At 64.7% G+C, this 53,419-nt stretch carries 51 protein-coding genes and 1 riboswitch; of the genes, 36 read left to right on the top strand and 15 right to left on the bottom strand.

Going from position 1 to position 53,419, the window contains the following annotated elements:
* Window positions 1-488 precede the first annotated feature (488 nt).
* Both nrdR and ribD read left to right on the top strand, forming a co-directional pair.
* Entirely contained in the window at window positions 489-959 is a 471-nt protein-coding gene (gene nrdR, locus IE126_RS12435) for a transcriptional regulator NrdR (RefSeq protein ID WP_054302633.1), read from the top strand.
* Between the two features lie 14 nt (window positions 960-973).
* The gene (gene ribD, locus IE126_RS12430; RefSeq protein WP_189381169.1) at window positions 974-2,056 is read left to right on the top strand and encodes a bifunctional diaminohydroxyphosphoribosylaminopyrimidine deaminase/5-amino-6-(5-phosphoribosylamino)uracil reductase RibD; all 1,083 of its coding nucleotides are present in this window, start codon (window positions 974-976) and stop codon (window positions 2,054-2,056) included.
* A gap of 3 nt (window positions 2,057-2,059) precedes the next feature.
* On the opposite strand, the gene IE126_RS12425 is transcribed toward ribD, so the two are convergent.
* Complete coding sequence (locus IE126_RS12425; protein ID WP_189381160.1) at window positions 2,060-2,743, bottom strand: DNA alkylation repair protein; 684 nt, start codon at window positions 2,741-2,743, stop codon at window positions 2,060-2,062.
* 122 nt (window positions 2,744-2,865) lie between these two features.
* Between IE126_RS12425 and IE126_RS12420 the strand changes: the two genes are divergently transcribed.
* Entirely contained in the window at window positions 2,866-3,282 is a 417-nt protein-coding gene (locus tag IE126_RS12420; RefSeq protein ID WP_189381159.1) for a hypothetical protein, read from the top strand.
* On the opposite strand, the gene IE126_RS12415 is transcribed toward IE126_RS12420, so the two are convergent.
* Genes IE126_RS12415 through glmU form a run of 3 tightly spaced genes read right to left on the bottom strand, consistent with a single transcriptional unit; the run spans window position 3,279 to window position 7,004 of the window.
* Window positions 3,279-3,839: a pyridoxamine 5'-phosphate oxidase family protein gene (locus tag IE126_RS12415; RefSeq protein WP_308429976.1), complete on the bottom strand. Its 561-nt coding sequence runs from the start codon at window positions 3,837-3,839 to the stop codon at window positions 3,279-3,281. The genes IE126_RS12420 and IE126_RS12415 overlap by 4 nt on opposite strands.
* The gene (gene glmS, locus IE126_RS12410; RefSeq protein WP_189381158.1) at window positions 3,836-5,650 is read right to left on the bottom strand and encodes a glutamine--fructose-6-phosphate transaminase (isomerizing); all 1,815 of its coding nucleotides are present in this window, start codon (window positions 5,648-5,650) and stop codon (window positions 3,836-3,838) included. The genes IE126_RS12415 and glmS overlap by 4 nt, the downstream gene beginning before the upstream one ends.
* Window positions 5,651-5,654: 4 nt before the next feature.
* Entirely contained in the window at window positions 5,655-7,004 is a 1,350-nt protein-coding gene (gene glmU / locus IE126_RS12405; protein ID WP_189381157.1) for a bifunctional UDP-N-acetylglucosamine diphosphorylase/glucosamine-1-phosphate N-acetyltransferase GlmU, read from the bottom strand.
* A gap of 105 nt (window positions 7,005-7,109) precedes the next feature.
* Between glmU and IE126_RS12400 the strand changes: the two genes are divergently transcribed.
* Window positions 7,110-7,772 (top strand): HAD-IA family hydrolase, encoded by a 663-nt coding sequence (locus tag IE126_RS12400; RefSeq protein WP_189381156.1) that lies wholly within the window; start codon window positions 7,110-7,112, stop codon window positions 7,770-7,772.
* Between the two features lie 333 nt (window positions 7,773-8,105).
* Here IE126_RS12400 and IE126_RS12395 read toward each other — a convergent pair whose 3' ends face one another.
* Entirely contained in the window at window positions 8,106-8,978 is an 873-nt protein-coding gene (locus IE126_RS12395) for a glycosyltransferase family 2 protein (RefSeq protein ID WP_054302639.1), read from the bottom strand.
* 136 nt (window positions 8,979-9,114) lie between these two features.
* Between IE126_RS12395 and miaB the strand changes: the two genes are divergently transcribed.
* From miaB to metK, 8 genes are all read left to right on the top strand, one after another.
* Window positions 9,115-10,476 (top strand): tRNA (N6-isopentenyl adenosine(37)-C2)-methylthiotransferase MiaB, encoded by a 1,362-nt coding sequence (miaB, locus tag IE126_RS12390; RefSeq protein ID WP_189381155.1) that lies wholly within the window; start codon window positions 9,115-9,117, stop codon window positions 10,474-10,476.
* Window positions 10,477-10,654: 178 nt separating this feature from the next.
* Window positions 10,655-11,218: an OmpA family protein gene (locus tag IE126_RS12385; protein ID WP_229825443.1), complete on the top strand. Its 564-nt coding sequence runs from the start codon at window positions 10,655-10,657 to the stop codon at window positions 11,216-11,218.
* 5 nt (window positions 11,219-11,223) lie between these two features.
* Window positions 11,224-11,580 (top strand): hypothetical protein, encoded by a 357-nt coding sequence (locus tag IE126_RS12380; protein WP_145693653.1) that lies wholly within the window; start codon window positions 11,224-11,226, stop codon window positions 11,578-11,580.
* Between the two features lie 240 nt (window positions 11,581-11,820).
* Entirely contained in the window at window positions 11,821-12,837 is a 1,017-nt protein-coding gene (locus tag IE126_RS12375) for a PhoH family protein (protein ID WP_054302642.1), read from the top strand.
* A gap of 94 nt (window positions 12,838-12,931) precedes the next feature.
* Window positions 12,932-13,435 (top strand): rRNA maturation RNase YbeY, encoded by a 504-nt coding sequence (gene ybeY, locus IE126_RS12370; RefSeq protein WP_189381154.1) that lies wholly within the window; start codon window positions 12,932-12,934, stop codon window positions 13,433-13,435.
* Between the two features lie 40 nt (window positions 13,436-13,475).
* Window positions 13,476-14,393, top strand: a complete 918-nt coding sequence (locus IE126_RS12365) for a transporter associated domain-containing protein (protein WP_054302644.1) — start codon at window positions 13,476-13,478, stop codon at window positions 14,391-14,393.
* On the top strand, window positions 14,393-15,859 hold the full coding sequence (gene lnt / locus IE126_RS12360; RefSeq protein WP_189381153.1) for an apolipoprotein N-acyltransferase: 1,467 nt from the start codon (window positions 14,393-14,395) through the stop codon (window positions 15,857-15,859). Before IE126_RS12365 ends, lnt begins: the two co-directional genes overlap by 1 nt.
* Window positions 15,860-15,892: 33 nt before the next feature.
* Window positions 15,893-15,941: riboswitch (SAM-SAH riboswitch) on the top strand.
* A 7-nt stretch (window positions 15,942-15,948) separates the two neighbouring features.
* Window positions 15,949-17,115, top strand: coding sequence for a methionine adenosyltransferase (metK, locus tag IE126_RS12355; protein WP_189381152.1), 1,167 nt, complete (start codon window positions 15,949-15,951; stop codon window positions 17,113-17,115).
* A 254-nt stretch (window positions 17,116-17,369) separates the two neighbouring features.
* Here the strand turns inward: metK and betC are convergent, their stop codons facing one another.
* A complete protein-coding gene (gene betC, locus IE126_RS12350) occupies window positions 17,370-18,878 on the bottom strand; it encodes a choline-sulfatase (protein WP_189381151.1) in 1,509 nt (502 codons plus the stop codon).
* Between the two features lie 92 nt (window positions 18,879-18,970).
* Between betC and IE126_RS12345 the strand changes: the two genes are divergently transcribed.
* The 7 genes from IE126_RS12345 to IE126_RS12315 all read left to right on the top strand — a co-directional run bounded on the left by IE126_RS12345 (window position 18,971) and on the right by IE126_RS12315 (window position 27,979).
* Window positions 18,971-19,855, top strand: a complete 885-nt coding sequence (locus IE126_RS12345; RefSeq protein ID WP_189381150.1) for a LysR substrate-binding domain-containing protein — start codon at window positions 18,971-18,973, stop codon at window positions 19,853-19,855.
* A gap of 86 nt (window positions 19,856-19,941) precedes the next feature.
* Window positions 19,942-21,948, top strand: coding sequence for a CocE/NonD family hydrolase (locus IE126_RS12340; protein WP_189381149.1), 2,007 nt, complete (start codon window positions 19,942-19,944; stop codon window positions 21,946-21,948).
* A 99-nt stretch (window positions 21,949-22,047) separates the two neighbouring features.
* Complete coding sequence (locus IE126_RS12335) at window positions 22,048-23,634, top strand: ABC transporter substrate-binding protein (RefSeq protein WP_189381148.1); 1,587 nt, start codon at window positions 22,048-22,050, stop codon at window positions 23,632-23,634.
* Window positions 23,635-23,637: 3 nt separating this feature from the next.
* The gene (locus tag IE126_RS12330) at window positions 23,638-24,597 is read left to right on the top strand and encodes an ABC transporter permease (protein ID WP_054302650.1); all 960 of its coding nucleotides are present in this window, start codon (window positions 23,638-23,640) and stop codon (window positions 24,595-24,597) included.
* Window positions 24,594-25,412 carry an ABC transporter permease gene (locus tag IE126_RS12325; protein ID WP_189381147.1) on the top strand — a complete coding sequence of 273 codons (819 nt, stop codon included), beginning with the start codon at window positions 24,594-24,596 and terminating at the stop codon, window positions 25,410-25,412. The genes IE126_RS12330 and IE126_RS12325 overlap by 4 nt, the downstream gene beginning before the upstream one ends.
* On the top strand, window positions 25,405-27,042 hold the full coding sequence (locus tag IE126_RS12320) for an ABC transporter ATP-binding protein (protein ID WP_189381146.1): 1,638 nt from the start codon (window positions 25,405-25,407) through the stop codon (window positions 27,040-27,042). The genes IE126_RS12325 and IE126_RS12320 overlap by 8 nt, the downstream gene beginning before the upstream one ends.
* Window positions 27,043-27,148: 106 nt before the next feature.
* Window positions 27,149-27,979 (top strand): alkaline phosphatase family protein, encoded by an 831-nt coding sequence (locus tag IE126_RS12315; protein ID WP_189381145.1) that lies wholly within the window; start codon window positions 27,149-27,151, stop codon window positions 27,977-27,979.
* Here IE126_RS12315 and IE126_RS12310 read toward each other — a convergent pair.
* Window positions 27,976-28,884: an alpha/beta hydrolase gene (locus IE126_RS12310; protein ID WP_189381144.1), complete on the bottom strand. Its 909-nt coding sequence runs from the start codon at window positions 28,882-28,884 to the stop codon at window positions 27,976-27,978. The two genes, IE126_RS12315 and IE126_RS12310, sit on opposite strands and share 4 nt — an antisense overlap.
* 161 nt (window positions 28,885-29,045) lie before the next feature.
* Here IE126_RS12310 and IE126_RS12305 point away from each other — a divergent pair, with 161 nt between their 5' ends.
* The 5 genes from IE126_RS12305 (at window position 29,046) to IE126_RS12285 (ending at window position 33,234) form a co-directional block, all read left to right on the top strand.
* The gene (locus IE126_RS12305) at window positions 29,046-29,486 is read left to right on the top strand and encodes a hypothetical protein (RefSeq protein ID WP_054302654.1); all 441 of its coding nucleotides are present in this window, start codon (window positions 29,046-29,048) and stop codon (window positions 29,484-29,486) included.
* Window positions 29,487-29,697: 211 nt separating this feature from the next.
* Window positions 29,698-30,990 (top strand): crotonyl-CoA carboxylase/reductase, encoded by a 1,293-nt coding sequence (gene ccrA / locus IE126_RS12300; RefSeq protein ID WP_054302655.1) that lies wholly within the window; start codon window positions 29,698-29,700, stop codon window positions 30,988-30,990.
* Window positions 30,991-31,149: 159 nt separating this feature from the next.
* Window positions 31,150-31,338 (top strand): hypothetical protein, encoded by a 189-nt coding sequence (locus IE126_RS12295; RefSeq protein ID WP_108130123.1) that lies wholly within the window; start codon window positions 31,150-31,152, stop codon window positions 31,336-31,338.
* A 43-nt stretch (window positions 31,339-31,381) separates the two neighbouring features.
* On the top strand, window positions 31,382-32,908 hold the full coding sequence (locus IE126_RS12290; RefSeq protein ID WP_189381143.1) for an ATP-dependent DNA helicase: 1,527 nt from the start codon (window positions 31,382-31,384) through the stop codon (window positions 32,906-32,908).
* 89 nt (window positions 32,909-32,997) lie between these two features.
* On the top strand, window positions 32,998-33,234 hold the full coding sequence (locus IE126_RS12285; RefSeq protein ID WP_054302657.1) for an Lrp/AsnC family transcriptional regulator: 237 nt from the start codon (window positions 32,998-33,000) through the stop codon (window positions 33,232-33,234).
* A gap of 54 nt (window positions 33,235-33,288) precedes the next feature.
* Here IE126_RS12285 and IE126_RS12280 read toward each other — a convergent pair whose 3' ends face one another.
* The 8 genes from IE126_RS12280 to IE126_RS12245 all read right to left on the bottom strand — a co-directional run bounded on the left by IE126_RS12280 (window position 33,289) and on the right by IE126_RS12245 (window position 41,066).
* A complete protein-coding gene (locus IE126_RS12280; RefSeq protein WP_054302658.1) occupies window positions 33,289-33,690 on the bottom strand; it encodes a Na+/H+ antiporter subunit G in 402 nt (133 codons plus the stop codon).
* A gap of 11 nt (window positions 33,691-33,701) precedes the next feature.
* Complete coding sequence (locus tag IE126_RS12275; RefSeq protein ID WP_054302659.1) at window positions 33,702-33,971, bottom strand: K+/H+ antiporter subunit F; 270 nt, start codon at window positions 33,969-33,971, stop codon at window positions 33,702-33,704.
* Window positions 33,968-34,459: a Na+/H+ antiporter subunit E gene (locus IE126_RS12270; RefSeq protein ID WP_054302660.1), complete on the bottom strand. Its 492-nt coding sequence runs from the start codon at window positions 34,457-34,459 to the stop codon at window positions 33,968-33,970. Before IE126_RS12270 ends, IE126_RS12275 begins: the two co-directional genes overlap by 4 nt.
* A 1-nt stretch (window position 34,460) precedes the next feature.
* Window positions 34,461-35,966 carry a monovalent cation/H+ antiporter subunit D gene (locus tag IE126_RS12265; protein WP_108130124.1) on the bottom strand — a complete coding sequence of 502 codons (1,506 nt, stop codon included), beginning with the start codon at window positions 35,964-35,966 and terminating at the stop codon, window positions 34,461-34,463.
* Window positions 35,966-36,298, bottom strand: coding sequence for a Na+/H+ antiporter subunit C (locus IE126_RS12260; protein ID WP_189381142.1), 333 nt, complete (start codon window positions 36,296-36,298; stop codon window positions 35,966-35,968). Before IE126_RS12260 ends, IE126_RS12265 begins: the two co-directional genes overlap by 1 nt.
* A 1-nt stretch (window position 36,299) precedes the next feature.
* Window positions 36,300-39,152 carry a monovalent cation/H+ antiporter subunit A gene (locus tag IE126_RS12255; RefSeq protein ID WP_189381141.1) on the bottom strand — a complete coding sequence of 951 codons (2,853 nt, stop codon included), beginning with the start codon at window positions 39,150-39,152 and terminating at the stop codon, window positions 36,300-36,302.
* A 172-nt stretch (window positions 39,153-39,324) separates the two neighbouring features.
* Window positions 39,325-40,551, bottom strand: coding sequence for an ROK family transcriptional regulator (locus IE126_RS12250; protein WP_054302664.1), 1,227 nt, complete (start codon window positions 40,549-40,551; stop codon window positions 39,325-39,327).
* A 59-nt stretch (window positions 40,552-40,610) separates the two neighbouring features.
* The gene (locus IE126_RS12245; protein WP_054302665.1) at window positions 40,611-41,066 is read right to left on the bottom strand and encodes an RbsD/FucU family protein; all 456 of its coding nucleotides are present in this window, start codon (window positions 41,064-41,066) and stop codon (window positions 40,611-40,613) included.
* A 274-nt stretch (window positions 41,067-41,340) separates the two neighbouring features.
* On the opposite strand from IE126_RS12245, the gene IE126_RS12240 reads away from it, so the two are divergent.
* The 12 genes from IE126_RS12240 (at window position 41,341) to IE126_RS12185 (ending at window position 53,398) form a co-directional block, all read left to right on the top strand.
* Complete coding sequence (locus IE126_RS12240) at window positions 41,341-42,315, top strand: sugar ABC transporter substrate-binding protein (RefSeq protein WP_229825450.1); 975 nt, start codon at window positions 41,341-41,343, stop codon at window positions 42,313-42,315.
* Window positions 42,316-42,431: 116 nt separating this feature from the next.
* Window positions 42,432-43,505, top strand: a complete 1,074-nt coding sequence (locus IE126_RS12235; protein ID WP_054302667.1) for an ABC transporter permease — start codon at window positions 42,432-42,434, stop codon at window positions 43,503-43,505.
* Complete coding sequence (locus IE126_RS12230; protein ID WP_054302668.1) at window positions 43,502-44,284, top strand: ATP-binding cassette domain-containing protein; 783 nt, start codon at window positions 43,502-43,504, stop codon at window positions 44,282-44,284. The genes IE126_RS12235 and IE126_RS12230 overlap by 4 nt, the downstream gene beginning before the upstream one ends.
* The gene (locus tag IE126_RS12225) at window positions 44,281-44,889 is read left to right on the top strand and encodes a nucleoside/nucleotide kinase family protein (protein WP_189381139.1); all 609 of its coding nucleotides are present in this window, start codon (window positions 44,281-44,283) and stop codon (window positions 44,887-44,889) included. The genes IE126_RS12230 and IE126_RS12225 overlap by 4 nt, the downstream gene beginning before the upstream one ends.
* A 62-nt stretch (window positions 44,890-44,951) precedes the next feature.
* Window positions 44,952-45,419, top strand: a complete 468-nt coding sequence (gene dut, locus IE126_RS12220) for a dUTP diphosphatase (RefSeq protein ID WP_189381138.1) — start codon at window positions 44,952-44,954, stop codon at window positions 45,417-45,419.
* 50 nt (window positions 45,420-45,469) lie between these two features.
* Complete coding sequence (locus IE126_RS12215) at window positions 45,470-46,453, top strand: HesA/MoeB/ThiF family protein (RefSeq protein ID WP_229825449.1); 984 nt, start codon at window positions 45,470-45,472, stop codon at window positions 46,451-46,453.
* Between the two features lie 73 nt (window positions 46,454-46,526).
* Window positions 46,527-47,036, top strand: coding sequence for a MarR family winged helix-turn-helix transcriptional regulator (locus IE126_RS12210; RefSeq protein ID WP_054302671.1), 510 nt, complete (start codon window positions 46,527-46,529; stop codon window positions 47,034-47,036).
* Window positions 47,029-48,150 carry an HlyD family secretion protein gene (locus IE126_RS12205; RefSeq protein WP_189381136.1) on the top strand — a complete coding sequence of 374 codons (1,122 nt, stop codon included), beginning with the start codon at window positions 47,029-47,031 and terminating at the stop codon, window positions 48,148-48,150. The genes IE126_RS12210 and IE126_RS12205 overlap by 8 nt, the downstream gene beginning before the upstream one ends.
* 4 nt (window positions 48,151-48,154) lie before the next feature.
* Complete coding sequence (locus tag IE126_RS12200; protein WP_189381135.1) at window positions 48,155-49,660, top strand: DHA2 family efflux MFS transporter permease subunit; 1,506 nt, start codon at window positions 48,155-48,157, stop codon at window positions 49,658-49,660.
* A 76-nt stretch (window positions 49,661-49,736) separates the two neighbouring features.
* On the top strand, window positions 49,737-50,525 hold the full coding sequence (locus tag IE126_RS12195) for a transporter substrate-binding domain-containing protein (protein WP_189381134.1): 789 nt from the start codon (window positions 49,737-49,739) through the stop codon (window positions 50,523-50,525).
* A gap of 9 nt (window positions 50,526-50,534) precedes the next feature.
* Window positions 50,535-51,317 (top strand): amino acid ABC transporter permease, encoded by a 783-nt coding sequence (locus IE126_RS12190; RefSeq protein WP_189381133.1) that lies wholly within the window; start codon window positions 50,535-50,537, stop codon window positions 51,315-51,317.
* Between the two features lie 62 nt (window positions 51,318-51,379).
* Window positions 51,380-53,398, top strand: a complete 2,019-nt coding sequence (locus tag IE126_RS12185) for a M3 family metallopeptidase (RefSeq protein ID WP_189381132.1) — start codon at window positions 51,380-51,382, stop codon at window positions 53,396-53,398.
* Window positions 53,399-53,419 lie beyond the last annotated feature (21 nt).

Genomic DNA, 53,419 nt, shown 5'->3' with positions numbered 1-53,419 from the left:
TGGGCATCACCGCCCCCGATGGCGCAAGCCTCGCGCAGATCTGGCTCAACCTCGCCACCCTCTGGCGCAGCACCGCCGCCGATCTGGAGGCCCTCCGCCTCACCACCATCGCCGCAATCGACGCCGCGACCACACTTGAGGAGGTCGGCGCGGCGATGGCAGGCCTGGCGATTTGAGGGCTGGCGTTAACCGGGGCTTTGCAGCACCCTTTGACGGTAGAGGCAAAAAATCGTTCTGCTGCAGGATTTGCTGTAAAACTCTGCAGCTTTTGCCGTCACGCTACATTTGCCGTCACGCTACAGTCACGCTACACACGCTGCACTCGCTGAGTCCGTTGCGCCACAGTCTGACGCATCAAGATGCAGTGTCGCAAAATTGCCTCTGGGCGAAGGCTGGGGTTCTGCGCTAGGGTCTGTGGATAACTGGGGCCCAAAGCCAAGGTGAACCCCGGATCACGAGGCAGAACAGACAGGACAAGGGGGACGGCCATGCGCTGCCCATTCTGCGGCAATATCGACACCCAGGTGAAGGACAGCCGCCCCGCCGAGGATCACGTCTCGATCCGGCGACGGCGCTTTTGCCCGGCTTGCGGCGGCCGCTTTACCACCTATGAACGTGTGCAGCTTCGCGACCTCGTGGTCATCAAGACCTCGGGCAAGCGCGAGGATTTCGACCGAGACAAGCTGGAGCGGTCCATTCGCATCGCCATGCAGAAGCGCCCCATCGACCCCGAACGCATCGACCAGATGATCTCGGGCATCGTGCGTCGGCTGGAAAGCATGGGCGAGACGGACATCTCGTCGCGCATCATCGGCGAGATCGTGATGGAAAGCCTCGCGCGGATCGATACGGTCGCCTATGTGCGGTTTGCCAGCGTTTACAAGAACTTCCAGGCCGCCGACGATTTCGACAAATTCGTCTCGGAACTGCGTCCCGCGCAGGAAAAGACCGAGGAGTGAGCGACGCGGCCTACATGCGATCCGCCCTCGCGCTGGCAGCGCGGGGACTGGGCAATACCTGGCCCAATCCGGCGGTGGGTTGTGTGATCGTGACCAACGGCCCCGGTGGGGGCCGTGTAGTGGGGCGCGGCTGGACCCAGCCGGGCGGCCGCCCCCACGCCGAACGCCGGGCACTGGATCAGGCAGGCGAGGCGGCGCGGGGCGCGACGGCCTATGTCACGCTGGAACCCTGTGCCCATCACGGCAAGACCCCCCCCTGTGCCGGGGCGCTGAACGCCGCTGGCGTGGCGCGCGTGGTGACGGCACTGACCGATCCCGATCCGCGTGTGGCGGGGCGGGGGCACGCCATGCTGCGCGCGGCGGGGATTGCGGTGACCGAAGGGGTTTGTGCGGCTGAGGCGCGCGCGCTTCAGGCCGGGTTCCTGAAACGGGTTGAACAGGGGCTGCCCTTCGTCACGCTGAAGCTCGCCACCACGCTGGACGGGCGTATCGCCACGGCCAGGGGTGAAAGCCGCTGGATCACCGGGGCAGAGGCGCGGCGTGCCGTCCATGCCATGCGGATGCGCCATGACGCGGTGATGGTGGGGTCCGGCACTGCGCGGGCCGACGATCCCGACCTGACGGTGCGCGACATGGGCGCCGTGCGGCAGCCGGTGCGACTTGTGATCGACAGCCGCCTGAGCCATAGCCCCGACAGTCGTCTTGGTCGCAGCGCGGGGCAAGTGCCGGTCTGGCTGATCCATACCGAGGCCGCGCCGGAGGCCGCGCGCGGTGCATGGGCCGCCACGGGGGCCGAGTTGATCGCGGTGCCCGAGGCCGACGGCCACGCCGATCTGCGCGCCGCGATGCAGGCGCTGGCCGCGCGCGGCCTGACCCGCATCTTTTGTGAGGGCGGCGCTGATCTGGCTGCCGCCATGATCCGTGCCGGTCTGGTGGACGAACTTGCGCATTTCGGTGCCGGGGCGCTGATCGGGGCCGAGGGGCGCGCGGCGCTTGGTCCGCTGGGCCTGACCGCACTGGCCGAAGCGCCACGCCTGCGGCGTATTGAAACCACCCCGGTTGGCGCCGATGTGCTGACCCGCTGGACGCTGGGCTGAGCCTTATCGGGGCAAATGCTTCGCCGCCTCTTTCCGGGCGAAGGCTTTCATCCCGGCGCCATGCTCGGTCAGAAACGCCTCGACCCGTCCCGCATCGTGTTTCGACAGGTCGCGCAGCCACCAGGCGATGGCCTTCTGGATGAACCAGTCGCCGTCCGGCACATAACCCGCCGCCCAGCCCAGTACACGCTCACGCGCCTCAAGCTCTGCCGGTTTGGGGAAGTTCAGCTTGGTCAGGGGCAGGGTGATGACCAGAGCCGCACGGCGCTGCCACATCAGCGGGCTTTGGGTCCAGCTTTCTACCGTGTCGAGCCGCGAAAGATCGGCCATCACCCGCTTTTCGCCCGCCTTGCAGGCGTGATCGGCAATCGCCCAGGCGTCAAACTCTGGCACCCAGCCACAGATCATGTCCCAGGCCGCGTCATCGGGTCGGATGCGCGCCTGCGTCAGCAGCTTCGCCGCCGCAACGCGCCCCTCATGCACATTGCTCCGCCACAGACCTTCGGCCAGCGCCAGCCGTTCCTCTGCCGTCACCTCCTCGCGCCAGGCCTTTGCCAGCGCGTCGATCTCGGGCACGGTCACGCCCAGATAATGCCGCGCGGCCTTGTGGTAGGCCGCCATCTCCGGCGCTTTTGCCGGGTCGGCGGCGGCTTCCAGTTGCGCAAGGGCGGTGGCGGTGTCGATCATCGGCGGCTCCTGTCTGGTCCTTCCGATCTAGCAGCCACGGCAGCGAAGGCCAGAGTTTTGTCGCGCCCCTTGACGGCAGGGCAGGGCGGGCGGATGCTTTGCCCGTAATGACGGAGGGTCCGATGCGCCACCTGCCCGCAGCTTCGCTTTGTCTTGCCCTTGCGGCCTGTGTGCCGCCCGAACCACCCGCCGATGGCGAGCGGATCGAGCTTTCCAGCGGCGGGGCATTTTCCGGCTCCACCCGCCTTGTGCTGACCCCGGATGACAGGGCGGTGACCGCGATTTCAGGCCCGTTCTCGGACAAGGGCACGCGCACGGTGAAGCAACTGCGTCCCGGTGCCTTCGCGTCAGCGCGGGATCACATCCTCGCCCATCCGATTCCGAAATCGCAGCTCAAGACCGGGATTTGCGAGGATTACGGCGCCGATAGCATCCTTTACACCGGGCCGGGCCGCGAAATCCGCTATGTCGCCACCTGTCCGAACCCGGCCATCGCAGCGCTGGACGGCCAGATCCGCGCGCTTCTGTCAGGCGGTTAATCCTCGCCCAGATTGGCGCCGATACCGGTGGGCAAACCGTCGATGGATTTACGGTTCTTTTCATCCCAATAGGCGGCCAGACCGGCCTCGCCCTTCTGTTCGGCCCAGTTGCGCAGCACCGGGCGCTCGCGCGGGGCTTCCATGAAGGGCACGGCAAAACCGCAGGAGGTTTGCACCATCTCCACCGCCATGTCGAACACCTGCCGCGCGCCGGGTACATCCGGCAGTTCAGCCGCCAGCGCGGGCCAGTCGGCATCGCCGCGATGCACCACCCGCGCCGTGCCGTAGGCGCGCAGGATCAGCGGCCGGGTGCCGAAGCTGCACCACATCACCGTCATACGCGGGTCCAGCGGCAGATGCGCCGCCGTCTCGTTCCCCGAGCCGGTAACATTGAGCCAGAGCAGGCGGTTCGCCCCGGTCACCCGCAGCGAATCCATCCCCTTGGGGCTGAGGTTCAGCCGCGCGCCCGGTGCGCTTGTCGCCACGAAAAACAGCGGCTGTTCCGCGATGAAGGCGCGGTGATCCTCGGTGAAGCCGTCGAACTGCTTTGCCATCATTCCACCGTTACGGATTTTGCCAGATTTCTGGGCTGGTCGACGTCAGTGCCTTTTGCGATTGCGGTGTGGTATGCGAGGAGCTGGGCGGGGATGGCGTAGAGGATGGGGGCGAGGAGGTCGGGGACGCGGGGCAGGGTGAGGCAGCGCCAGCAATCTGCGCCGGCTTCGGCGATACCGGGCTGGTCGGAGAGCAGCAGCACCCGGCCATGGCGGGCCATGACTTCCTGCATGTTCGACACGGTCTTTTCGAACAGCGCATCGCGGGGGGCCAGCACCAGCACCGGGACGCTGGCGTCGATCAGCGCGATGGGGCCGTGTTTCAGCTCGCCGCTGGCATAGCCCTCGGCATGGATATAGCTGATTTCCTTCAGCTTCAGCGCGCCTTCCAGCGCCAGCGGATACATCGCCCCCCGGCCGAGGAACAGCACGTCCTGCGCCTTGGCCAGCTCTTCCGCCAGCCCCTCGATCTCGGGCGCCAGCGCGAGGGCCGCGTTCATCAGCCCCGGCAGCAGCCGCAGATCCGCCAGGCGGGTGGCCAGCTGCGCGGCATCGAGACGCCCGCGATCCTGTGCGGCCTTCAGCGCCAGGGTCAACAGCACCGTCAGCTGGCAGGTGAAGGCCTTGGTCGAGGCGACCCCGACCTCGACCCCGGCCATGATCGGCAGCGTCACGTCGCATTCCCGCGCGATGGAGGAGGTGGTGACATTCACCACCGCCAGCGTCCGCGCCACCTTGTCCTGCACATGGCGCAGCGCCGCCAGCGTATCGGCGGTTTCGCCCGACTGGCTGACGAAGACCGCCCAGCCGCGGTCCGACAAAGGCGGCTCGCGATAGCGGAACTCGGATGCGATATCGATGTCGCAGGGCAGGCCCGCGAGGCTTTCGAACCAGTATTTCGCCACATGGCAGGCGTAATGCGCGGTGCCGCAGGCGACCAGCGTCAGCCGGTCCACGCCGGTGAAATCCACCCCGGCGGGCAGGTTCAGCCCGTCCTCGCGCAGGTAATGGCGCAGCGCATCGGCCAGCACCACCGGCTGTTCGGCGATTTCCTTGGCCATGAAATGCTTGTAGCCCGCCTTCTCGATCCGGGTCGCATCCACCTGGATGCGCGCCATGGCGCGGTTGGCGCGGCGGTTCCCGGCGTCGAAGATCTCGGCCCCCGTGCGGGTGATCACCGCCCAGTCGCCTTCTTCCAGATAGGTGATGCGGTCGGTCATCGGTGCCAGGGCAATGGCATCCGAACCCACGAACATCTCGCCATCGCCGTGCCCGATGGCCAGCGGCGAGCCCTTGCGGGCGCAGATCATCAGATCCTCCTCGCCTTCGAACAGGAAGCACAGGGCAAAGGCGCCGTGCAGGCGCGGCAGAAGCCGGGCAGTGGCCTCGGCCGGGGTGCCGCCCTGCGCCAGCTCGTGCCGCATCAGCAGGGCCACCGTCTCGGTATCGGTCTCGGATTCGAAGCTGTAGCCCGCCGCCGTCAGCTCGGCCCGCAATTCGCGGAAATTCTCGATGATCCCGTTATGCACCACCGCCACATTGCCGGCGCGATGCGGATGGGCATTGGCCACCGTCGCCGCGCCATGGGTGGCCCAGCGGGTATGGCCGATGCCGGCCTTGCCCGCCAGCGGCTCATGCACCAGCAGGTCCGACAGGTTCACCAGCTTGCCCACGGCGCGGCGGCGGTCCAGCCGGCCCTCGTTCACCGTGGCGATCCCGGCGCTGTCATAGCCGCGGTATTCCAGCCGTTTCAGCGCCTCGACCAGCAACGGAGCAACCTCGTGGCTGCCCAGAACGCCAACGATTCCACACATGCGATCAATCCTTGTTCTGCGCGGCCTTGAGCGCGCGGAGGGTCTCGAACAGTTTCTGGGCCAGCCCGGGCTTCACCACCTGACGCGCGCGTCCCAGCGCCACCGCGCCTGCCGGCACATCTGCCGTGATGACAGAGCCCGAGCCGGTCAGCGCCCCGTCCCCCACCGTGACCGGCGCCACCAGCATGGTGTCGGACCCGATGAAGGCACGCTTGCCGATGCGGGTGCGATGCTTCATCACCCCGTCGTAATTGCAGGTCACCGTGCCCGCGCCGATATTGGTGCCTTCGCCCACATCGGCATCGCCCAGATAGGTCAGGTGACCGACCTTCACGCCTTCTTCCAGAATGGCATTCTTGATCTCGACGAAATTGCCGACATGCACATCCTCGGCCAGCTCGGCGCCAGGGCGCAGCCGCGCGAACGGCCCGACATCGGCGCCACGGCTGACATGGCAGCCTTCCAGATGGCAGAAGGCCCTGATCTCGGCGCCGCTTTCAATGGTGACACCGGGGCCGAAGACCACATTCGGCCCGATGATCGCGTCGCGCCCCACCACGGTATCCAGCGCGAAGAACACCGTTTCCGGCGCGGTCAGCGTCACGCCGTTTTCCAGCGCTTCGGCGCGGGCACGGGCCTGAAAGGCGGCCTCTGCCTCGGCCAGCTGGGCGCGGGTGTTGACGCCCAGCGTCTCCGCCTCGTCACAGGTGACAACCCCGGCAGAGAGCCCGCGCCGGCGGGCCAGTTCCACCACATCGGTCAGGTAATATTCGCCTGCCGCATTGTCATTGCCCAGCGTGCCGACCAGATCAAGGAGCAGCGCGGTATCGGCGCAGATCACGCCGGAATTGCACAGCGTGATCGCGCGCTGCGCCTCGGTCGCATCCTTGAACTCGACGATCCGCTCCAGCGCCTCGCCCTGCGCGATCAGCCGGCCATAGCGCCCCGGATCGCGCGCCTCGAAACCCAGCACCACCACGGCATGCCGCGCGCGCGCCTCCAGCATCGCCTCCAGCGTTTCGGGACGGATGAAGGGCGTGTCGCCATACAGAACCACGCAATCGCCCGATACACCCGCAAGGGCAGGAGCCGCCTGCGCCACCGCATGCCCGGTGCCCAGCTGCTCGGCCTGCACCACGATCCCGCAAGCCTCGTCCCAGGCCCGCGCCGCCTTCGAGACCGCCTCCGCCCCGTGCCCGGCAACCACCACCACACGCTCCGGCGACAGCGCCGCACCCGCCTGCATCGCATGATGCAACAACGGCGCACCCGCAACACGGTGCAGCACCTTCGGCAGATCCGAATTCATCCGAGTGCCTTGCCCCGCGGCAAGAATGACGAGAGAGACAGGCATGAGACCTCTTTCCTTGGCGATGCGCCCGTTTTAACCCGATGGCCGGGGCGCGCAAGCCATGCGCCTTCACACATCCTTTCGACAGGTTTCAGGAGAGGCAGGCAGATGAAAACGGTGGTCTTCGATCTGGATGGTACGCTGGCCGATACCTCCGCCGATCTGGTGGCGGCGGCGAATGCCTGCTTTCGCGGCCTTGGTCACGGGGATCTGCTGGACCCGATGGCCGATGCGCTGACCGCGTTCCACGGCGGGCGGGCGATGCTGCGGCTGGGATTTTCCCGCATCGGGGGCGTGGATGAGGCGGCGGTGGATGCGCAATACCCGGTGCTTCTTGCGGCCTATGCCGAGGGGATCGACACCCACACCCGGCTTTATCCCGGTGCTGCCGAGGCGGTGGAGGCGCTGCGCGCCGCCGGTTACGCCACCGCGATCTGCACCAACAAGCCCGAAGGCCTGGCCGAGACGCTGATGACCCGGCTCGGGGTGCGGGGCCTGTTCGGCAGCCTGATCGGCGCCGATACGCTGCCTGTGCGCAAACCTGATCCCGCACCCTATCTGGCTGCCGTGCGCGGCGCGGGCGGCGATCCCGGGCGGTCAATCCTCATCGGCGACACCGAAACCGACCGCAAGACCGCCACCGCCGCCGGTGTGCCCTGCGTTCTGGTCAGCTTCGGCCCCGAAGGACCGGCCATCGCGCGGCTGGCCCCGGAGGCGATGCTGGATCGTTACGCCGATCTGCCCGCGCTGGCGGCCTGGCTGCTGGGATGACAGGTGGCACGCCGCCAGATCATTTCAGAAGACTGGCCTTGCATCAGCGGCTTGTCGCTTTGAACGCGTCGGGCAACTGCTGCGCCTTGCGCTACCGCCCCCGCTTTCGCAGGCCGCTGAAATAGTCGACCGCCCGGAACGCTGTTCTTTTTCAGGCTGGTTCACGGCGTGGCGGGCCCAGGCACCCGCCGCAGACGGGCTGGGGGCAAACGCGGTGACTCGCAGTTTCGGCAATTTTCCGCAGTCGGACGGCCAGCCTTGAATGGTGAATGCGGCCCGAAACCCGTCAATCGCGGCGAGTTTGGCGGCAGGTGACAGGTCAGAGGCGCCGTTTCAGAACCACTGGCCCGGTTCCATCAGCCCCAGATCCATCAGTTGCTGGCTGTGCCACTGGAACTCAGTCGAGTTGCGCCAGCGGAAATCGTGGATCGAGAAGCGTGAGCCGGGGTTGGTTTTCAGCGCTTTTGCAGTTCGGAACGAACAGATTGCGGCGGTCAGGTTGTGGTGCCACGGGCAGGCGTAAGTGTTGTATTCCTCGTCATTGAACGTGAAATCCCAGCGCAGTTTCAGGCCGGGCCGCGAGCGGAACAGCGAGACGCGGTCGATCTTGCGCTTGGTCCAGGTTACATATTCCTCGAACCTCCAGCGCAGGCCGCCGAAGAAATCCAGCTGCCGTTCCTTGGTCTCCCAGTTCTTGTCGGGATCTTTGCGTCCCAGCGCGTAATAGCCTGAACGGTCCAGATGCGCATCCTCCAGCGAGACCGCATTGGGATAGCGGTTCAGATCGCCGGCATAGAGGTCGATCACATAGGTCAGCAGCGTGTCGCGCCGCTCTTCCGTCTGGAAGGTCAGCAGGTCGCGGACAGTGCGGCTTTCGCAGAACGGGAAGAACAGGTATTCGGCATTGAAGCAGTAATACAGCCAGGTTCCGGCCGGTGCGGCATCGTTGATCGCATTGACGGTTTCGGGCACCGCATCATCGGCATGGACATCGTGGTCGATGCGGTGAATGCGGTTTTCCAGATCCTCCGACAGAGGCATTTCTTCATGCGCGAACAGCAGAACCTGCCGGAAACCGCTGTTCAGATGGTGCCGCAACGTGCTGTCCAGCTCGACGGTATCTTCGGCGAAGATCAGCGCCACCGGCCCCTTGGCCAGCACCTTGTCGCCGGTCGATCTGAATTCCGCCAGACTGCCATAGCGCATTCCGTCACACTTTCCGCTGTCACTGCAAACTGTCGGCAGATTCTGCGAAGACCGCCGCCTTTGCAAGCCTTTGCCCCTTTGTTGCGTGGCAGGGCAGATTTCGTTAGAAGAACCGCCTAGCCGAAGGGGGCCGCCCATGACCGAACAGCCGACCGAGATTTCCGCCACTGCCACCGTCGAAGGGGCGGAGGCGCCGAAGAAGCTGTTCATCAAGACCTATGGCTGCCAGATGAACGTCTATGACAGCGAGCGCATGGCCGAGGCGCTGGGCGCCAAGGGCTATGTGACGACCGAGGTGGCGGAAGAGGCGGATATGGTGTTGCTGAACACCTGCCACATCCGCGAAAAGGCGGCGGAAAAGGTTTATTCCGACCTCGGGCGGCTGCGTCCGCTGAAACAGGCGAAACCCGATCTGAAGATCGGTGTGGCGGGCTGTGTGGCGCAGGCCGAGGGCGAGGAGATCCTGAAGCGGATGCCGCTGGTCGATCTGGTGGTCGGGCCCCAAAGCTATCACCGCCTGCCCGAGATGGTCGAGGCGAAGGGCAAGGTTGTCGATACCGATTTCCCCGAAGAGGACAAGTTCGACCACCTGCCGCAGCGCAAGGCGCTGCGCGGGCCGACGGCGTTCCTGACCGTGCAGGAAGGCTGTGACAAATTCTGTGCCTTCTGCGTGGTGCCCTATACGCGTGGCGCCGAGGTCAGCCGCCCGGCGGCGCGTCTTCTGGCCGAAGCGCGCGATCTGGTCTCGCGCGGGGTGCGCGAAATCACCCTGCTGGGGCAGAACGTCAACGGCTATCACGGTGCGGGCGAGGGTGGCACCTGGGGGCTTGGCCGTCTTCTGCGCGAGATGGCGGCAATCGACGGGCTGGACCGGCTGCGCTATACCACCAGCCACCCCAATGACATGGATGACGACCTGATCGCCGCCCATGCCGAGGTGCCCCAACTGATGCCTTACCTGCATCTGCCGGTGCAATCGGGCAGCGACCGCATCCTCAAGGCGATGAACCGCAAGCATACCGCCGAGCAATATCTGCGGCTGATCGAGCGTATCCGGGCTGCGCGTCCCGACATTCTGCTGAGTTCGGATTTCATCGTGGGCTTCCCCGGCGAAACCGATACGGATTTTGAGGCGACGATGGATCTGATCCGCGCGGTCGGCTTTGGCGCGGCGTTCAGCTTCAAATATTCCGCCCGTCCCGGCACGCCCGCAGCGGAGAAGCCGGAGCTTCCGGCCGAGGTCTCTGATGCCCGGCTTCAGGCGCTTCAGGCGCTGATCACCGAACAGCAGCGCGCGGCGCAGAAGGCCATGGTGGGCCGCGAGGTGGGCGTGCTTTATGAAAAGCCGGGCCGTCTGCCGGGGCAGATGGTGGGCAAGTCCGACCACCTGCATGCGGTGCATGTGGCTGATTCCCTTGGCAAGCCCGGACAACTGGTACGGGTGCGCATCACCGGCTCTGCGCCCAACTCGCTGGCGGGGGAGCCTCTGCGCGACTGACCGGCGGTTTCCGCAGCGGCACCAATATCACGATTCGTTCCGGCTTGACGCGTGCCACGCAACAATTGGTGTGCCATCATCCCGGCACACCATATATTTTGCTTTACATAAGAATAGAGTAACGGCATTTCTGGCTTAATACTAAAGAAAGTCTTGTGTGAATTAGGGGAGCTGCGACGTGGAACCGATTTCCAAAGCAGTGCGGATGATCATTGGGGGAGTTGCACTCGCCGTCGGACTGGCCGGGGCTGCCCAGGCGCAACAGGCGCCCGAGATTGCCGGCAAGATCCAGTGGGGCGTGTGGGTCGATGACGATGGTTGCATGCACTGGTGGGCCGATGGCGGCCTTGAAGGCTACATGCTGGACCGGGTGAACCCGAAGACCGGCAAACCCGTCTGTCTGAAGCGCAATACCTGTATGGTGCAGAACACCGACACGCTGTTCGCGACCGACAGCGCCAAGCTGACCGCCTCGGGCCGCAGCTATCTGCAACAGTTCTTCCAGCAGGCCGGGGCCTTCGGCTATGCGGTCTATGGCCATACCGACAGCCGCGCCTCGGATGAATACAATATCAAGCTGTCGCAGCGCCGCGCCAAGGCCGTGGCCGATGTGGCCCGTTCGGTCGGGGCCATGGTGGAGCGCGAGATCGGGTTCGGCGAACGCCAGCCCATCGCGTCGAACAGCACGGCGGCGGGCATGCAGAAGAACCGCCGCGTCGAAGTCGTTTGCTATCGGTGGTGATCAGGATGACCAAAGTTTTCGTTCCGGGCTTCGCCCTTCTTGCCATCACCACGCTGGCTGGCTGTGTCGATGGCCTCACCCCCTATCGGCAAAGCCCCGATACGGTGATCGCCACCAATCAGGATCGCGGTCGCGACAATATTCCGCTGGCACCGGGGGGCGGGGCGATTGCCTATGATCCCGACGGCTGTCAGGGCTGGATCATCGACGATGGCGTCGAAGGCTATTCGGGCCGCCGCTTCGATCCGGTTTCGGGCCTGCCGATCTGCAACAATCACTATCCGCCAGGCACCGTGCTGCGCAATTACCAGACCAAGGATGCAGGTCTGCGCGACTATGTGCCCTACGCTGGCCGTAACTGACCAGCCTGCGCCAGGATATGAATATGGAAGGGCCGCGCGATGTCGCGGCCCTTTCCTTTTGCCGGATGCCACATTTTTTATCGCAGGACATACAAGCCCTAGCGGTGGTGTGGCGGAAATGTGCAACATCTGCAATTTCGGCCGCCGGTGGTGAAAGTTTGAACAGCTTTGTCTTGTTTCCTTAACCTTCGAGGCGCAGATTCTGAGTCAGGAAGCCCTCGAACCGCAAAGGATGATGATTTGGGCATCAGCGCGCTGACCCCCCCGCCCCGTGCCGAAGACGTTGTGGAAACGACGCTGGAATTTCCCGACAATCGGCTGCTGATTGATCTGTGCGGTGAATATGATCGCAATCTTGCGCAGATCGAGCATGAGATGGGGGTGCATATCCTCCGACGTGGGAACCGCCTGTCGGTTATCGGGGAGAAGGGCGCGCGCGAGCAGGCGGCGGCCGTGCTGCATGCGCTTTACGCCCGGCTGGAGGCGGGGCGCGCGGTGACGGCGGGCGATATCGAGGGGGCGATCCGCATGGGCCGTCCGATGCCCGAAACGCCGCGCGAAGGGGCCGAACAGATCGAGATGTTCGGGGCGGGTTCCATCGAGCTGCGGACCCGCAAGAAACCGATCGAGCCGCGCACCGAGGCGCAGAAGGCCTATGTGGCCAATCTGTTCGCCAACGAACTTGGCTTCGGCATCGGCCCGGCGGGCACCGGCAAGACCTATCTCGCTGTTGCGGTCGGCGTGACCATGTTCATCTCGGGGGCGGTGGAAAAGATCATCCTGTCGCGTCCGGCGGTGGAGGCGGGCGAACGCCTTGGCTTCCTGCCGGGCGACATGAAGGAAAAGGTCGATCCCTATATGCAGCCGCTTTATGACGCGCTGAACGATTTTCTTCCGGCCAAGCAGGTGCAGAAGCTGATGGAAGAGAAGCGGATCGAGATCGCGCCGCTGGCCTTCATGCGCGGACGCACGCTGTCCAACGCCTTCGTAGTGCTGGACGAGGCGCAGAACGCCACCACCATGCAGATGAAGATGTTCCTCACCCGTCTGGGCGAAGGATCGCGCATGGTCATCACCGGCGACCGCACGCAGGTCGACCTGCCGCGCGGCGTGGCCTCGGGCCTGCAGGATGCCGAACGCATCCTGAAGGGGGTGAAGGGCGTCAGCTTCAACTACTTCACCGCCAAGGATGTGGTGCGGCACCCGCTGGTGGCGCGGATCATCGAAGCCTATGACCGCGAAGAGGCGCAGGGCTGAGCTTCCCGATCCGGGCCACCGGATCGGGCTTTCCCACGACCACAGATGATCAAAGGCATTTGCGGTTTGTCCGGCTTGGCCCTATGAGGCGCGCATGAAAACATGCGTCGACAACGTAATCGAGGATGACCGCTGGACGGCCTTCGGGCTGGATACGGCTGCGATGGCTGCGGCTTGCGCCACATTGTCGCATCTTGGGATGTCGCCTGACCTTTACGGTCTCGTCGTCATGGGATGTGACGATGCGCGTATCGCCGGGCTGAACGGCGAATTCCGTGACAAGCCCCGGCCCACGAATGTGCTGAGCTGGCCATCCGAAGAACGCGGCAGCGAATATGCGGGTGAGGCTCCGGAGGTTCCGGAGCCCGGAACGCCAGAAGATCCCGCCCCGCTGGGCGATATTGCGATTGCCTGGGAGACCTGCGCGCGCGAAGCGGCCGAGCAGGGCAAGACCGTTCACGATCACGTCATGCACCTGCTGGTTCACGGAGTCCTGCACCTGCTGGGCTATGACCACATCGACGAGGACGACGCGAATTTGATGGAAGAGACCGAGCGGCAGATACTTGCCTCGCTTGGCATTGCGGACCCATATTAGGGCAGGCGCTGCGGCGCAGGATATTCGGGTAGAAGGACAGATGGGCAGTAGTTACGAAGGATCGACCGCGGCGCCGCAACAGGCGCCATCTGATGAGGCATCCGGCGAAGAGGGCGAGTCTCGCTCCGATCCTGCCCAGAAAGGTTTTTTTGGCCGGCTTCTGTCGGCCTTTTCCCCGCAGGATGTGACCGAACCCGACAGCCCCGCGCCGGCGCTCAGCCCGGCACCGGCGCAGCTTCCGGGGCTTGCGAACCTTCGCAAGCTGCGGGTCGATGACGTGGCCATTCCGAAGGTCGAGATCGCGGCGGTCCCGCTGGATATCGGCAAGGATGAACTGGTCGAGGTCTTCCGCCAGCAGGGCTTTTCCCGGCTGCCGGTCTACAAGGGCACGCTGGATCATCCTCAGGGCCTTGTGATGCTGAAGGATCTGGCGCTTCAGCACGGTTTTGGCGCGGGCGGGCGGTTCAGCCTGAAGCGTCTGCTGCGCCCGATCCTATACGCGCCGCCGTCGATGCCGCTGCATGTACTGTTGCAGAAGATGCAGAAAGAACGTGTCCATATGGCGCTGGTCATTGATGAATATGGCGGCGTGGACGGTCTGGTCACCATCGAGGATTTGATCGAGACAGTGATCGGCGAGATCGAGGACGAGCATGACGAGGCCGAAGGCATGCTCTGGAAGCAGGAAAAGCCCGGCGTCTGGCTGATGCAATCCACCGCACCAATGGATGAGGTGGAGGCCGAGATCGGCATGGGTCTGCGCACCGGCGAGGACGATGGCGAGATCGACACGCTGGGTGGTCTGGTCTTTCTGCGCACCGGCCGGGTTCCGGCAAGGGGCGAAATCGTGACCCACGAGACCGGCGTTCAGTTCGAGGTGGTCGATGCCGACCCGCGCCGCATCAAGCGGCTGCGGCTGCGGCTGCCCGAGGTCCCGGCTCCGGCCGACGGGGGCTGATGGGGGTGCGGGGCTGGCGTGACCTTGCCCCCGCCTTCGGGCTGGGGGTACTGGCGGCCTCTGGTCAGGCGCCGCTGGGGGCATGGTATCTGGCCGTGCCCGCTTTCGCCGGGATCGTCTGGCAGGTGACAGCCGGGCGCCCGGCTGCAAGGGGCTGGGCGGCGGGCACCGGCTATTTTGCCGCAGCACTCAGCTGGATCGTGCAGCCCTTCTTTGTGGAACCGGAAACCTATGGCTGGATGGCGCCCTTCGCGCTGGTGCTGATGGCCGGGGGGCTGGCGCTGTTCTGGGGCGCGGCCGCGGGGCTTGCTGCCCGACTGGTGCGCACCACCGCGCGGCAGGCTCTGGCCTTCGCGCTGTGCCTTTCCGGGGCCGAGGCCCTGCGCGGCGTGGTTTTCACCGGCTTCCCTTGGGCGCAGCCGGGTCATATCTGGATCGACACGCCGGTGGCGCAGCTTGCAGCGCTGACCGGGGCCGATGGCCTGACACTGCTGACGCTGGTTCTGGCGGCTTTGCCGGTGATGGCGCGGGGCAGGGGCACGCTGGCCGCCGCCCTGCTGCTGGCTATGGTCTGGGGCGGCGGAGTCTGGCAACTGGCGCAGCCCGATCCGGCGGCGCCGGGCCTGACCTTCCGGCTGGTACAGCCCGCGGCCGAACAAAGCCTGAAATGGGATCCGGCCCAGGCCGAGCGGCTGTACCGGCTTCAGACCGGCTATACGGCGGCCGAGCCCCGCCCAGATCTGGTGATCTGGCCAGAAACCGCGCTGCCCTATCTTTATACTCCCGGCGGTGATGCGGCGCTGGGCGTGGCCGAGGCTGCGCGCGGCGTGCCGGTCGCGCTCGGGGTGCAGCGGGTGGAGGGTGCCGCCGCCTATAACAGCCTCGCCGTACTGGGCCCCGATGGCTACCAGACCGCGATTTATGACAAGGCGCATCTGGTGCCTTTTGGCGAATATCTGCCCTTCGGCGATCTGGCATGGCGGCTGTTCGGCATTTCTGCCTTCGCCGCGCGGCAGGGTTATGGCTATGCCGCCGGGCCAGGGCCGCGCGTGCTTGACCTTGGGCCACTGGGAAAGGCGATGCCGCTGATCTGCTATGAGGCGATCTTCCCCGAAGAGGTGAATGCCGCCCCGGAACGGCCGGGCTGGCTGTTGCAGATCACCAATGACGCCTGGTTCGGCACGCTGACCGGCCCGTTCCAGCATGCCGCGCAAGCCCGGCTGCGCGCGGTGGAACAGGGCCTGCCGCTGGTGCGTGTGGCCAATACCGGCGTGACACAGATGGTGGATGCGCGGGGCCGCGTCACCGCCGAACTGCCGTTCGGCAGGCCGGGCTATCTGGATGCGGCGCTGCCTGGTGCCCTGCCGCCGACCCCCTACAGCCGCTACGGAATGATGCCGTTCCTGCTGTTGCTAGGGGGACTCGCCCTGACCCTTGCAAGACGCCGTGCGCACCCTTCTGCTTGACTGTGGGCCGGGCGAGGCATAACCCGGGGCATCGAACCGTCACAACGGCTTCCTGGCGTGGCGGGGATACATCAACGGAGCACGTCCCCATGAGCAGACTTGATTATGTTTTCACCTCGGAATCGGTTTCCGAGGGGCACCCCGACAAGGTGTGCGACCGGATTTCCGATGCGGTTCTCGATGCTTTCCTGACCGAAGAACCGAATGCCCGCGTGGCCTGCGAAACCTTCGCCACCACAAATCGCGTCGTCGTGGGGGGCGAGGTTGGCCTGTCCGACCGCAAGAAGCTGAAAGACATGCTGGAAGGGGTCGAGCAGATCGTCCGCGACTGCGTGAAGGACATCGGCTACGAACAGGATGAATTCCACTGGGCGACGCTGAAGGTGAAGAACCACCTGCATAAGCAGTCGGCCCATATCGCGCAGGGTGTGGACCGCGACGGTGCGGGCGACCAGGGCATCATGTTCGGCTATGCCTGCCGCGAGACGCCGGAACTGATGCCGGCGCCGATCCAGTATTCGCATGCCATCCTGCGCCGACTGGCCGAGGTGCGCAAATCCGGTCAGGAACCGACGCTGCGCCCCGATGCCAAATCGCAGCTTTCGCTGCGCTATGAGGGCGGCAAGCCGGTCGAAGTGACCTCGATCGTGCTGTCGACCCAGCATGAAAGCGAAAGCCAGAGCTCGGATGACATCCGCGCCATCGTGGAGCCCTATATCCGCGAAGTGCTGCCCTCGGGCTGGATCACCGGGAAGACCGAATGGTGGGTCAATCCGACCGGCACATTCGTGATCGGTGGGCCGGATGGCGACGCGGGCCTGACCGGGCGCAAGATCATCGTTGACACCTACGGTGGCGCAGCCCCGCATGGCGGCGGCGCTTTCTCGGGGAAAGACCCGACCAAGGTGGACCGTTCGGCGGCCTATGCCGCCCGCTATCTGGCGAAGAACGTGGTGGCCGCAGGCCTCGCCGACCGCTGCACGCTTCAGGTCAGCTATGCGATCGGCGTCGCGAAGCCGCTGTCGATCTATGTTGACACCCATGGCACTGGACAGGTCGACGAGGCGCTGATCGAGAAAGCCGTGGCCGAAGTGATGGATCTTACCCCGCGCGGCATCCGCGAGCACCTGCAGCTCAACCGCCCGATCTATGCCCGGACATCGGCCTACGGCCATTTTGGTCGGGCACCGGAAGCCGATGGCGGCTTCAGCTGGGAAAAGACCGATCTCATCGAAGCGATGAAAAAAGCGGTCTGAGCTGCCCCGGGACAGGGGGCCTTTGCCGGGGGGATCGACCCCCCGTCAAAGGCGCTGCCGCGAGATATCGGGGCCCGGTCGCACTGACCGGGCCTTTGCATGCGCCCGGGGCGCGAAAAATGAGTATTTTTGCAAGAAGCAAATATGCCCTGCTTCTTGAACAAATACTCCCGCCGGAGGCAGGCACGCGGTTCCCGGCGCAGCCGGGGGCCGGGATGAACGGCTTGCGCCGTAGGCGCGCTATATAAATAGCCTCATTCGCCGCGTGGGAAGCGTTTGCTTTCTTCCAGCACGTTCAGATCCATATGGTTGCGCATATAGCGTTCTGAGGCGGCGCGCAGCGGCTGGTAATCCCAGGGGAAATAGCTTCCGTTGCGGAGGGCCTCATAAACCACCCAGCGGCGGGCCTGGCTTTCACGGACCTCGGCATCGTAGCGGTCCAGATCCCAGCGGGCCTCCGCCATGGCGCGGAAATGGGCGAGGGTTTCGGCATGGGCGGGCTCTTGCGCGAGGTTTGTGCGTTCCTCGACATCCGTGTCCAGATCGAACAGCATTTCCGGGTCCGCCAGACAGTGCACATATTTCCAGCGACCTTCGCGCAGGGCGACCAGAGGGGTGATGCTGCCTTCGGCGGCATATTCCATCGCAACAGGGCTGGTGCGGTCGAAGCCTTTCGCCAGCGGCACGAGGCTTTCGCCGTCGGTCCAGGGCATGACCTCGTCCATCGAGATGCCTGCCAGATCGCAGAGTGTGGGGGTCACGTCGATGGTGCAGACCGGGGTTTCCACCCGGCCGGGCTCCAGCCCCGGGGCGGCGATCATGAGCGGCACGCGGGCAGAGCCTTCGAAGAAGTTCATCTTGAACCACAGCCCGCGACGGCCCAGCATCTCGCCGTGATCCGAGACGAAGACGATGATCGCCTCTTGCCGCGTCGCCTCCAGCGCCGCGAGAATTTCGCCGATCTTGTCATCGACGTAAGAGATATTGGCAAAGTAGCCCTGTCGGGCGCGGCGGATATGGTCGGGCATCACCTCCAGCCCGCGCCAGTCGCAGGCATCCATCAGGCGCTGCGAATGGGGGTCCATGTCCTCGTAGGGGATCGCCTCGGGCGGATCGAGGTGCTGGCAGTCGTTATAGAGATCCCAATATTTGCGGCGCGCGACGAAAGGATCATGCGGGTGGGTGAAGCTGGCGCACAGCGCCCAGGGGCGGGCATCCAGGCCGCGGGACAGGTCGTAAAGCTTCTGCACCGCCTGAAAGCAGACGTCATCGTCGTACTCCAGCTGGTTGGTGATTTCTGCCACGCCCGCGCCGGTGACCGAGCCGAGATTGTGATACCACCAGTCGATCCGCTCGCCCGGTTTGCGGTAATCCGGGGTCCAGCCGAAATCGGCGGGGTAGATGTCGGTCGTCAGGCGTTGCTCGAACCCATGAAGCTGGTCGGGGCCGACGAAATGCATCTTGCCCGACAGCGCCGTCTGATATCCTGCGCGGCGCAGGTGATGGGCGAAGGTCGGGATATCCGAGGTGAATTCGGCCGCATTGTCGTAAACCCGCGTCCGGCGCGGCAGTTGCCCGGACATGAAGCTGGCGCGGGCCGGAGCGCAGAGCGGTGAGGCAGTATAGGCATTGGCGAAGCGGACCGAGCGTTCGGCGAGCCGTTTCAGATTGGGCGCATGCAGCCAGTCTGCCGGACCATCCGGGAACAGCGTTCCGGTCAGCTGATCGACCATCAGGATGAGAATATTGGGCCTGTCCGCCATGATCTGTGCCTTTCGCTTCGAATGGTATTGAAGCACCATATGCTGATCACAGGAAAGACGGGGTTTTTCGATGAATCGCATAGATCTGATTTATGCAGCTTGATCCGGCGGCGCTGCGGGTCGTTGAGGCGGTGGCGCGTTTCGGGTCTTTGACACGGGCAGGGGGCGCGCTGGGGCTCAGCCAGCCGGCGATCAGCTATCAGTTGCGCCGGGCCGAGGATTATCTGGGTGTTGCGCTGTTCACGCGGGGGCGGGGGGGCTGTCTGCCCACCCCGGCGGGGGAGGTTCTGCTGCGGGCGCTGCTGCCCGCACTGGCGCAGATTGACGCGGCTTTGGCGGAGGTGACACGGCTCGCGCGGGCGCCCGCGCTGCGCATTCTCACCGATTTCGGTTTTGCAGGGCTGTGGCTGATGCCTCGTCTGGCACGGTTTCGCAGCCTGCATCCGGGGATTGAGGTGCAGATCACCGCCTCGCAGGAAAACCGCGCGCCGCAGGCAGGGGAGGTGGCGATCCGCTTTGCCCGGGTTGAGGATCTGGCGGAAGGCGCGTGGCTGCTGATGCCGGAGAGGGTGGTGCCGGTCTGCGCGCCGGGGTTTCTGGAAGCGCAAGGGGGACCGGATACGCCCGCTCAGTTGGCGCAGGCGGTGCTGCTGCATCTGGATGCCCCGCCGGAGGCGCGCTGGTTCACCTGGGCGGGCTGGTTTTCAGGGCACGGCATCGCCCGGCCCCGGTGCAGCGGCGAGTTGGGAATGAATACCTATGATTTCGTGGTGCAGGCCGCGTTGGCGGGGCAGGGGGTGGCGCTGGGCTGGCTGCCGCTGATCGCGCCGCATCTGGCATCCGGTGCGCTGGTGCCACTGGGGCCCGAGACCCTGCGGGCAGAGAGCGGATATTGGGTGGAAACGCGCGGGGCTGCGACGGCGGCGCAGGCCGCTTTGGCGGATTGGTTGCGTTCAGAAGCAAGGCATGGTTCATAAGCGACAAAATAATGTCGAATTTCGGCGTGACGTGGCGGGCGGGCAGGCTCAGCCTGCCGCGACACCCAACAGGCCCCGGAGTTGCCATGACTGCGCTCACCACCGTTTCCGATTTTCCGCACAGGTTGATCGACGATCCTGATGTCGGGATTGTCATGCCCGATGGTATCCGGCTTTCGGCGCGCATTTGGCGGCCCGAGGGGGCGGATACGCAGCCGGTGCCTGCGGTGCTGGAATATATCCCCTATCGCAAGCGCGACGGTACGTTGCCGCGGGACGAGTTGATGCACCCCTATGTTGCAGGCCATGGCTATGCGAGCGTGCGGGTCGACATGCGCGGCAATGGCGACAGCGAAGGGCTGATGACCGACGAATACACGCAGCAGGAAATGGATGATGCGCTTGCCGTCATCGCCTGGCTGGCGGAACAGCCATGGTGCAGCGGTGCGGTCGGGATGATGGGCAAAAGCTGGGGCGGGTTCAATTGCCTGCAAACCGCTTTTCTGCGGCCGCCCGCGCTGAAAGCGGTGATTTCAGTCTGCTCCACCACCGACCGTTTTGCAGATGACGTGCATTTCAAGGGCGGCTGCATGCTGGGTGAAAATCCGGGGTGGGGGGCGGTGATGTTGTCTTTCAGCTCACGCCCTGCCGATCCGGCGCTGCGGCCCGACTGGCGGGCGGACTGGTTGCGGCGGTTGGAGGCCGAGCCCTACCTCGCCCCACGCTGGGCCAGCCACCAAAGCCGCGATGCCTATTGGCGGCATGGCTCGGTCTGCGAGGATTGGGCTGCCATTCAGGTGCCTGTGCTGAGTGTCGGCGGCTGGGCCGACAATTACATGAACACCGTCGGGCATCTGATGGGCAAGCAACAGTCGGTGGTGCAGGGGCTGATGGGTCCGTGGGTCCATCAATACCCGCATACCGCCGTGCCGGGGCCGCAGATCGGTTTCCTGCAAGTCGCGATTCGCTGGTGGGATCGCTGGCTGAAGGGAATTGAAAACGGGGCGGAGGCCGATCCGGCTTATCGGGCCTATATGCTGCATTCCGAGCCGCCTTCGGCCGCGCCCGCATTTCGCAAAGGCCACTGGGTGACGGAAACCGCATGGCCCAGCCCGCGTGTCACGCCCGAGGTCTGGCCGCTGGCGCCGGGGCGTCTGGGCGGGCAGGGCGCGCCGCTGGAGATGGCGGTGAACACGCCACAGCATCTGGGGCTGCACACCGGCGAATATTTCCCGATGGGGCTGAATGCCGAAATGCCGGGTGACCAGCGCGAGGATGACGCAATGTCGGTCTGTTTTGACAGCGCGCCACTGGCCGGAGGGATGGATCTTCTGGGCCGCGCGGTGCTGCGGCTGCGGCTGACCAGCGACAAGCCCTTCGCCCAGATATTCGCGCGACTGTGCGATGTGGCGCCCGACGGCAGTTCGGTCCGCATCTGCCACGGCATGCTGAACCTGCGGCACCGGGACAGCATGGAAAACCCGACGCTGGTGCCGGTGGGCACCCCCTTCGACATCGAACTGGCGTTGGACGAGATGGGCTACCGGCTTGCCCCCGGCCACCGGCTGCGGCTGGCGCTGTCGACGACCTACTGGCCCTTTGCCTGGCCCTCGGCCGAGGCGGCGACACTGACCCTGGAGGAGGGCAGCCTTGAACTGCCGCGTCATTCCGGCAGCACCGGCGACGAATGGACGCCGCCCGCACCAGAAGCCGCACCGGCATGGCGCCACCGGGTGCTGCGCAAAGGGGCGGCGGCCCGCCGGATCGAGCGCAACCTGATTTCCGGCGAGGTCTCGCTGGTGATCGAGGAAGACGGAGGCGACGCCGAAAATCTGGATCACGGGCTGGTCAGTGGCGACACGATGCGCGAGGTCTGGACCATCCGTCCCGACGATCCGCTGTCGGCGCGCGTGACGATCACCTATGAACAGCGCCTTTCGCGGGGAAACTGGTCGGTCCGCACGCTTGCCGAGACGAATCTGACCTCGGAAAGCGGCCATCTGGCGTTCACCGCCAGGTTGCAGGCCTGGGAGGGGGAGACTCCGGTCTTCGACCGCGATTTCCGCGAATTTGTCAAACGCGACCACCTCTGATACAAAACCGACAGGTTTTCAGGTCAGAAAACAATTTACGCCGGGCCGCCTTGTGCATCATGCTCGGGAAAACACAACAAGACTGTCAGGGAGTCCTACATGAAAGACGATCTCGCCAAGCTGATCGAGCTTATCGATAACGGCGGGCTGAACCGCCGTGCCTTCCTCGGGCGCACCGCGGCCTTCGGCTTGACCGCCGCGCTTGGCACCTCGCTGCTGCCGGGTGCGGCGCGTGCGGACGAGCCCAAGAAGGGCGGCGTCCTGAAACTGGGTCTGGGCGGCGGTGAAAGCACCGATGCGATTGATCCGGGCCTGGCTGACGGGCCGGTTGCGTTCAACGTGAACCGTCAGTGGGGGGACACGATCGTCAATGTCGCGCCGGATATGACGATTGAACCGAGTCTGGCCGAAGCCTTTGAAAGCAACGAGGATTCGACGGTCTGGACCTTCCGGATCCGCAAGGGTGTGAAGTTCCACGACGGCAGCGAGATGACGCCGGAGGATGTGGCGGCCACCTTCAGGCGCCATTCCGACCAGAACGCCAAATCCGGGGCCTATGGCATCATGCAGGGCATTTCCGACATCAAGGTCGACGGTGACAATGTCGTGCTGACCATGGCCTCGGGCAATGCCGACCTTCCCTATCTGCTGGCCGATTATCACCTTGTGGTGCAGCCCGGCGGTGGTGTGGAAGACCCGAACAAAGGCATTGGCACCGGCCCCTACAAGATTGCCTCGGCCGAACCGGGTGTCCGCTATGTCTTTGAAAAGAATGCGGATGACTGGGATACGACCCGCGGTCATTATGACAGCATCGAATTCCTCATCATTAACGACACCACTGCCCGCACGGCTGCGCTGCAATCGGGGCAGGTGCATATGATCAACCGGGTCGATCCCAAGGTGGCGAAGCTTCTGTCGCGGGCACCGGGGGTGGTGGTCACCAATGCCTCGGGCCGTGGGCATTATGTGTTCATCATGCACTGCAACACCGCGCCCTTCGACAACAACGACCTGCGTCTGGCGCTGAAATACGCGATCAACCGGCAGGAGATGGTCGACAAGATCCTTGACGGCTACGGTTCGGTCGGCAACGACATCCCGATCAACAAATCCTATCCGCTGTTTGATGAAAGCCTGCCGCAGCGCGAGTTTTCCATCGAGAAAGCGGCAGAGCACTACAAGGCTTCCGGCCATGACGGCAGCCCGATCGAACTGATCGTGGCCGACGGCGCCTTCCCCGGTGCGGTGGATGCAGCGGCGCTGTTCCAGGCGACGGCGAAACAGGCTGGCATTCCGCTGGAAATCAAGCGTGTGCCGGATGACGGCTACTGGTCGGATGTGTGGAACGTCAAACCCTTCTGCGCAAGCTATTGGGGCGGTCGCCCGGTGCAGGATCAGATGTATTCCACGGCTTACCTCTCGACCGCTGACTGGAACGACACCAAGTTCTTCAACAAGGAGTTCGACGAACTGGTGCTGGCTGGCCGCGCCGAAACCGACCCGGAAAAGCGCAAGGAAATCTACAGCAAATGCGCCCATATCCTGTGGGAGCAGGGCGGCGTGATTTGCCCGATGTTCAACGATTTCGTCGACGCGCACAGCGAAACGGTTGCCGGCTGGATCGAGGATTCCAACCTCGAACTGATGAACGGCTTCGCCACCGCCAAGACCTGGTTCGCGTAACCGATGGTCCATCCGGTGATCAAACTGGTTGCCCAGCGCATTGCGCTGGGCCTCCTGCTGCTGCTTGCAGCTTCGGTGCTGATTTTCGTGGGTACACAGATCCTGCCCGGTGACGTGGCGCAGTCGATCCTCGGCCAGTCCGCCACGCCCGAGACGCTGGCCAACCTGCGTCAGGAACTGGGGCTGAACGAACCGGCGCTGACGCGCTATTTTTCGTGGCTCGGCGGGGTGTTGCACGGCGATCTTGGCAATGCGCTGACCAATGGCCAGCCCATCGCGCCCGCGCTTGGCAAACGTCTGCTGAACACGCTGTTCCTGGCCGCCTGCGCCGCTGTCATCGCGGTGCCCTTGGCCATCATTCTGGGTCTGGTGTCGGTACGCTATCGCAACCGCTGGCCCGACAAGCTGATCTCGGCAGTGACGCTCGCCACCATTTCGGTGCCGGAGTTCCTGCTGGGCTATATCGTGATCTTCTTCCTTGCGGTGCAATACCGGCTGCTGCCTTCGCTTTCGACGGTCTATGACGGCATGGGCTTTGGCGACCGGCTTTACGCCATTGGTCTGCCGGTCATCGTTCTGGTGCTGGCGGTGCTGGGCCACATGATGCGGATGACCCGCGCCGCCATCCTGAACGTGATGCAATCGGCCTATATTGAGACGGCAGAGCTGAAGGGCCTGCGTCCCTTCGCCATCATCGCGCGCCATGCCTTCCCCAATGCCATCGCGCCGGTGGTCAACGTGGTGATGATCAACCTTGCCTATCTGGTGGTGGGTGTCGTGGTAGTCGAGGTGGTCTTCGTCTATCCCGGTATGGGGCAATATCTGGTCGATCACGTTTCCAAGCGTGATGTGCCGGTCGTGCAGGCCTGCGGGCTTGTCTTCGCCGGGGTCTATATCGGGCTGAACCTGATTGCCGACCTCGTTTCCATTCTTGCAAATCCGCGACTGAGGCACCCGAAATGACGCGACTGCCCCTGGCCGCGCTGATCGGCCTCGTCTTCACCGGCGCCTACTTCGCCGCCGCACTGCTCGCCCCCTGGATTGCCCCTTACGGCATGGCCGAAATCGTCGGCGACAGTTGGGAGCCCTCGTCCAGCCAGTTCTGGCTGGGCACAGATTCCATCGGGCGCGATCTCTTGTCCCGCATGATCTGGGGCGGGCGCACCACCATCTTCATCGCGACCTGCGCGACACTGCTGTCTTTCGGGCTGGGCTCGATCCTCGGCTTCTTCGCTGCGGTCAAGGGCGGCTGGGTCGATCAGGTGCTGTCGCGCCTCGTTGATCTGATGATGTCCATTCCGTCGCTGATTTCGGCGCTGGTGGTGCTGTCGGTCATGCCGGTCACCATCCCCGTGCTGATCCTCGTCATGGGGATTCTCGACAGCACGCGGGTGTTCCGTCTGTCCCGCGCTGTCGCTGTCGACATCGCCGTGATGGATTACGTCGAGGCCGCGCGGCTGCGGGGCGAGAAACAGGGCTGGATCATCTTCCGGGAAATCCTGCCCAATGCGCTGTCGCCGCTGGTCGCCGAAATGGGGCTGCGCTTCATCTTTGCCGTGCTGTTCATCTCGACCCTCTCGTTCCTCGGCCTTGGTGTGCAACCGCCAATGGCGGATTGGGGCGGCATCGTGAAGGAAAACAAGGAGGGCATCGTTTACGGCATCCCCGCTGCGCTGATCCCGGCCTTTGCCATCGCGACGCTGGCGATTTCGGTGAACCTCGTGGCCGACTGGGTGCTGAACCGCACCTCCAGCCTGAAAGGAGGCCGCGGTGCCTGAGACGCTTCTTGACGTGCGCGGCCTCGTGATCGAGGCGACGAGCTATCCGCCGGGCGAGCCGCCCAAGGATGTGACGCTGGTGCATGGCGTGTCCTTCACGCTGGAAAAGGGCAAGGTGCTGGGCCTGATCGGCGAAAGCGGCGCGGGCAAGTCCACCATCGGGCTGTCGTCGATGGCCTATGGCCGGGGCGGGGTCCGCATCACCGGGGGCGAGGTCTGGCTGAACGGCCGCGACATCCTCAAGGGCGGGGCGGGAGGGCTGCGCGCCCTGCGCGGCAAAGAGGTGACCTATGTCGCCCAATCCGCCGCCGCCGCATTCAATCCGGCGAAACCGCTGATGGAACAGGTGATCGAGACGACGCTGGCGCGCGGCATGATGGGCCGGGCCGAGGCCGAGGCCCGCGCGGTCGATCTGTTCCGCCAGCTTGGCCTGCCCAACCCCGAAACCATCGGCAAGCGCTTTCCGCATCAGGTGTCCGGCGGACAGTTGCAGCGGGTGATGACGGCGATGGCGCTTTGCCCGAAGCCGGATCTGGTGATCTTCGACGAACCGACCACCGCGCTCGATGTCACGACCCAGATCGACGTGCTGGCGGCGATCAAGCGGGCGATCCATGAAACCGGGGTGGGGGCGCTTTACATCACCCATGATCTTGCAGTGGTGGCGCAGGTCTCTGATCACATCATGGTGCTGCGCCACGGCAAAACCGTGGAATACGGCACCTGCCAGCAGATCATCGAGGCCCCGCAAGAGGACTATACCCGCGCTCTGGTCTCGGTCCGTTCCATCGACCATGCCGAGAAGAACCCCGATGTTGCGCCGGTGCTTAGCGTCCAGAACGTGACTGCGCGCTACAAGGGCACGCATTTCGATGTGCTGAAGAACGTGACCGTCGATCTGCCGCCGGGGCAGACGCTGGCCATTGTCGGCGAAAGCGGCTCCGGTAAGTCGACTCTGGCGCGGGTGATCACCGGGCTTCTGCCCGCTGCGCAGGGGCGCATCACCTTTGGTGGGCGCGATCTGTCGCCCGATCTGGCGGGCCGCTCGCGCAATGATCTGCGCGAATTGCAGATGATTTACCAGATGGCCGATGTGGCGATGAACCCGCGCCAGACGGTGGAAACCATCATCGGCCGCCCGCTGGAGTTCTATTTCGGCCTGCGTGGGGCCGAGAAACGCAAGCGCGTGCAGGAACTTCTGGACCAGATCGAGATGGGCAAGGGCTTTGCCGACCGCTACCCGGCCGAGCTATCCGGGGGCCAGAAACAGCGCGTCTGCATCGCCCGCGCGCTGGCTGCAAAGCCGAAGCTGATCATCTGCGACGAGGTGACTTCGGCGCTCGACCCGCTGGTGGCCGATGGCATTCTGAAACTCCTGCTGGAGCTTCAGGCGCAGGAGGGCGTCGCTTACCTGTTCATCACCCATGACCTTGCGACCGTTCGCGCCATCGCCGACCGTATCGCGGTGATGTTCAAGGGCAAGGTGCAACGCTACGGGCCGAAATCCGACGTGCTGGCACCGCCTTTCGATGATTACACCGACCTCCTGCTGTCTTCGGTGCCGGAAATGAAGCTCGGCTGGCTGGAACAGGTGCTCGACCATCGCAAGATGGAAGGCGCAGGCAACTGAACAGACGGGGCAGGGCGTGGCCTTGCCCATTCATCCTGGCCCAAATATCCCCGCCGGAGGCATCCGTCCGCACCATAGGGCGGCCCCGCCGGGTTGGAGCGACCTGATGCCCAAGCTGCTTCTCATCCTCATCGACGGTGTGCCCTATGCCAACTGGCGCAGGCTGTTCGGCAATCTGGAAGGCTGGGTCGCGCGCGGCGACGCGCGGGTGTGGAAGATGCGCTCGGTCCTGCCCTCGACCTCGGCCACCTGTTATGCCTCGATCCACACCGGCCTGCCGCCGCAAATCACCCGCGTCTGGGGGAACGAGGCGGTTCGGCGGCTCGACCATCCCGACATCTTTTCCGAATCGCATCGCGCCGGGCTGAAAACCGGGGCGGTGGCGCACAGCTTCTGGTCGGAATTTTTCAACCGCGCGCCATTCGATGCCGTGCGCGATGTGGAATATGATGAACCCGATGGCCCGATCAGCCATGGCCGCTTCCACACGATGTATGGCTACAACCTGATCAACCAGACCACGCCCGCCGACCACGATCTTTTCGCCACGCTGACCCGGCTGTGTGAACGCCATGGCATCGACTACGGCATGCTGCACACCTGCACGCTTGACAGCATGGGCCATCGCTTCGGCCATGCCTGCCACGAGATGGACCACGCCTGTTATGCGCTGGATGCGCAGCTTGCGCCCTTCCTGCAACGCTGGCTGGATGCGGGGTATGAGGTCATTGTGACCGCCGATCACGGGCAGGACATGCGGGGCCATCACGGTGGCGCGGCGGATGAACAGCGCGACTTCGCGCTTTATTATTTCGGCGCGGCCGAAGGGCCTGCACCGGATGTGCTGCTGGATCAGCTTTCGCTGGCGCCGACGATCCTGAGCCGACTGGGGGTTCCGGTGCCAGACAGCATGACCGGGCCGGTCTTCCTGCGTTAAGCCAGCGCTTTGAGACGTCCCAGAATCCGGTCGAAAGCCGCGCGGGCACGCGGCACACTATGGCGTGCGCGCAGCCAGCCATGCACCAGCCCTTCATCCAGCAGGGCCTCGGCTTGACCACCTGCGGCGCGCACCTTCGCGGCATAGGTGAACGGGTCGTCGGCCAGCGGGTCGCATTCGGCGGCGAAGGCAACCACCGGCGGCAGGCCGCTGAAATCGGTATCGCGCAGGGCCGAGGCGGTTGGGTCGGCTTCCGGCGCGGGGCCGCCGTGTCGGATCTTTTCGTAATATTCCGTATCCGCCAGCGTCAGCATCGGAGCCTCCGCATGGGTCTGGTAGCTGCCGGTCGTCCGGTCGCCGCCAAGGCCCGGATAGATCAGCAGCATCCCATTCAGAGCCAGTTCCCCGCGCAGAGCGTGTGCGACGGAGGCCGCCAGTGCGCCCCCGGCCGAATCACCCGCCAGGATCAGCGCCCCGCCATAATCCGCGGCCGTCGCCCGCGTGGCGGCGATGCAATCGTCAAAGGCCGCCGGATGTACATGTTCCGGGCTCAGCCGGTAATCGGCGCTGACCACGCGGAAGCCGGTCACCGCCGCCATTTCCGCGCAAACGTCATCATGGCTGTCGAGACCGCCAACGACGAACCCGCCACCGTGGAAATACATCATGGTCTGTTGCGCGCCTTTCGGCGTGTAGATCCGGCAGGGCACACCGCCCATGGAGTGGTCTTCGACCCCCAGCCCCTCGGGGCGGGGCTGGCGAAAGGCGGCGCACATCCGGTCATAGACCTCGCGCTGGCCTGCGATGGTCAGGCCAACCGCATCCGGCGGATACCAGCGCTCGGTTTCCCGGATGAAGGCCCAGGTGGGGCCGTCGATAAGCTTCTGGTAATCGCTCTGTGACATGATGATTCCCTGCCCCCTTGTTCAGGGGCATCAAAGCAGAGCGACTGCGGCCCCGCCAGAGGTGCCCCGCAGCGGGGAGGACAGAACATCCTTTCCCCTCAAATCCGCCATATTCCACCTGTAGCAACAGGAGGACCGCAGCTCAGCCCGTGAGGACCGCCATGCAGATGTTCCGACCGATGGAAGAAGATGCCGCCCTTGTCGGGTGGGGGGTCCGTGTGTTGTTGCTGGCAGATCCGATGTCAAACCGCACCGAAGAGATCATGCGCCGCGTGGCGGGGTTCGGCGGCCTGGTGGAGGAACAGCACGAACTGTTTGCCGCAATGTCGGCGCTGCTGGACGATCCTGCCGGATACGGCATGCTGATGATGGATTGCGATGTCTTCGGCGGGCTGGAGGCGGGGCGGCGGGCCTTGTCGCTGCTGCGGGGCAGCGGTCTGCGTATTCCGGCGATCCTGCTGTCTTCCGAGGTCAAGGGCGGGCAGACCTTCCCCGAAGACCGGATGGAGCCGATCCTGCTGCGCGCGCCGGTTTCGGCGGTATCGCTTCGGGTTGGTTTTGAACATGCGCTGCGCGAGAGGCTGGTGTGGCGCGCGGCCTGAGCCCTGTGCAGACCCGACATGCCAGGCGCGCCTTCGGGCGCGCTTTTGCTTTGTGGCCCATGTCACAGCTTATGCGATAACGCTGCGACGCGGCGGACATAAAATTACAACATGTACTTTATTGTTGTTGCAAAGTTGCGTGACGAATGTATTTCTGTGCCCAGACCCGCGCCGATTCTGCGGCGCGGCATCATTCTGGCAGGAGGCCCCGATGGCACTGGATACGCAATCCGCGATCGCCGCTTATGACGCGCCGAAAAAAGATCTGTATGAGATTGGTGAAATGCCGCCGCTCGGCCATGTGCCGAAAAATATGTATGCCTGGGCTATCCGCCGCGAGCGCCACGGCGAGCCCGAGCAGGCGATGCAGCTTGAGGTCGTGCCGACCTGGGAACTGGACAGCCACGAAGTGCTGGTTCTGGTGATGGCAGCCGGGGTGAACTACAACGGCGTCTGGGCCGGTCTCGGCGTGCCGATCTCGCCCTTCGACGGTCACAAGCAGCCCTATCACATCGCCGGTTCCGATGCCTCGGGTATCGTCTGGGCGGTGGGCGACCGTGTGACCCGCTGGAAAGTGGGTGATGAGGTGGTGATCCACTGCAATCAGGATGATGGCGACGACGAGGAGTGCAACGGCGGCGACCCGATGTTCTCGCCCACCCAGCGGATCTGGGGCTACGAGACGCATGACGGTTCCTTCGCGCAGTTCACCCGCGTGCAGGCGCAGCAGCTTATGCCGCGTCCGAAGCACCTGACCTGGGAAGAATCGGCCTGCTACACGCTGACCCTGGCCACCGCTTACCGGATGCTGTTCGGCCATCACCCGCACGAGCTGAAACCCGGCCAGAACGTGCTGGTCTGGGGCGCCTCGGGCGGTCTGGGGTCTTACGCGATCCAGCTGGCCAATGCGGCGGGCGCCAATGCGATCGGCGTCATCTCGGACGAGGACAAGCGCGATTTCGTCATGGGCCTTGGCGCCAAAGGCGTGATCAACCGCAAGGATTTCAAATGCTGGGGGCAGCTGCCCACGGTGAACAGCCCCGAATATAACGAATGGCTGAAAGAGGCCCGGAAGTTCGGCAAGGCGATCTGGGATATCACCGGCAAGGGTGTGAGCGTCGACATGGTGTTCGAACATCCGGGCGAAAGCACCTTCCCGGTGTCGACGCTGGTGGTGAAGAAGGGCGGCATGGTGGTGATCTGTGCCGGCACCTCGGGTTTCAACTGCACCTTCGACGTGCGCTACATGTGGATGCACCAGAAGCGCCTGCAAGGCAGCCACTTCGCCCATCTGAAACAGGCCGCCGCCGCCAACCGTCTGATGTGCGAACGCCGTCTGGACCCATGCATGTCCGAGGTCTTCCCCTGGGCCGAGATCCCCAAGGCGCATACGCTGATGTTGCGCAACCAGCACAAGCCGGGCAACATGGCCGTGCTGGTGCAGGCGCCGCGCACCGGCCTGCGCACCTTCGAGGACACGCTGGAAGCCAGCCGCGACCGCTGAGCCCTCTGCCGATACACGACGCAAACGCCGCCCCACCGGGCGGCGTTTCGCTTTGGAAAATCGGCAGATGGTGACAATCTGTTGACCACTCCGGCGATAGTGTCACGTTGAGTTGCGGGACTGTGCGCGATTCATTGACGATTACGGGACGGGGGCTTCATGCGCGACGAGTGGATTTTCGATGTCCTGACAGATCTGCATAACTTCGCGCTGACCAATGGCCTGCCTGCCTTTGCGGCACAGATCCATACGGCGCTGCGCGTGGCCGAGGCCGAGATTTCAGCGATGACCGACGGCGGCGCGGATCTGCGGGGACAGGGGCCAGCCTCTGGCGGGCGGCCGAACTGAGGCCCTCTCGCCATTGCGGCGCGGCTGGTCTATGGTCCGCCGCATGACGAACCCAGCCTTGCCGTTTTCCGAAGATCAGGCCGAAGCCTGGGACCGTGTGGCCGAACGCCTGCGTGGCATGGGCATTGATCTGGCGGAGGGTGTGCTGTCACCGCCGGTCGAGGGCAAGAACACCGTTCTGGCGGTGATCGGCAAGGCCGGTTCGGGCAAGACCATGCTGCTGGCCAGTCTTTACAAGGCCTTGCAGGCTGCCGGTGTCGATATCGTCTCGGGCGATTACGAGGGCAAGAAACGCAAGGACCGCCGCACGCTGGCGATTCTGGCGCCGACCAACAAGGCTGCTTCGGTGCTGCGCATGCGGGGCGTTCCGGCGACCACGATCCACCGCATCCTCTACACCCCGGTCTATGATCCGCAGTACGAACTGATCGCCGAATGGCTGGCCGGGAATGCAAAGCGCCCCGAAGTCGAGGGGCTGACCGAGCAGGCACTCGACCGGGCGAAGGCGTTCTACGATCAGGTCGCCTCGATCCCCGGTGCGCTGGCGGCGGCCGGGTTGCGCGGGTCCGATTTCATCAAGGGCTGGAAGCGTCGGGAAGAGCCGCTGGACGTGGGCTTCATCGACGAAAGCTCGATGCTGGACGACCGGCAGTTCGATGACCTGCGCGAGATCTTCCCCTCGCTGGTGCTGTTCGGCGATCCGGCGCAGCTGGCGCCGGTGGGGCAAAGCGGCCAGATGGTGTTCGATACGCTGGGCGAGCACGCGAAGCTGATGCTGAGCCGCATTCACCGGCAGGCAGAGGGGAACCCGATCCTCGATCTGGCACATGCGTTGGCCGACCCCGATCTGCAGTTCGAGGAGTTCGAGCGCATGGTCGAAAAGGCCGCCCGCAGCGATGACCGTGTGGTCTGGGCGGAGCGTGTGGACAGCGAGATGATGGCGCGCAGCCCGGTGCTGGTCTGGCGCAACGCGACACGCATCCGGCTGATCAACGCTTTCCGCGCCGTGCATGGCGCACCAGAGGACGAACTGCTGCCGGGTGAACCCCTGATCTGCGACGGGATCGAACTGCCGCTGAAACACCGCAAGAAACGCATTGATCTGGAGGCGCGCGGGCTGATCAAGGGGGCGCAGGTGATCTACCTTGGTCCCGGCACGCGGCAAGGCTTTGCCCGTCTGCATGTGATTGGCGCCGAGGAGCCGCAGCTTTCTGCCGCTTCGATCATCAAGATCGAGAAGCCGGACGAGGAAGAACCCTTCATCCCGCAGGCCGCCACCATGGGCGCGACCTTTCTGCATGGGGCGGCCGTGACCATCCACAAGGCGCAGGGCTCGCAATGGCCCGAGGTGCAGGTCTTTGCACCCGACCTTTGGGCGGCGGCACAGGCCGGGCGGAACGAGGCCGGGATTCCGCTGTGGAAGCGGCTGGCCTATGTGGCGATCACCCGTGCCGAAAAGCGCCTGCACTGGGTGGTGCGCAACCGGCTTGGACGCCCGCAGGCTCCGCTCGGAATCGACGACCTGCGCGGCCAGACGGCCGCGCCGCTCAGCCTCCGCCCGGAGGGCTGAGCGCAAATTTCCTGAGGAAGAAATTTGCAAAAGTCTTGCAAGACTTTTGCCCGTGCCCCGCGCTAGTCTCGCGCTGAAAGGAGCCTCCCATGACCTGCGTTTTCGTCCAGTTCCGTTGCACCCCCGGCCAGACCTACAGCGTCGCCACCGCCATCTACGACCGCGAGGTGGTGAGCGAGCTTTATTCGACCTCGGGGGAATATGACCTGATCGCAAAGGTTTACATCCCCGAGGGCGAGGATGTGGGCCATTATCTGTCAGAACGGCTGTTCGACATTCCGGGCATCGTCCGCACGCTGACCACGATGACGTTCAAGGCGTTCTGAGAAAGGGCTTTCCGCGGGCAGGGAGCCACCACGGGCGGCCCGCCCGTTCCGCGTTCAGGACGGCCGCCCCGGCTGGCCGGGCGGGGTCATCTCGGGCTGCACCGGCTCTTCGCTCATGTCCAGCGTTGCCCAGTCACGGTCAGTGCCGGTGGGCGGCAGATCGCCGGATTTCAGCTTCTCGGCCATATGGGCCTTGGCGATGAAATTCGCTGTAATCGGCGCGGTGAGAAACAGGAATAACGTGATCAGAAGCTCGTGCCAGCTCACTTCGTTACGCCAGACGATCGCATGCAGCATCGAGGCGATCAGCGCGCCGCCAACCCCCAGGGTAGAGGCTTTGGTCGGCGCATGAAGCCGGGTCATCAGGTCTGGCAGCTTGATCAGCCCATAGCTGCCGACCAGCGCGAAGACGCCCGAAATGACCAGAAGGGCCGCGACAAGGATTTCCGCAAACATCTGTCAGCCCCTCATTCGATGATGTCGCCGCGCAGGATGAACTTCGCATAGGCGACGGAAGAGACGAAGCCCGTCATCGCGAACAGCATCGCAGCTTCAAAGTAAGTGCCGGTACCGATGGCGATCCCGTAAATCACGATCAGCGCGATCATGTTCACGACCATTGTATCCAGTGCCAGCACGCGGTCGGGGATCGAGGGCGCGAAGATCACGCGCCACAGGCAGATCAGCACACCGATCCCATAGCAGGCGAAAGCGAAGGTGAGGGCGGCTGCGATCATTCGAAAATCCTCATCAACCGGGTCTCGTAACGAGATTTGATATCGTCGCGGATGGCATCGGCATCGGTGGCATCCAGACAATGCACCAGCAGCGACCGGCCATCCGCCGACATGTCGGCGGTGACGGTGCCGGGCGTCATCGTGATGGTCCCGGCCAGAACCGTAATCGCCTCGGGCGTGCGCAGGTCCAGCGGCACGGTCACCCACAGCGGATGGATCTGCGACTTCGGCTTGAACAGGACGATCAGCGCGACCGTGATGTTGGATTTTACGATGTCATACAGCACGATCAGCACGAATTCGGCGGCGGCGAGCCAGTTCTTCACCACCGGCCGGTCGGGCCAGAACGGCGCTGTCAGCCACGGGATGCAGATAGCCAGAATGGTGGCAAAGACCAGGCTGCCCCATTTGAAATCATTGACCAGCAGCAGCCATGTCAGGATCAGCAGCGCGGACAGGCCGGGATGTGGCAGGATCTTGCGCAGCATATCACTCCCCTCCCAGTTTATTGGCGGCGATATAGGCATCCGGCGTGTGCAGCATCAGCGCGGTCTCCTCCAGCCAGGCGGTCGCGGGACCGGCGGCAACGGTCCAGAGCGCCAGTGCTGCCAAGAGCCCGCCGGTTGCCACGAAAGCAAGCGGCTGCGCCGGATGGGCAGGCAGATCACCGGGGGTGGCCTGCGACTTCCAGAACAGGGTGGAGCCGGTGCGGCTCAGGCCGAGGATGACGAGGAAAGAACTGACAAGGATCGCGCCCCAGACCAGCGCCATATCCGGGCCACGGGTCGCATCAAGGATCAGCAGCTTGCCAAGGAAGCCCGAAAGCGGGGGCATCCCGGCGGTCGCAATCGCCGACGCCATGAAGAACGAGGCGATGAGGCCGTTCTGGGGCAGGGGGGGCAACGCCTCAGTCAGTGAGCCGGTGCCGCGGCGGCTGACCACCAGATCCGCGATGAGGAACAGCGCGCCGCCCGCCAGCGTCGAATGCACGGCATAGTAAAGTGCCGCGGCCGTTGCCTCGGGGGTGAACTGCGCCACGGCAGTGAACAGTGTCCCCATCGAGGTGATGGCGGCAAAAGCAGCGACCCGGCCCAGATTGCGCGCGCCCATCACGCCGAAAGCGCCGACGAACAGGGTGATCAGGGCGGCTGGCAGCAACAGGTCGGCGAACAGCAGGCCGGTTGCGGGCAGGTCTTCCGGGAAGAACAGGGTGTAGCAGCGGATCACCGCATAGGCGCCCACCTTGGTCATCACCGCAAACAGCGCCGCGACCGGGCCGGGCGCCTCGGCATAGGTGGCGGGCAGCCAGAAGTGCAATGGCACCAGCGCGCCCTTGATGGCGAAGACCATCAGCAGCATCACTCCGGCAGCGCGCATCAGCGCGAAATCCCCTTCCGGCAGATCGGGTAGCTTCACCGCAAGGTCGGCCATGTTCAGCGTGCCGGTCACCGAATAGATCGTGGCAAGGGCAAACAGGAACAGGGTGGAACCGAGCAGGTTATAGGCCACATATTGCACCCCGGCCTTCAGACGGTCACGCCCGCCGCCATGGATCATCAGCCCGTAGCTGGCGATCAGCAGCACCTCGAAGAAGACGAACAGGTTGAAGGCGTCGCCGGTCAGAAAAGCGCCGCAGACGCCCATCAGCTGAAACTGCCAGAGGGCGTGAAAGTGGCGCCCCTTCCGATCCCATCCGGTGCCGATGGCATAAAGCTGGACCGCAAGCGCGAGGAACGCCGTCAGCGCCACCATCAGCGCGGACAGCCGGTCCAGCACCAGAACGATGCCGAAGGGCGCGGGCCAGTCGCCAAGGAAATAGACTTCGGGGCCGTTCACCGTGGCGTCATGCAGCAGCATGACTGACACGGCCAGCAGGGCAAGCGTTGCAGCGGTGGAAAACACCCGCGCTAGATCCAGCGTGGTGCGCAGCACCAGCAGGGTGAAGGCGCCCATGATGGCGGGCAGGACAACCGGAACGATGATCCAGTGGTTCATCACTTGTCATCCTCCGCGAGGTCGATGCGGTCGTCGCCGGATTCGAGGAAAGCCCCCAGCGCCATCATCACGATCACGGCGGTCATGCCGAAGGAGATCACGATAGCGGTCAGCACCAGCGCCTGCGGCAGCGGATCGGTGTAGCCCGCGGCAGTTTTTGACAGGATGGGCGGCAGGCCGGTCACGATGCGGCCCGAGGCAAAGATGAAGGCGTTGCAGGCATAGGACAGCAACGCCAGACCGACGATGACCGGAAAGCTGCGCATGCGCAGGATCAGATAAATGCCCACGGCGGTCATCAGGCCCACGGCAGAGGCGACAAGGATTTCCATGTTACTTCGCCTCCTGTGCCAGTGCGGGAACTTCATCTTCTGGATGCACGTCATAGGCCTCGACGTTGACCGTCTGTCCCGCGCGGATGGCGATGCGCGACAGCGAGGACAGCGCCAGCATCACCGCGCCCAGAACGGTCAGGAACACGCCAAGGTCAAACAGCGCGGCGGTGGCCAGTTCGAACTCCTCCAACCCCGGCAGCTTGAAATAGCCGAAGGCCGAAGTCATGAAGGGCGCGCCCGCGAACCATGAGCCGATGCCGGTGGCGGCGGCGATCAGGACGCCCGCGCCGATCAGCCCGTGATAGTCGATCTTCTGCCGCGCGGCAGTCCAGCCAAAGCCGGAAGCCATGTACTGCATGACCAGCGCGATGGCGACCACAAGGCCCGCGACGAAGCCGCCGCCGGGCACGTTATGGCCCCGCAGGAAGATGTAGATGCCCACCATCAGCGCGATGGGCAGCATCATCCGGGTCGCGACCACCATCATCAGCGGGTGGCGGTCACCGGCGTCCGGTGTGTCGCTGACCCAGTTCAGCAGGCGGGTGTTGGCGGGGCCGGGGCGCAGCAGCGCTTCGGTCAGCGCGTAGATCAGCGTCGCGGCGATGCCGAGAACCGTGATCTCGCCAAATGTATCGTAGCCCCGGAAGTCCACGAGGATCACGTTTACCACATTGGTGCCGCCGCCGCCGGTCTTGGAATTGGCAAGGTGGAAATCGGCAATGGTGGGGAAGGCGAAATCGCGCGTCATCAGCGCATAGATCAGCCCGCCAACTGCAAGGCCGCCTGCGCCTGCCAGCACTGCGTCGCGCAGCTTGCGGCCGGTCGGGCTTTCCGACGGTGTGTATTTCGGCAGGAAGTTCAGCGCCAGCAGCAGCAGGATCACCGTTGCCACCTCGACCGAGATCTGGGTCAACGCCAGATCGGGCGCCGAAAGATAGGCGAAGCCCACGCTGACCACGAGGCCGATCACCCCCACCAGAACCAGCGTCAGAAGGCGCTGCCGGTGCAGGGTGGCCACGGCAATGGTGGCAGCCATCAGTGCCAGCCAGCCGATGGCGGCCACCGGCTCGATCACCGTCAGAGGCCGCGATCCGGGGGTATGGCTGCCGCTGAAGAAGGCATAGGCGCCGACCGCCACGATGGTGGCCGTGGCCGCGCCGAGATAGCCGCCCATCCGCCCGGTGTGCAGCGCGCGGGTCACTGCACCGGCCAGACGGGCCAGCGGCTCGATGATGGCGTCGAAAATGCGCTTGGCCTCAGGGCGCGGGATGGCGAGCCAGATGCGGTCCATCGCGGCATGCAGGCCCAGGAGCATCAGACCTCCGCCGATGGCCGCCAGCGACATCCACAGCGCCGGGCTTTGCAGCCCGTGCCAGTGCTTGATATGGGCGTTGACGCCCTCGCCGGTGACGGCGCCTGCCGCCGCATCGACCAGCCAGCCTGCAAAGGTCATCGGCATCAGACCGATCAGCACCACCAGAACCGCCAGCAGGGCAGGGGCCGCCCACATGCCGAAGCCGGGATCATGCGGCTTGTGCGGATAATCGTCGCGCACCGGGCCAAGGAAAGTATGGGCGATCAGCCGGAAGGAATAGGCGACCGAGAACAGCGCCCCGATCACCGCCAGCGCCGGGATGACCCAGGGGGCGGTATGGGCGGCTTCCTCCAGCATCATCTCCTTGGACAGGAAGCCGTTGAAGGGCGGAATGCCCGCCATCGACAGGCCTGCCACCGTGGCAATGGTGAAAGTGACCGGCATCAGGTGCCGCAGCCCGCCCAGCCGCTTGATGTCGCGGGTATGGGTCTCGTGATCGACGATCCCGGCGGACATAAACAACGCCGCCTTGAAAGTGGCGTGGTTGATGATGTGGAACACCGCGACCGTCGCCGCCGCCTTGGTACCAAAGCCCAGCAGCATGGTGATCAGGCCAAGGTGCGAGACGGTCGAAAACGCCAGCAGCGCCTTGAGATCATCCTTGAAGAAGGCGATCTTGGCCGCCATCACCATGGTGAACAGCCCGGCGGAGGTCACGATCCAGAACCACTCCGGCGTGCCCGCCAGCACCGGCCACATGCGCGCCATCAGGAAGATGCCCGCCTTCACCATGGTCGCCGAATGCAGATAGGCCGAAACCGGGGTGGGGGCGGCCATCGCATGTGGCAGCCAGAAATGGAACGGGAACTGCGCCGATTTGGTAAAGGCGCCCAGCAGGATCAGGATCAGCGCCGGCAGATACCAGTCGCTTGCCTGAATCTCGGCCTTGTGTTGCAGGATCACCGTCAGGTCATAGCTGCCGACGATATTGCCAAGGATCAGCATGCCCGCAATCATCGCAAGCCCGCCGCCGCCGGTTACCGTCAGCGCCATGCGCGCGCCCTGGCGACCCTCGGGCAGGTGCTTCCAGTAGCCGATCAGCAGGAAGGACGACAGCGAGGTCAGTTCCCAGAACACCAGGAGAAGCAGGATGTTGTCGGACAGGACAATCCCCACCATGGCGCCCTGAAACAGCATCAGATAGGTATAAAACTGCCCCATGGGATCGCGCGGTGACAGGTAGAAGCGCGCGTAAAGGATGATCAGCAACCCTATGCCCAGGATCAGTCCGGCGAACAGCAGGCCCAGCCCATCAAGGAAGAAGGTCGCGTTCAGCCCCAGCGCGGGCAGCCAGTCGATCCGTGTCTGGATCGTCTCGCCTCGCAAGACGGCGGGGATGTGCAAGAGCAGTCCCACAAGGGCAAGAAGGGTCACAGATCCGGTGGTGGCGGCGCAGGCATTGCGCCCCGCACGGATCAGGAGACCGGGGAGGAGCGCGCCGAGAAATGGCAGCGCAGCGATCAAGGCAAGTGACATACCGGGGGCGTTCCGTCTTTGGCCGTTCTCGGGCGTCGTGTCTGGTCGGGCTGGCTTTGGCCCTATATGGGCCAAATACAGGGTGGAGCAAGCATTTCCGGGCCGGAAATCGCCCCTGCGACCACGATTTTTGCAGAAATGCACAACCGGCGGCCGCCGGGGCCGGGATCGCCTAGCCCTCGGTCAATACCGCACCCTGTTCGAGCAAATAGCGCTGTGCAAGGGGAATCGCGGCTGCACCCAAGGCGCGGGCCTCCGGGCCGATGGTGCCTTCGCGGATCTGCGGCGGGTCGATGCCTTGCAAATCCATGCGATGAAGTGACGCATGGGTGCGCCGGGTGATTTCGGCCCGGATTTCGGCGGGCATCCAGCCGTCGATCAGGACTGCCCCCAGTTCCAGCAGCGCCGAGGCGCTGATGATGGCCGCCGCCAGCCCCTCGGCAGCCTCGGTCATCCAGTCGTCCAGAATGGTGGGGCTTACATGCCAGGGCGCCGGGTTCTCCCACAGATGCGATGAGTCCTCGCCCGCGGCATCCATGGCGGCGGCGAGGCTCGACAGCGAGGCGATGGTCAGGAGCCGCCGCATCCGCCCGTCGCGGCCCGGCACCAGCATCGGCCCCACGCCTGCGGCATTGCCGCTGCGCCCGGTGAAAAGCTGGCCATTGATGACCAGCCCGCCGCCGATGAAATAGCCGAAGTAGAAATACAGAAAGTCGTTCGGCTTTTCGCCGGTTCCGAAAACCAGTTCGGCCCCGCAGGCGGCTGTGGCATCGTTCTGCACGGTGACCGAAAGGCCCGTCACCGCCGCCAGTTCGGCGGCGATGTCGGTGCTGCGCCAGGCATCCATCGCGGCTTGTGGGGCGCCGATGAACTGCACCCAGCTCCACAGTTGGAAGGGCATGGCGACGCCCATTCCGGCAACACGGTCACGCAGGGTTTCAGGCAGGGTGGCGCAGAGTGCGGGCACCGCCTCGGCCGCGAAGGCCAGCACCTGATCGGGGGTCGGATAGCGATAGACGCGCCGCCGGGTGGCGCGCACCTTGCCGGTGAAATCCACAAGGCTCAGATCGGCCGACCTCCGCCCGAGTTTCAGCCCCAGGAAAAAGGCACCGTCGGCCGCAAGTGACATCGGCACCGAAGGTTGACCGATCTTGCCGCGCACCGGCTCGCCGCGTGCGAGCAGGCCGTCCTGCTCCAGCGCCCGCATGATTACCGACACGGTTTGTGCCGACAGGCCGGTAATGCGGGCGATATCGGTTTTTGCAAGGGCGCCGTGCTGGCGCAGCAGGCTGAGGACAAGACGTTCGTTGTGGGCGCGCATGCCCGACTGGTTGGAGCCGCGTGCGCCCGCCGTGCCCATGATCGCGCCGCCCGGCGCCTCGGGGCTTTGCCGATCCATCGCTGTGGTCACTTGCGGCACGTCGGCCTCCTCCCGATCCCTTGTGCCTTGCAGGAAGGTCAGCGGCGCGGGCTGACGGGTCTGTCCTGCGGGCCGATGACACCCTTACGCAATATGACATTGCCGTATAGCTCCGGCTCGCCGGTGGCAATGATCGCATGTGCGGCGCGGATGCGCGGATAAAGCGCCGCTCCTTCCAGCGGCGCTACGGCATGATCCGGGGCAAGATCGGCGCAGGTGGCGTCGATCCGGTGATGGATGTCGCCTGCCTGTGCCGGATCGTTGTTCAGTGCGGCGCGCAGGATCGGGGCGGGTACATCGCGGTCCAGCGGCAGCACCGCGAGGATGGCCGACAGGACCGCGATCATCCCGTGCCCGTCTGCCCGGATCAGCCGCTGCGCATGGCTCAGAGCGGGGTAGTTCGCATCGACCAGCGCGATCTCGTCGCCATGCCCCATGGCGCGCAGGGTAAAGAGCATTTCGGGCCCAAGCAGGGCAGGCAGGCCGATCAGCATGGAATTTCACCTCTTTGGGCGCGCACTGCCCGAGTCATGGGCAGCTTGTGTCTGTCCCCGTCAGAGTGGGGGCAGAGCGACGCAGCTGTCAATATTAAATCAGACTGATTTATTTATCTTGACCCAAGACCGGGAATCAGGCTTTCTGTGTCCAACGCAGCGAGTGAGAGGCGCTGTGTTCGCTTCGGCCATCGGGTGAAAACCCGTTCCCTTGGGAGGAATAGACATGAAATTCAAGACCAAAGCCCTTGCGGGCGCTGCTGCGCTTGCCCTGATGTCGGCGGCTCCGGCCATGGCCGAGGGTGTATCGGCCTGCCTGATCACCAAGACCGACACCAACCCCTTCTTCGTGAAGATGAAGGAAGGCGCCGAAGCGAAGGCCGCCGAACTGGGCGTGACGCTGAAATCCTATGCCGGCAAGATCGACGGCGACCATGAAAGCCAGGTCGCGGCTATCGAGGCCTGTGTGGCCGATGGTGCCAAGGGCATCCTGCTGACCGCCTCGGACACCAAGGCTATCGTCGATGCCGTGAAAGCCGCGCGCGACGCCGGCGTTCTGGTCATCGCGCTGGACACGCCGCTTGACCCGATTGACGCCGCCGATGCCACCTTCGCGACTGACAACTTCCGCGCCGGCCTGCTGATCGGCGAATGGGCCAAGGCCACGCTGGGCGACAAGGCCGCCGAAGCCAAGATCGCGCTGCTGGACCTGTCCATTGCACAGCCCTCGGTCGACGTGCTGCGCGATCAGGGCTTCCTGCAAGGTTTCGGCGTCGATCTCGCCGATCCGAACAAATGGGGTGACGAGACCGACGCCCGTATCATCGGCAACGAAGTCACCTCGGGCAACGAGGAGGGCGGCCTGAAAGCCATGGAAGCCCTGCTGACCAAAGACCCCGACATCAATGTCGTCTACACGATCAACGAACCCTCTGCTGCCGGGGCCTATGAGGCGCTCAAGGCTGTGGGACGTGAAAAGGATGTGCTGATCGTTTCGGTCGACGGCGGCTGTCCGGGCGTTGCCAACGTCAAAGACGGCGTGATCGGGGCCACCTCGCAGCAATATCCGCTGCTGATGGCCTCGCTGGGGATCGAGGCGATTGCCAAATATGCTGCCGACGGCACCAAGCCCGCGCCGACTGAAGGCAAGGACTTCTTCGATACCGGCGTGGCGCTTGTGACCGACAAGCCGGTCGCAGGGGTCGAGTCGATCGACACCGCCAAGGGCACGGAACTGTGCTGGGGCTGAAGGCCCGGCATTGATCCAGAACCCGAAAACCCTGAAACTGACCTCCAGGGGCGGCCAAGCGCCGCCCTTGTCGCAAGCGCGCCCGCGCGAACCGGGCGAGGCAAAGGGGGAATGACATGACATCCGACGCCAAGGCTGCGACGACGTTTGAAGAGGGGCTGAAAGGCGCCTCGGAAAAGGTCGCCGAATTCCAAGACGACAAGACCGCCCTGAAACGCATCCAACACTGGCTGCACCAGACGCCCTCGGCCGTGCCGATGATCGTTCTGGTGGTGGCGCTGGTGATCTTCGGCGTGCTGTCGGCCAATTTCTTCAAACCGACCACGCTTTCCACCATTCTGCAACAGATTGCCATTGTGGGCATTCTGGGCTGCGCGCAATCCATCGTCGTTCTGACGGCGGGGATCGACCTTTCGGTCGGCGCCATCGCAGTGTTTTCCTCTGTGCTTATGGGCCAGATGACCTTCCGCTACGGGATACCGGCGCCGCTGGCCATCCTGATCGGGCTGGCACTCGGCACAGCTATGGGCTTCATCAACGGCTGGCTGGTCGCGAAGGTGAAGCTGCCACCCTTCATCGTCACGCTGGGCACCTGGCAGATCCTTCTGGCCTCGAATTTCATTTTCTCGGCGAACGAGACGATCCGGTCCTCGGACATTGCCGCGCAGGCTCCGGCGCTGCAATTCTGGGGGAATGCGATCCAGCCGGGCGGGGTGAAGGTGCTTTACGCCGTGTTCCTGATGATCGCGCTGGTGGCGATCATGGCCTATGTGCTGCGCCATACCGCCTGGGGCCGCCATGTCTATGCCGTGGGCGACGACCCCGATGCGGCGGAACTGGCTGGCGTGCAGACCAAGCGCATCCTGATCCAGGTCTATGCTCTGGCCGGGCTGTTCTGCGCCATCGCAGGCTGGGTGATGATCGGCCGCTTCGGTTCCGTCTCTCCTACCGCCTCGACCGGGCAACTGGGCAACATCCAGTCCATCACCGCCGTGGTGATCGGGGGGATCAGCCTCTTCGGCGGGCGCGGCTCCATCGTCGGCATGTTCTTCGGCGCGCTGATCGTGGGCGTCTTTGAAATGGGCCTGCGCCTTGTCGGCACCGACCCGCAATGGACCTTCTTCCTGATCGGCGTGCTTATCATCTTCGCCGTGGCCGTGGACCAGTGGATCAGAAAGGTATCGGCATGACGCAAGAACCTCTTCTCAAGGCGCGGGGTCTGGTCAAGCGCTATGGCAAGGTGACCGCGCTCGACAACTGCGACTTCGATCTGATGCCGGGCGAGATTCTGGCGGTGATCGGCGACAATGGTGCGGGGAAATCCTCGCTCATCAAGGCGCTGTCAGGGGCGGTGCAGCCTGACGAGGGCGAGATCACGCTGGATGGCAAGCCCGTCCGGTTTGAAAGCCCGCTGGAGGCGCGCGCGCATGGCATCGAATGCGTCTATCAGACGCTGGCCATGTCGCCCGCGCTGTCCATCGCCGACAACATGTTCATGGGCCGCGAATTGCGCAAACCCGGCCTGATGGGCAACCTGTTCCGCCAGCTTGACCGCCCTGCGATGGAAAAATTCGCCCGCGCCAAGCTGAACGAGCTGGGGCTGATGACCATTCAGAACATCAACCAGCCGGTGGAAACGCTTTCGGGTGGCCAACGGCAGGGGGTCGCGGTAGCACGGGCGGCGGCTTTCGGCTCGAAGGTCGTGATCCTTGACGAGCCCACCGCCGCGCTGGGCGTCAAGGAAAGCCGCCGCGTGCTGGAACTGATCCGTGATGTGCGTTCGCGCGGCATCCCGATCATCCTCATCAGCCACAATATGCCGCATGTGTTCGAGGTGGCGGATCGCATCCACATTCACCGGCTGGGCCGCAGGCTCTGTGTCATCAGGCCCGGCGATTACAGCATGTCGGATGCGGTGGCCTTCATGACCGGGGCCAAGCTGCCTGACGGCGTGAGCGAGGAAGCATGACGACCCCGGCCGTGCTGGCCGACGAGATCCGCCGCAGGGCGGCAGGGCGGGGGCGGTTCATCACCGCCCTCGCCGGTCCGCCGGGGGCGGGCAAATCCACCCTGGCCGCGGCGCTGGTTGCGGCGCTGGGCGAAGGTGCCCGCGTGGTGCCGATGGATGGCTTTCATCTGGACAACCGGGTGCTGGAGGCGCGGGGCCTTCAGACGCGCAAGGGCTGCCCGGAAAGCTTTGATGCCTTGGGCTTCGTGCATCTGGTGCAGCGGTTGCGGGCAGAACCTGAGGTGGTCATTCCCACATTCGATCGCAGGCTGGATCTCGCGCGGGCGGGCGGCGATGTGGTGCGGCCTGACGACCGGCTGCTGATCGTCGAGGGCAATTATCTGTTGCTGGATGAAGCCCCCTGGTCTGATGCACGGCCGCTTTACGATCTGACCCTCGCGCTGGAGGTGCCGGAGGCAGAGCTGGAGCGTCGTCTGGTCCGGCGCTGGCTCGACCATGGTTTTGCGCCTGAACAAGCGCGCGAAAAGGCGCTGTCGAATGATATTCCAAATGCCCGGCGCGTGCTGCGGCACAGTGCGCAGGCGGAAATCGTGATCCGATCCTGACGCCGGGGTGGCTTGCCACTGCCCCGTCCCGCGCCCCATAAGGGGGCAAACGGAGGGACAGGATGGCGCCGGAACTGCGGATCATGTGGGAAGACTGGGCAGACAGGAGCCTGGCCCTGCCTGCCTATGAAACCCCCGGCGCGGCGGGGGCCGACATCCGCGCCAACCTGCCGCCGGAACAGCGGGACACAGGCATCACCCTGCAACCGATGCAGCGGCTCATCGTGCCGACTGGTATCCGCGTCGAAATCCCGGAGGGGTTCGAGATGCAGGTGCGCCCGCGCTCGGGTCTTGCGCTGAAGCACGGCATCACCCTGCCTAATACGCCCGGCACCATCGACAGCGACTATCGCGGTCCGCTGGGGGTGGCGCTGGTCAATCTGGGGGCGGAACCCTACACCGTGCAGCATGGCGACCGCATCGCGCAGATGATCGTGGCGCCGGTGGTGCAGGTGCGCATGGTGGTGGTCGAGGCGCTGGGCGAGACCGCGCGCGGCGCGGGCGGTTTCGGATCGACCGGGCGGCGCTGATGCTCGCGGTCTTCGCAGCTTTCGCGGCCGTCTGGATCATCGGCGGGATCATGGGCGCTTCCACCCGTGCGCGGGGCGGCATGATCGTCGTAATCTGGGCGCTGGTGGTGCTGTCGCTGCTGATCCTTCCCGACGGGGGCTTGCGGGCGGGTCTTGGCGATCTGCGGCTCTGGCTGGTGCTGGGCGGTGTTGCCGCTCTGACGCTGGCCTATCGTCGGGGTCTGGGTGCACTGCGGGAACGGGCGAAACCGATGGAAGAGGCGAAACCGCAAGGCACGTTCCGCGAGGCAGAGCTGAATCGCTATGCCCGCCACATCCTGCTGCGCGAGATCGGCGGGCCGGGGCAGAAGCGGCTGAAGGCCGCGAAGGTGCTGGTGATCGGGGCAGGGGGGCTGGGTAGCCCGGTCTGCCTCTATCTCGCCGCCGCCGGGGTCGGGGTGATCGGCGTCGTCGACGATGACACGGTGGACAGTTCCAACCTGCAACGTCAGATCATCCACCGCGATCAGGGCATCGGCATGCCCAAGGTCCATTCCGCAGCGGAAGCCATGCGCGCGCTGAACCCCTTCATCGAGGTGCGCCCCTATCAGCGCCGGCTGGACGAGGACAGCGCCGCCGCGCTGTTCGCAGAATATGACCTGATCCTCGATGGCACCGACAATTTCGACACCCGTTACATGGTGAACCGCGTGGCGGCGCGCCTGGGCAAGCCCCTGATCGCCGGGGCGATCACGCAATGGGAAGGCCAGATCTCGCTTTACGATCCGGCGCGCGGAACGCCTTGCTATCAATGCGTTTTCCCTGAGCGGCCTGCCCCTGGCATGGTGCCAACCTGTGCCGAGGCAGGCGTGGCGGCCCCCCTGCCGGGCGTCATCGGTTCCATCATGGCGATGGAAGCGGTGAAGCATCTGACCGGCGCGGGGCAGACGCTGGCCGGGCGGCTGATGATCCATGATGCGCTTTATACCGAAACGCGGGTCATCAGCATCAAGCCACGCCCGGATTGCCCGGTCTGCGGAAATCTGCACAGCTGAGCCTGCATGGATATGGTAAGCATGCTTACCTTCTTTGATTGAATACTAAGCATGCTTATTATATCTATGCTTCATGACCTATCGCATCGACCGACTCGCCCAGCTTCTGCATGACGCCTCGCGCGCCTTGCGCCGGGAATTTGCGGCGCGCACCACGGAACACGGATTGTCCGCGACGCAATGGCGGCTGCTTGGCTCTGTCCTGCGCGACGGGCCGATGACGCAGGCCGCGCTGGCCGACCGGCTGGATGTGGAACCGATCAGCGTGTCGCGTCTGGTCGACCGCATGGAACAATCCGGCTGGGTGCGGCGCGAAGCCGATCCCGACGACCGCCGCTGCCGCATCGTTGTGGCCAGCGACAAGGCGCAGGCCATCGCGCCGGGCGTGCGCCAGATCGTCGAAGAGGTCACGGAGGAGGCCATGGCTGGCCTGCCCGATGAAACCCGCCGCGCCCTGCAAGCGGCCCTTGTGTCGATCATCGACACGCTGAACCGAAATCCGGTGTCGGGTATCGACACAACCAACCGAAATCCTGCGGATGCCCTGTCGTCCGCCGCCGTATGTGAGAAGACCGATGAGTGATCTGCCGACCGATCTACCAGTCGAAGAGCCGACCCGGACTGCTGCCCCCGCGGCTGTCCCTGCCGTGAAGAAGCGGCGCAGCAAGCTGCGGATGATGTTCCTGATGTTTGCCGTGCCACTGGCGCTTGCCGGAGGCGCGGGGGCGTGGTGGTTTGCCGGGGGGCGTTACGAATCCACTGAAAATGCCAACCTGCATCAGGCGCGTGTCTCCATCGCGCCGGTGATCGGCGGGCGGGTTGTCGATGTGGCGGTCAGCGAATTGCAGACGGTCCACAAAGGCGACGCCCTGTTTCAGGTTGACCCCGAGCCGTATCGGCTGGCGCTGGCGCAGGCCGAGGCGGCGCTGGATGGCGCGCGGGTGCAGGTGGAACGGCTGAAGGCGGCTTACGCTCAGGCCGTTGCGCAGCAAAAGCTGGCCCGCGATGATGCGGACTTCCAGCAAAGCGAACTCGCCCGTCAGGAGGCGCTGTCGCGCAAGGGTGTCAGCCGCGAAAGCGATCTGGATTCCGCCCGCCACGCCGCGAAGCAGGCCGCCGAACAGGCGTCTGTGGCCGAGGTGAATGTCTCTGCGGCTCGTGCCGCACTGGGCGGGGCGCCGGATGCCGCAACCGACGCGCACCCCACCGTGCGCGCGGCGCTGGCCGAGCTGGACCGCGCCCGCTATAACCTTGACCAGACCACGGTGCTCGCCCCGGCAGATGGCGTGATCTATCAGGCGGCCTCGTTCCGTCCGGGCGCCATGGTTTCGGCCGGGCAGTCGGTGTTCGCGCTGGTCGAAACCGGCGATCTGTGGGTCGAGGCGAATTTCAAGGAAACCCAGCTGGAAGGCATTGGTGTCGGTCAGGAGGCCGAGATCAGCTTTGATATGGCGCCGGGCCGCAAGTTCGCAGGCAAGGTCGAGGCGATCGGTGCGGGCACGGGGGCGGAATTCTCGTTGCTGCCCGCGCAGAACGCCACCGGCAACTGGGTCAAGGTGACCCAGCGCATTCCCGTGCGCATCCGGCTGGATGACCCGGCGGCGGCGGCGGGCCTGTCCTCGGGGCTCAGCGCCGAGGTGACGGTCGATACCGGGCGTGAACGCGGTCCGCTGTTCGCGGCGCTGGCGGGCGAGTGATGCCATGCAGACCGCTGAAACCCATCCCGAGGTCAAGCACCGCGGGCTGATCACGCTTGCCATCATGCTGGCGACGATCATGCAGGTGCTGGACACGACCATCGCCAATGTGGCGCTGCCCTCGATGACGGGCGACCTTGGTGCCTCGCAGGATACGATTACCTGGGTTCTGACCAGCTATATCGTTGCTGCTGCCATCATGACCCCGGTGACCGGCTGGCTGTCCGACCGGTTGGGCAAGCGCGAGCTGTTCCTGATTTCCATTGTGGGCTTCGTCGCCACATCCATCGCCTGCGGTCTGGCCTGGAGCCTGCCCTCCATGGTGGTGTTCCGCCTGTTGCAGGGCGTGTTCGGTGCCGCCATCGTGCCGCTGTCGCAGACCTTCCTTCTGGATATCAACCCGCGCGAAAAGGCTGGGCAGGCCATGGCGCTGTGGGGGGCGGGGATCATGGTCGGGCCGATCATCGGGCCGACCCTGGGCGGCTGGCTGACCGAAAGCTACAACTGGCGCTGGGTGTTTCTGGTGAACCTGCCGGTCGGCGCGCTGGCGCTGGCGGGTTGCCTGCTGTATCTGCCGCGTGTGCCGCGCCGTCCGCGCGCCTTCGACATGCCGGGTTTCGCCCTGCTGTCGCTTGCCATCGGTGCGCTGCAACTGATCCTTGATCGGGGCGGCGAGGTCGACTGGTTCTCCTCGGGCGAGATCTGGATCTATTCCATCGTTTCGGCAGCGACCTTCTGGATGTTCGTCGTCCATATCCTGCATGCCGAGAAACCCTTTCTTGACCCCCGCATGTTCGCCGACCGCAATTTCGTGACCGGCCTCGTGTTCATCTTCATCGTGGGCATCATCCTGCTGGCGAGCCTTGCGCTGCTGCCGCCGATGCTGTCGCGGATCTTTGGCTATCCGGTCATCACCACCGGCCTTGTGATGGCGCCGCGCGGGGTGGGGACGATGATTTCCATGCTGCTGGTCGGCCGTCTGGTGCGCCATGTCGATGCGCGGCTGCTGGTCATCGCGGGGCTCAGCCTCACCGCGACCTCGTTGTGGGAAATGACGGGCTTCAGCCCGCAGATGGATGCCTTCCCGGTGATCCGCTCGGGTGTGGTGCAGGGGCTGGGCCTTGGCCTTGTGTTCGTGCCCTTGTCCACCATCGCCTTTTCGACGCTGGAGCCGCGTTTCCGCGCCGATGCCACCAGCCTGTTCAGCCTTGTGCGCAATATCGGGTCGAGCATCGGGATTTCCATCGTCTCGACCATGCTGACCCGCAATATCCAGGTGAACCATGCCGAACTTGGCGCCTTCATCAATCCGTTCAAACCCGCGCTCTGGGCCTACAGTCCGGCGGCGGCCAGCGGCAACACCACCGCGCTTTTGAGCATGGATGCGCTGGTGAACGTGCAGGCGGCGATGGTGGCCTATATCGACGATTTCTGGCTGATGATGTGGGTCTCTCTGGCCGCCGTGCCCCTGGCCCTGATCCTGCGCCGCCCGTCGATGGCCAAGGCGTGATCCCGCTGCCGCCCTTGCCTCTGCCGGGCGGGGGCGGCATAGTCTGGCAAATGCTCTGTGACAGGGAGTTTGTCCGATGAAACCGACCGCCGTTCTGGCCGGCCTTGCGCTTGCCCTTTCCGCCACCGTCGCTCTGGCAGAAGGGCTGCCCGATCTGGGCGGGCGGGCTGTCACGGTGGTGACGGAAAACGCCTATCCTCCGCTTCAGTTCATCAATGGTGACGGGCAGGCCGTGGGCTGGGAATATGACGCCATGTCGGAAATCGCCAAACGCCTGAACATGACCGTCACCTATGAAAACACCAGTTGGGACGCGATGATCCCCGCTGTTTCGGGCGGGCAGTATGACATCGGCATGACCGGCATCACCATCCGCGACGACCGCAAGGAACAGGTGGATTTCTCGGAGCCCTACATGCGGTCGGAAATGGTGATGATGGTGCGCGGTGACGAGGCGCGCTTTACCGATGCGGCCTCTTTCGCGGCCAATCCCGATCTGCTGATGGCGGCGCAGCCGGGCACCACGCCTTTCTATGTCGGCGTCTATGAGGTGCTGGACGGCAACGAGGCCAATCCCCGCATCAAGATGTTCGAAACCTTCGGTGCCGGGGTCGAGGCGCTGCGCGCGGGCGATGTCGATCTGGTGCTGACCGATGGCACCAGCGGCAATGGATATGTCGCGGCCTCGGAAGGCGGGCTGAAGATCGTGGGCGAGAAACTGGGGGCCGAGGATTTTGGCTTCATCTTCCCCAAGGGCTCGGACCTCGTGGCGCCGGTCAACGCCGCCATTGCCGCGATGAAGGCGGATGGCACGATGTCGGCGCTGGACAAGAAGTGGTTCCTTGACTTCAAGATGGGGCAATAAGCGCCCCTGATGGCCGCAAAGACCCCGGAGCAGGATTTTCCCTGGTGGCTCGTCGTGCTGGGCGCGACGGGCCTTTGGCTGTTTTATGAGGTCTGGTCCAGCCCGGTCTATGCCCAGATCATGCAGAAGCTGGTGAAGGGCGTCGGCATCACCCTGATGGTGACGGTGGTGGCCTTCCTGTCCGCCGCCGTGCTGGGCCTCTTGCTGGCGGTGGGGGCGGGGTCGAAGCGGCTGGTGATCCGTCAGGCGGTGCGGCTTTACACCGAGGTCGTGCGCGGCGTGCCGATCATCGTCCTGCTGCTCTACGTCGCCTTCGCCGCGGTGCCCGCGCTGGTGGCGGCATGGAACTGGGCGGGCTTGCCGGAAATCCGCGCCCGCGATGTCTCGCTTCTGTGGCGGGCGGTGATCGCGCTGACCATCGCCTATTCCGCCTTTCTGGCCGAAGTGTTTCGCGCTGGTCTGGCCTCGGTTGATCGCGGGCAGATCGAGGCTGCGATGGCGCTGGGTCTGAACGGCTGGCAAAGGTTCCGCCTGATCGTCTTTCCGCAGGCCTTCCGCACCATCCTGCCGCCTTTGGGCAATGATTTCGTGGCCATGGTGAAGGATTCAAGCCTCGTCAGCGTGCTGGGCGTTGCCGATGTGACGCAGCTTGCCAAGGTCACCTCGGCCGGGAATTTCCGCTATTTCGAAACCTATAACAGTGCCGCGCTGATCTACCTGACGCTGACCGTCAGCGCTTCGCTGGCGTTGCGGCGGCTGGAGCGGCACCTGCGCGGGCGCGATACACGATAGGGCGAGCGCATCTGGACCTTGGCGGCGGGGCTGATAGGCTCTGTGCCAAAGGAGATTTGCCGATGACCAATCCGCTGCTTGCCCCCTGGGAGGGGCCGTTTGAACTGCCGCCGTTCGACGCGATCCACGACGAGGATTTCGCGCCCGCCTTCGAGGCCGGTCTGACCGAGGCCCGCGCGGCGATTGCCGCGATTGCCGGGAACACCGAGCCGCCGACCTTCGCCAATGTCATCGAGGCGCTGGAACTGGCGGAAGGCACGCTCGACCGGGTGGCGGGGGTGTTCTACAACCTCGCCGGAGCCGACAGCACGGATGCACGCGAGGCGCTGATGCGGGATCTGGCGCCCAGGATGAGCGCGTTTTCGTCCGAGGTCACCAATAACAAGGCGCTCTTCGCCAAGGTGGAAACCCTGTGGCAAGGGCGCGAGGCGCTGGGGCTTTCCCCCGAACAGGCCCGCGTGCTGGAGCTTTACCGTCAGATGTTCGTGCGCTCCGGCGCCCTGCTGGACGGCGCAGAGGCCGAGCGTCTGACGGAAGTGAAATCGCGACTGGCCGTGCTGGGCACCCGGTTCAGCCAGAACATTCTGGCGGAAGAGCGCACATGGTTCATGGAACTGGCCGAGGCCGATCTGGAAGGGCTGCCCGATTTCGCCGTGGCGGCGGCGCGGGCGGCAGGCGCCGAAAAGGGGGTGGCCGGGCCGGTCATCACCACCAGCCGTTCGCTCATCGTGCCGTTCCTGCAATTCTCGCCGCGCAGGGCCTTGCGCGAAAAGGCCTACGAGGCCTGGGTGGCGCGCGGTGCCAATGGCAATGACCATGACAACCGTGCCATTGCGGCGGAAATCCTGAAGCTACGCGAAGAGCGGGCGCATCTTCTGGGCTATGCGAGCTTTGCGGATTTCAAGCTGGAACCGGAAATGGCCAAGACCCCGGCGGCCGTGCGTGATCTGCTCATGCGGGTCTGGGCACCGGCGCGCGCCCGGGCCGAGGCGGATGCGAAAGTGCTGGAGGCGATGCTGCATGCCGATGGCATCGCCGGGCCGCTGGAGCCGTGGGACTGGCGCTATTATTCGGAAAAGCGCCGCAAGGCCGAACATGACCTGGATGAGGCGGCGCTGAAACCCTATCTGAGCCTTGAGGCGATGATCGCGGCCTGTTTCGACTGCGCCAACCGCCTCTTCGGGCTGGAGTTTCACGCGCTGGACGTGCCGATGTATCACCCCGACGCAAGGGCGTGGGAGGTGACGCGCGAGGGTCAGCACGTTGCGGTGTTCATCGGCGATTACTTCGCGCGCGGGTCCAAACGCTCGGGCGCCTGGTGTTCGGCGATGCGCAGCCAGAAACGGCTGGGGCAGGATGTGCGGCCGATCGTGGTCAATATCTGCAACTTCGCCAAGGGCGACCCGGCGCTGCTGTCCTATGACGATGCGCGCACGCTGTTCCATGAATTCGGCCATGCGCTGCACCAGATGCTGTCGGATGTGACCTATGGCTTCATCAGCGGCACCAGCGTGGCGCGCGATTTTGTGGAACTGCCGAGCCAGCTTTACGAACATTGGCTGGAAGTGCCCGAAGTGCTGGAAACCCACGCAAAGCATTGGCAGACCGGCGAGGCGATGCCTGCCGACATGCTGAAACGGCTGCTGGACGCGGGCAGCTACGATCAGGGCTTCGCCACGGTGGAATTCGTGGCCTCGGCCATGGTCGATCTGGCGTTTCACGAAGGCGCGGCGCCCGCCGATCCGATGCAGAAACAGGCCGAGGTTCTGGCCGAACTGGGCATGCCCCGCGCGATCCGCATGCGCCATGCCACGCCGCATTTCGCACATGTGTTTTCCGGCGACGGCTATTCCTCGGGCTACTACAGCTACATGTGGTCCGAGGTGATGGATGCTGATGCTTTCGCCGCATTCGAGGAAACCGGCGATGCCTTCGATCCCGAAACGGCAGCGAAGCTGGAAAGGTTCATCCTGTCGGCCGGTGGTTCGCGTCCGGCGGAAGAGCTGTATCTGGAATTCCGGGGCCGGATGCCGGGGGTGGAGGCGTTGCTGAAGGGGCGCGGGCTTCTGGACGCGGCCTGAGGGCGGCAGACGTCTTTTGAG

The organism is Gemmobacter nanjingensis (assembly GCF_014652195.1).
Lineage (GTDB): Bacteria > Pseudomonadota > Alphaproteobacteria > Rhodobacterales > Rhodobacteraceae > Gemmobacter > Gemmobacter caeni.
Note: the sequence above shows the minus strand (reverse complement) of the source record. Positions and strands in the feature narration are given on the sequence as shown.

Bases quoted from the DNA above. Each gene is read 5' to 3' on its own strand.
- nrdR (WP_054302633.1), top strand. From the start codon at position 489: ATGCGCTGCCCATTCTGCGGCAATATCGACACCCAGGTGAAGGACAGC.
- ribD (WP_189381169.1), top strand. From the start codon at position 974: ATGCGATCCGCCCTCGCGCTGGCAGCGCGGGGACTGGGCAATACCTGG.
- IE126_RS12425 (WP_189381160.1), bottom strand. From the start codon at position 2,743: ATGATCGACACCGCCACCGCCCTTGCGCAACTGGAAGCCGCCGCCGAC.
- IE126_RS12420 (WP_189381159.1), top strand. From the start codon at position 2,866: ATGCGCCACCTGCCCGCAGCTTCGCTTTGTCTTGCCCTTGCGGCCTGT.
- IE126_RS12415 (WP_308429976.1), bottom strand. From the start codon at position 3,839: ATGATGGCAAAGCAGTTCGACGGCTTCACCGAGGATCACCGCGCCTTC.
- glmS (WP_189381158.1), bottom strand. From the start codon at position 5,650: ATGTGTGGAATCGTTGGCGTTCTGGGCAGCCACGAGGTTGCTCCGTTG.
- glmU (WP_189381157.1), bottom strand. From the start codon at position 7,004: ATGCCTGTCTCTCTCGTCATTCTTGCCGCGGGGCAAGGCACTCGGATG.
- IE126_RS12400 (WP_189381156.1), top strand. From the start codon at position 7,110: ATGAAAACGGTGGTCTTCGATCTGGATGGTACGCTGGCCGATACCTCC.
- IE126_RS12395 (WP_054302639.1), bottom strand. From the start codon at position 8,978: ATGCGCTATGGCAGTCTGGCGGAATTCAGATCGACCGGCGACAAGGTG.
- miaB (WP_189381155.1), top strand. From the start codon at position 9,115: ATGACCGAACAGCCGACCGAGATTTCCGCCACTGCCACCGTCGAAGGG.
- IE126_RS12380 (WP_145693653.1), top strand. From the start codon at position 11,224: ATGACCAAAGTTTTCGTTCCGGGCTTCGCCCTTCTTGCCATCACCACG.
- ybeY (WP_189381154.1), top strand. From the start codon at position 12,932: ATGAAAACATGCGTCGACAACGTAATCGAGGATGACCGCTGGACGGCC.
- IE126_RS12365 (WP_054302644.1), top strand. From the start codon at position 13,476: ATGGGCAGTAGTTACGAAGGATCGACCGCGGCGCCGCAACAGGCGCCA.
- lnt (WP_189381153.1), top strand. From the start codon at position 14,393: ATGGGGGTGCGGGGCTGGCGTGACCTTGCCCCCGCCTTCGGGCTGGGG.
- metK (WP_189381152.1), top strand. From the start codon at position 15,949: ATGAGCAGACTTGATTATGTTTTCACCTCGGAATCGGTTTCCGAGGGG.
- betC (WP_189381151.1), bottom strand. From the start codon at position 18,878: ATGGCGGACAGGCCCAATATTCTCATCCTGATGGTCGATCAGCTGACC.
- IE126_RS12345 (WP_189381150.1), top strand. From the start codon at position 18,971: ATGCAGCTTGATCCGGCGGCGCTGCGGGTCGTTGAGGCGGTGGCGCGT.
- IE126_RS12340 (WP_189381149.1), top strand. From the start codon at position 19,942: ATGACTGCGCTCACCACCGTTTCCGATTTTCCGCACAGGTTGATCGAC.
- IE126_RS12335 (WP_189381148.1), top strand. From the start codon at position 22,048: ATGAAAGACGATCTCGCCAAGCTGATCGAGCTTATCGATAACGGCGGG.
- IE126_RS12330 (WP_054302650.1), top strand. From the start codon at position 23,638: ATGGTCCATCCGGTGATCAAACTGGTTGCCCAGCGCATTGCGCTGGGC.
- IE126_RS12325 (WP_189381147.1), top strand. From the start codon at position 24,594: ATGACGCGACTGCCCCTGGCCGCGCTGATCGGCCTCGTCTTCACCGGC.
- IE126_RS12315 (WP_189381145.1), top strand. From the start codon at position 27,149: ATGCCCAAGCTGCTTCTCATCCTCATCGACGGTGTGCCCTATGCCAAC.
- IE126_RS12310 (WP_189381144.1), bottom strand. From the start codon at position 28,884: ATGTCACAGAGCGATTACCAGAAGCTTATCGACGGCCCCACCTGGGCC.
- IE126_RS12305 (WP_054302654.1), top strand. From the start codon at position 29,046: ATGCAGATGTTCCGACCGATGGAAGAAGATGCCGCCCTTGTCGGGTGG.
- ccrA (WP_054302655.1), top strand. From the start codon at position 29,698: ATGGCACTGGATACGCAATCCGCGATCGCCGCTTATGACGCGCCGAAA.
- IE126_RS12295 (WP_108130123.1), top strand. From the start codon at position 31,150: ATGCGCGACGAGTGGATTTTCGATGTCCTGACAGATCTGCATAACTTC.
- IE126_RS12290 (WP_189381143.1), top strand. From the start codon at position 31,382: ATGACGAACCCAGCCTTGCCGTTTTCCGAAGATCAGGCCGAAGCCTGG.
- IE126_RS12285 (WP_054302657.1), top strand. From the start codon at position 32,998: ATGACCTGCGTTTTCGTCCAGTTCCGTTGCACCCCCGGCCAGACCTAC.
- IE126_RS12280 (WP_054302658.1), bottom strand. From the start codon at position 33,690: ATGTTTGCGGAAATCCTTGTCGCGGCCCTTCTGGTCATTTCGGGCGTC.
- IE126_RS12275 (WP_054302659.1), bottom strand. From the start codon at position 33,971: ATGATCGCAGCCGCCCTCACCTTCGCTTTCGCCTGCTATGGGATCGGT.
- IE126_RS12270 (WP_054302660.1), bottom strand. From the start codon at position 34,459: ATGCTGCGCAAGATCCTGCCACATCCCGGCCTGTCCGCGCTGCTGATC.
- IE126_RS12265 (WP_108130124.1), bottom strand. From the start codon at position 35,966: ATGAACCACTGGATCATCGTTCCGGTTGTCCTGCCCGCCATCATGGGC.
- IE126_RS12260 (WP_189381142.1), bottom strand. From the start codon at position 36,298: ATGGAAATCCTTGTCGCCTCTGCCGTGGGCCTGATGACCGCCGTGGGC.
- IE126_RS12255 (WP_189381141.1), bottom strand. From the start codon at position 39,152: ATGTCACTTGCCTTGATCGCTGCGCTGCCATTTCTCGGCGCGCTCCTC.
- IE126_RS12250 (WP_054302664.1), bottom strand. From the start codon at position 40,551: ATGGATCGGCAAAGCCCCGAGGCGCCGGGCGGCGCGATCATGGGCACG.
- IE126_RS12245 (WP_054302665.1), bottom strand. From the start codon at position 41,066: ATGCTGATCGGCCTGCCTGCCCTGCTTGGGCCCGAAATGCTCTTTACC.
- IE126_RS12240 (WP_229825450.1), top strand. From the start codon at position 41,341: ATGTCGGCGGCTCCGGCCATGGCCGAGGGTGTATCGGCCTGCCTGATC.
- IE126_RS12235 (WP_054302667.1), top strand. From the start codon at position 42,432: ATGACATCCGACGCCAAGGCTGCGACGACGTTTGAAGAGGGGCTGAAA.
- IE126_RS12230 (WP_054302668.1), top strand. From the start codon at position 43,502: ATGACGCAAGAACCTCTTCTCAAGGCGCGGGGTCTGGTCAAGCGCTAT.
- IE126_RS12225 (WP_189381139.1), top strand. From the start codon at position 44,281: ATGACGACCCCGGCCGTGCTGGCCGACGAGATCCGCCGCAGGGCGGCA.
- dut (WP_189381138.1), top strand. From the start codon at position 44,952: ATGGCGCCGGAACTGCGGATCATGTGGGAAGACTGGGCAGACAGGAGC.
- IE126_RS12215 (WP_229825449.1), top strand. From the start codon at position 45,470: ATGGGCGCTTCCACCCGTGCGCGGGGCGGCATGATCGTCGTAATCTGG.
- IE126_RS12210 (WP_054302671.1), top strand. From the start codon at position 46,527: ATGACCTATCGCATCGACCGACTCGCCCAGCTTCTGCATGACGCCTCG.
- IE126_RS12205 (WP_189381136.1), top strand. From the start codon at position 47,029: ATGAGTGATCTGCCGACCGATCTACCAGTCGAAGAGCCGACCCGGACT.
- IE126_RS12200 (WP_189381135.1), top strand. From the start codon at position 48,155: ATGCAGACCGCTGAAACCCATCCCGAGGTCAAGCACCGCGGGCTGATC.
- IE126_RS12195 (WP_189381134.1), top strand. From the start codon at position 49,737: ATGAAACCGACCGCCGTTCTGGCCGGCCTTGCGCTTGCCCTTTCCGCC.
- IE126_RS12190 (WP_189381133.1), top strand. From the start codon at position 50,535: ATGGCCGCAAAGACCCCGGAGCAGGATTTTCCCTGGTGGCTCGTCGTG.
- IE126_RS12185 (WP_189381132.1), top strand. From the start codon at position 51,380: ATGACCAATCCGCTGCTTGCCCCCTGGGAGGGGCCGTTTGAACTGCCG.